Origin of the sequence: Halomonas binhaiensis (assembly GCF_008329985.2) — a bacterium.
Taxonomy (GTDB): Bacteria; Pseudomonadota; Gammaproteobacteria; order Pseudomonadales; family Halomonadaceae; genus Halomonas; species Halomonas binhaiensis.
Window position 1 is genome coordinate 4,723,397 of sequence record NZ_CP038437.2, and the last position, 57,123, is coordinate 4,780,519.

The 57,123-nt window shown below is 56.8% G+C and carries 52 protein-coding genes (2 of these 52 only partly in view); 31 read left to right on the forward strand and 21 right to left on the reverse strand.

Annotated features, from left to right (window positions below):
* From E4T21_RS20620 to E4T21_RS20650, 7 genes are all read left to right on the forward strand, one after another.
* Window positions 1-723, forward strand: partial view of an FAD:protein FMN transferase gene (locus E4T21_RS20620; protein ID WP_149286817.1) — the 3' portion only. It extends 363 nt beyond the left edge of the window; only the last 723 of its 1,086 coding nucleotides appear in the window; its start codon lies off the left edge, out of view; the stop codon is at window positions 721-723.
* 59 nt (window positions 724-782) lie between these two features.
* Entirely contained in the window at window positions 783-2,150 is a 1,368-nt protein-coding gene (glmU, locus tag E4T21_RS20625; protein WP_149286818.1) for a bifunctional UDP-N-acetylglucosamine diphosphorylase/glucosamine-1-phosphate N-acetyltransferase GlmU, read from the forward strand.
* Between the two features lie 130 nt (window positions 2,151-2,280).
* Window positions 2,281-4,119: a glutamine--fructose-6-phosphate transaminase (isomerizing) gene (gene glmS / locus E4T21_RS20630; RefSeq protein WP_149286819.1), complete on the forward strand. Its 1,839-nt coding sequence runs from the start codon at window positions 2,281-2,283 to the stop codon at window positions 4,117-4,119.
* Between the two features lie 452 nt (window positions 4,120-4,571).
* Window positions 4,572-5,120 (forward strand): fimbrial protein, encoded by a 549-nt coding sequence (locus tag E4T21_RS20635; protein ID WP_149286820.1) that lies wholly within the window; start codon window positions 4,572-4,574, stop codon window positions 5,118-5,120.
* Window positions 5,121-5,192: 72 nt separating this feature from the next.
* Window positions 5,193-5,927 carry a fimbria/pilus periplasmic chaperone gene (locus E4T21_RS20640; protein WP_205423424.1) on the forward strand — a complete coding sequence of 245 codons (735 nt, stop codon included), beginning with the start codon at window positions 5,193-5,195 and terminating at the stop codon, window positions 5,925-5,927.
* A gap of 318 nt (window positions 5,928-6,245) precedes the next feature.
* Window positions 6,246-8,684 carry a fimbria/pilus outer membrane usher protein gene (locus E4T21_RS20645; protein ID WP_205423425.1) on the forward strand — a complete coding sequence of 813 codons (2,439 nt, stop codon included), beginning with the start codon at window positions 6,246-6,248 and terminating at the stop codon, window positions 8,682-8,684.
* A gap of 74 nt (window positions 8,685-8,758) precedes the next feature.
* Window positions 8,759-9,814: a fimbrial protein gene (locus E4T21_RS20650; protein ID WP_149286822.1), complete on the forward strand. Its 1,056-nt coding sequence runs from the start codon at window positions 8,759-8,761 to the stop codon at window positions 9,812-9,814.
* A 155-nt stretch (window positions 9,815-9,969) separates the two neighbouring features.
* Here the strand turns inward: E4T21_RS20650 and E4T21_RS20655 are convergent, their stop codons facing one another.
* Window positions 9,970-11,406 carry an MATE family efflux transporter gene (locus E4T21_RS20655; protein ID WP_149286823.1) on the reverse strand — a complete coding sequence of 479 codons (1,437 nt, stop codon included), beginning with the start codon at window positions 11,404-11,406 and terminating at the stop codon, window positions 9,970-9,972.
* A 123-nt stretch (window positions 11,407-11,529) separates the two neighbouring features.
* Between E4T21_RS20655 and E4T21_RS20660 the strand changes: the two genes are divergently transcribed.
* The gene (locus E4T21_RS20660; RefSeq protein WP_240349234.1) at window positions 11,530-12,360 is read left to right on the forward strand and encodes a DUF72 domain-containing protein; all 831 of its coding nucleotides are present in this window, start codon (window positions 11,530-11,532) and stop codon (window positions 12,358-12,360) included.
* A 307-nt stretch (window positions 12,361-12,667) separates the two neighbouring features.
* Window positions 12,668-14,008: a sodium-dependent transporter gene (locus tag E4T21_RS20665; RefSeq protein ID WP_149286825.1), complete on the forward strand. Its 1,341-nt coding sequence runs from the start codon at window positions 12,668-12,670 to the stop codon at window positions 14,006-14,008.
* A 248-nt stretch (window positions 14,009-14,256) separates the two neighbouring features.
* Here E4T21_RS20665 and E4T21_RS20670 read toward each other — a convergent pair whose 3' ends face one another.
* Window positions 14,257-14,463 carry a PA3496 family putative envelope integrity protein gene (locus E4T21_RS20670; protein WP_149286826.1) on the reverse strand — a complete coding sequence of 69 codons (207 nt, stop codon included), beginning with the start codon at window positions 14,461-14,463 and terminating at the stop codon, window positions 14,257-14,259.
* Between the two features lie 369 nt (window positions 14,464-14,832).
* Here E4T21_RS20670 and hexR point away from each other — a divergent pair, with 369 nt between their 5' ends.
* The 9 genes from hexR to cysZ all read left to right on the forward strand — a co-directional run bounded on the left by hexR (window position 14,833) and on the right by cysZ (window position 26,066).
* On the forward strand, window positions 14,833-15,693 hold the full coding sequence (gene hexR, locus E4T21_RS20675) for a transcriptional regulator HexR (RefSeq protein WP_149286827.1): 861 nt from the start codon (window positions 14,833-14,835) through the stop codon (window positions 15,691-15,693).
* Window positions 15,694-16,001: 308 nt separating this feature from the next.
* The gene (gene uvrD, locus E4T21_RS20680; protein ID WP_149286829.1) at window positions 16,002-18,203 is read left to right on the forward strand and encodes a DNA helicase II; all 2,202 of its coding nucleotides are present in this window, start codon (window positions 16,002-16,004) and stop codon (window positions 18,201-18,203) included.
* A 183-nt stretch (window positions 18,204-18,386) separates the two neighbouring features.
* Complete coding sequence (locus E4T21_RS20685; RefSeq protein ID WP_149286830.1) at window positions 18,387-19,484, forward strand: TRAP transporter substrate-binding protein; 1,098 nt, start codon at window positions 18,387-18,389, stop codon at window positions 19,482-19,484.
* An 83-nt stretch (window positions 19,485-19,567) separates the two neighbouring features.
* A complete protein-coding gene (locus tag E4T21_RS20690) occupies window positions 19,568-20,530 on the forward strand; it encodes a phosphate ABC transporter substrate-binding protein (protein ID WP_149286831.1) in 963 nt (320 codons plus the stop codon).
* Window positions 20,531-20,793: 263 nt separating this feature from the next.
* Window positions 20,794-22,002, forward strand: coding sequence for an ABC transporter permease subunit (locus tag E4T21_RS20695; protein ID WP_149286832.1), 1,209 nt, complete (start codon window positions 20,794-20,796; stop codon window positions 22,000-22,002).
* Window positions 21,999-23,564 carry a phosphate ABC transporter permease PstA gene (gene pstA / locus E4T21_RS20700; protein WP_149286833.1) on the forward strand — a complete coding sequence of 522 codons (1,566 nt, stop codon included), beginning with the start codon at window positions 21,999-22,001 and terminating at the stop codon, window positions 23,562-23,564. Before E4T21_RS20695 ends, pstA begins: the two co-directional genes overlap by 4 nt.
* Before the next feature lie 94 nt (window positions 23,565-23,658).
* The gene (gene pstB / locus E4T21_RS20705; RefSeq protein ID WP_149287351.1) at window positions 23,659-24,432 is read left to right on the forward strand and encodes a phosphate ABC transporter ATP-binding protein PstB; all 774 of its coding nucleotides are present in this window, start codon (window positions 23,659-23,661) and stop codon (window positions 24,430-24,432) included.
* A gap of 21 nt (window positions 24,433-24,453) precedes the next feature.
* Window positions 24,454-25,185, forward strand: coding sequence for a phosphate signaling complex protein PhoU (gene phoU, locus E4T21_RS20710; protein ID WP_149286834.1), 732 nt, complete (start codon window positions 24,454-24,456; stop codon window positions 25,183-25,185).
* 146 nt (window positions 25,186-25,331) lie between these two features.
* Window positions 25,332-26,066 (forward strand): sulfate transporter CysZ, encoded by a 735-nt coding sequence (gene cysZ / locus E4T21_RS20715; protein ID WP_149286835.1) that lies wholly within the window; start codon window positions 25,332-25,334, stop codon window positions 26,064-26,066.
* A gap of 100 nt (window positions 26,067-26,166) precedes the next feature.
* Here the strand turns inward: cysZ and phoR are convergent, their stop codons facing one another.
* The 4 genes from phoR to E4T21_RS20735 form a co-directional block, all read right to left on the reverse strand.
* Window positions 26,167-27,489 carry a phosphate regulon sensor histidine kinase PhoR gene (phoR, locus tag E4T21_RS20720; RefSeq protein WP_149286836.1) on the reverse strand — a complete coding sequence of 441 codons (1,323 nt, stop codon included), beginning with the start codon at window positions 27,487-27,489 and terminating at the stop codon, window positions 26,167-26,169.
* Between the two features lie 34 nt (window positions 27,490-27,523).
* Window positions 27,524-28,213 (reverse strand): phosphate regulon transcriptional regulator PhoB, encoded by a 690-nt coding sequence (phoB, locus tag E4T21_RS20725; protein ID WP_149286837.1) that lies wholly within the window; start codon window positions 28,211-28,213, stop codon window positions 27,524-27,526.
* A gap of 136 nt (window positions 28,214-28,349) precedes the next feature.
* Window positions 28,350-29,240 (reverse strand): 4-hydroxybenzoate octaprenyltransferase, encoded by an 891-nt coding sequence (gene ubiA / locus E4T21_RS20730; RefSeq protein WP_149286838.1) that lies wholly within the window; start codon window positions 29,238-29,240, stop codon window positions 28,350-28,352.
* A 235-nt stretch (window positions 29,241-29,475) separates the two neighbouring features.
* Window positions 29,476-29,997 (reverse strand): chorismate--pyruvate lyase family protein, encoded by a 522-nt coding sequence (locus E4T21_RS20735; RefSeq protein WP_240349235.1) that lies wholly within the window; start codon window positions 29,995-29,997, stop codon window positions 29,476-29,478.
* 161 nt (window positions 29,998-30,158) lie between these two features.
* Here E4T21_RS20735 and E4T21_RS20740 point away from each other — a divergent pair, with 161 nt between their 5' ends.
* The 3 genes from E4T21_RS20740 to E4T21_RS20750 all read left to right on the forward strand — a co-directional run bounded on the left by E4T21_RS20740 (window position 30,159) and on the right by E4T21_RS20750 (window position 32,273).
* On the forward strand, window positions 30,159-31,319 hold the full coding sequence (locus tag E4T21_RS20740; protein ID WP_149286839.1) for an FAD-dependent oxidoreductase: 1,161 nt from the start codon (window positions 30,159-30,161) through the stop codon (window positions 31,317-31,319).
* 199 nt (window positions 31,320-31,518) lie between these two features.
* Entirely contained in the window at window positions 31,519-31,794 is a 276-nt protein-coding gene (locus E4T21_RS20745; RefSeq protein WP_149286840.1) for an HU family DNA-binding protein, read from the forward strand.
* A gap of 122 nt (window positions 31,795-31,916) precedes the next feature.
* Window positions 31,917-32,273, forward strand: coding sequence for a hypothetical protein (locus E4T21_RS20750; RefSeq protein ID WP_149286841.1), 357 nt, complete (start codon window positions 31,917-31,919; stop codon window positions 32,271-32,273).
* 271 nt (window positions 32,274-32,544) lie between these two features.
* On the opposite strand, the gene recG is transcribed toward E4T21_RS20750, so the two are convergent.
* Both recG and E4T21_RS20760 read right to left on the reverse strand, forming a co-directional pair.
* Window positions 32,545-34,674, reverse strand: a complete 2,130-nt coding sequence (gene recG / locus E4T21_RS20755) for an ATP-dependent DNA helicase RecG (RefSeq protein WP_149286842.1) — start codon at window positions 34,672-34,674, stop codon at window positions 32,545-32,547.
* Window positions 34,675-34,701: 27 nt separating this feature from the next.
* Window positions 34,702-35,619, reverse strand: a complete 918-nt coding sequence (locus E4T21_RS20760; RefSeq protein ID WP_149286843.1) for a hydrogen peroxide-inducible genes activator — start codon at window positions 35,617-35,619, stop codon at window positions 34,702-34,704.
* 81 nt (window positions 35,620-35,700) lie between these two features.
* Here E4T21_RS20760 and E4T21_RS20765 point away from each other — a divergent pair, with 81 nt between their 5' ends.
* Entirely contained in the window at window positions 35,701-36,576 is an 876-nt protein-coding gene (locus E4T21_RS20765; protein WP_149286844.1) for an SDR family oxidoreductase, read from the forward strand.
* A gap of 80 nt (window positions 36,577-36,656) precedes the next feature.
* Here E4T21_RS20765 and thpR read toward each other — a convergent pair whose 3' ends face one another.
* From thpR to gmk, 5 genes are all read right to left on the reverse strand, one after another.
* Window positions 36,657-37,187 carry an RNA 2',3'-cyclic phosphodiesterase gene (gene thpR, locus E4T21_RS20770; RefSeq protein ID WP_149286845.1) on the reverse strand — a complete coding sequence of 177 codons (531 nt, stop codon included), beginning with the start codon at window positions 37,185-37,187 and terminating at the stop codon, window positions 36,657-36,659.
* A gap of 213 nt (window positions 37,188-37,400) precedes the next feature.
* A complete protein-coding gene (locus E4T21_RS20775; protein ID WP_149286846.1) occupies window positions 37,401-37,790 on the reverse strand; it encodes a RidA family protein in 390 nt (129 codons plus the stop codon).
* Between the two features lie 92 nt (window positions 37,791-37,882).
* Window positions 37,883-40,018 (reverse strand): RelA/SpoT family protein, encoded by a 2,136-nt coding sequence (locus E4T21_RS20780; RefSeq protein ID WP_149286847.1) that lies wholly within the window; start codon window positions 40,016-40,018, stop codon window positions 37,883-37,885.
* 64 nt (window positions 40,019-40,082) lie between these two features.
* Entirely contained in the window at window positions 40,083-40,340 is a 258-nt protein-coding gene (rpoZ, locus tag E4T21_RS20785) for a DNA-directed RNA polymerase subunit omega (protein ID WP_149286848.1), read from the reverse strand.
* A 207-nt stretch (window positions 40,341-40,547) separates the two neighbouring features.
* Entirely contained in the window at window positions 40,548-41,165 is a 618-nt protein-coding gene (gmk, locus tag E4T21_RS20790) for a guanylate kinase (protein ID WP_149286849.1), read from the reverse strand.
* A 154-nt stretch (window positions 41,166-41,319) separates the two neighbouring features.
* Here gmk and E4T21_RS20795 point away from each other — a divergent pair, with 154 nt between their 5' ends.
* Genes E4T21_RS20795 through E4T21_RS20810 form a run of 4 tightly spaced genes read left to right on the forward strand, consistent with a single transcriptional unit; the run spans window position 41,320 to window position 44,009 of the window.
* Window positions 41,320-41,988, forward strand: a complete 669-nt coding sequence (locus E4T21_RS20795) for a lysophospholipid acyltransferase family protein (protein WP_205423426.1) — start codon at window positions 41,320-41,322, stop codon at window positions 41,986-41,988.
* The gene (locus tag E4T21_RS20800; RefSeq protein ID WP_240349237.1) at window positions 41,985-42,944 is read left to right on the forward strand and encodes a phosphatidate cytidylyltransferase; all 960 of its coding nucleotides are present in this window, start codon (window positions 41,985-41,987) and stop codon (window positions 42,942-42,944) included. The genes E4T21_RS20795 and E4T21_RS20800 overlap by 4 nt, the downstream gene beginning before the upstream one ends.
* Window positions 42,941-43,348, forward strand: a complete 408-nt coding sequence (locus tag E4T21_RS20805) for a hypothetical protein (protein WP_205423427.1) — start codon at window positions 42,941-42,943, stop codon at window positions 43,346-43,348. The genes E4T21_RS20800 and E4T21_RS20805 overlap by 4 nt, the downstream gene beginning before the upstream one ends.
* Window positions 43,335-44,009, forward strand: a complete 675-nt coding sequence (locus E4T21_RS20810) for a CDP-alcohol phosphatidyltransferase family protein (RefSeq protein ID WP_205423428.1) — start codon at window positions 43,335-43,337, stop codon at window positions 44,007-44,009. Before E4T21_RS20805 ends, E4T21_RS20810 begins: the two co-directional genes overlap by 14 nt.
* 49 nt (window positions 44,010-44,058) lie before the next feature.
* Here E4T21_RS20810 and E4T21_RS20815 read toward each other — a convergent pair whose 3' ends face one another.
* Window positions 44,059-45,276: an MFS transporter gene (locus E4T21_RS20815; RefSeq protein WP_149286852.1), complete on the reverse strand. Its 1,218-nt coding sequence runs from the start codon at window positions 45,274-45,276 to the stop codon at window positions 44,059-44,061.
* Window positions 45,277-45,679: 403 nt separating this feature from the next.
* On the opposite strand from E4T21_RS20815, the gene E4T21_RS20820 reads away from it, so the two are divergent.
* Both E4T21_RS20820 and E4T21_RS20825 read left to right on the forward strand, forming a co-directional pair.
* The gene (locus E4T21_RS20820) at window positions 45,680-46,060 is read left to right on the forward strand and encodes a hypothetical protein (protein ID WP_149286853.1); all 381 of its coding nucleotides are present in this window, start codon (window positions 45,680-45,682) and stop codon (window positions 46,058-46,060) included.
* A 25-nt stretch (window positions 46,061-46,085) separates the two neighbouring features.
* Window positions 46,086-47,027, forward strand: a complete 942-nt coding sequence (locus E4T21_RS20825; RefSeq protein ID WP_205423429.1) for a zinc metalloprotease — start codon at window positions 46,086-46,088, stop codon at window positions 47,025-47,027.
* Window positions 47,028-47,054: 27 nt separating this feature from the next.
* Here the strand turns inward: E4T21_RS20825 and E4T21_RS20830 are convergent, their stop codons facing one another.
* Genes E4T21_RS20830 through E4T21_RS20840 form a run of 3 tightly spaced genes read right to left on the reverse strand, consistent with a single transcriptional unit; the run spans window position 47,055 to window position 50,585 of the window.
* Entirely contained in the window at window positions 47,055-47,918 is an 864-nt protein-coding gene (locus E4T21_RS20830) for a phytanoyl-CoA dioxygenase family protein (RefSeq protein ID WP_149286854.1), read from the reverse strand.
* Between the two features lie 23 nt (window positions 47,919-47,941).
* The gene (gene argE / locus E4T21_RS20835; protein ID WP_187775052.1) at window positions 47,942-49,126 is read right to left on the reverse strand and encodes an acetylornithine deacetylase; all 1,185 of its coding nucleotides are present in this window, start codon (window positions 49,124-49,126) and stop codon (window positions 47,942-47,944) included.
* 28 nt (window positions 49,127-49,154) lie between these two features.
* Window positions 49,155-50,585, reverse strand: a complete 1,431-nt coding sequence (locus tag E4T21_RS20840) for a YfcC family protein (protein ID WP_149286856.1) — start codon at window positions 50,583-50,585, stop codon at window positions 49,155-49,157.
* Window positions 50,586-51,090: 505 nt separating this feature from the next.
* Between E4T21_RS20840 and E4T21_RS20845 the strand changes: the two genes are divergently transcribed.
* Entirely contained in the window at window positions 51,091-51,285 is a 195-nt protein-coding gene (locus E4T21_RS20845) for a 2-hydroxymuconate tautomerase (protein WP_149286857.1), read from the forward strand.
* 24 nt (window positions 51,286-51,309) lie between these two features.
* Here E4T21_RS20845 and E4T21_RS20850 read toward each other — a convergent pair whose 3' ends face one another.
* The 3 genes from E4T21_RS20850 to E4T21_RS20860 form a co-directional block, all read right to left on the reverse strand.
* A complete protein-coding gene (locus tag E4T21_RS20850; RefSeq protein WP_149286858.1) occupies window positions 51,310-52,599 on the reverse strand; it encodes an alpha/beta fold hydrolase in 1,290 nt (429 codons plus the stop codon).
* A 9-nt stretch (window positions 52,600-52,608) separates the two neighbouring features.
* Entirely contained in the window at window positions 52,609-54,072 is a 1,464-nt protein-coding gene (locus E4T21_RS20855; protein ID WP_149286859.1) for a peptide MFS transporter, read from the reverse strand.
* Between the two features lie 266 nt (window positions 54,073-54,338).
* On the reverse strand, window positions 54,339-55,028 hold the full coding sequence (locus tag E4T21_RS20860) for a pirin family protein (protein ID WP_149286860.1): 690 nt from the start codon (window positions 55,026-55,028) through the stop codon (window positions 54,339-54,341).
* Window positions 55,029-55,143: 115 nt separating this feature from the next.
* On the opposite strand from E4T21_RS20860, the gene E4T21_RS20865 reads away from it, so the two are divergent.
* The gene (locus E4T21_RS20865) at window positions 55,144-56,049 is read left to right on the forward strand and encodes a LysR family transcriptional regulator (protein ID WP_149286861.1); all 906 of its coding nucleotides are present in this window, start codon (window positions 55,144-55,146) and stop codon (window positions 56,047-56,049) included.
* Window positions 56,050-56,074: 25 nt separating this feature from the next.
* Window positions 56,075-56,884 (forward strand): aspartate/glutamate racemase family protein, encoded by an 810-nt coding sequence (locus E4T21_RS20870; RefSeq protein ID WP_205423430.1) that lies wholly within the window; start codon window positions 56,075-56,077, stop codon window positions 56,882-56,884.
* Window positions 56,885-56,916: 32 nt separating this feature from the next.
* Here the strand turns inward: E4T21_RS20870 and E4T21_RS20875 are convergent, their stop codons facing one another.
* Window positions 56,917-57,123: the end of a LysR family transcriptional regulator gene (locus E4T21_RS20875; protein WP_149286862.1), read on the reverse strand. Its footprint extends 714 nt past the window's final position; only the last 207 of its 921 coding nucleotides appear in the window; its start codon lies beyond the right edge, outside the window — the gene reads right to left on this strand; the stop codon is at window positions 56,917-56,919.

Here is a 57,123-nt window from a genome sequence, read left to right on the forward strand (position 1 = left end):
GCCTTCGATGTCACCGTCGGCGATCTGGTCAACCTGTGGAGCTTTGGCCCGGAAGCGCGGCCCAAGGAAATCCCCGATGAGGCAACGTTGGAGCAGCGTCTCTCCGAGGTCGGCATGGATGCCGTGGAACTGGATATGGATAAACTTGAGGCACGCCGCTTGCGTGATGTCTATGTAGACCTGTCCGGCGTCGCCAAGGGCTATGCCACTGATAAAGTGGCGGAATACCTGGAGAGTCAGGGCATCAGCAACTACATGGTCAATCTGGGGGGAGAGATCAAGGCCAAGGGGCATCGTAACGGAGAGACCGGGCTTTGGCGCATAGGTATCGAAGTTCCGCAAGATAGTACTCCCAAGGCCCAGCATATCGTCGGCCTGAGTGATGTGACCGTTGCCACCTCGGGTGACTATCGCCATTACTTCGAGCAGGATGGCAAGCGTTATTCCCACACTATCGATCCACGCACTGGGCGCCCGATCACGCATCGCCTGGCATCTGTAACGGTTTTTCACTCGTCGAATGGGTGGGCGGATGCATGGGCGACCGCCATCAATGTACTGGGGGAAAAGGAAGGCATGACCCTGGCCATTGAGGAAGACCTGGCTGTGATGTTGCTGGTACGTAATGGTGATGGCTGGGAGAGTTGGGTGAGTCCGGCCTTCGTCGAACGTTTTGGTGAAGAAATGGTCGATGCTTTGGGGCTGAAAGTCGTCACCGAGTAGGTGTTTACCTGAATGGCCTACAATAGAGCCCATGAATTTTTGAACGACAAGGAATTACGATGAGCCTGGATGTGGTGATACTCGCTGCCGGACAAGGCACTCGCATGCGCTCGCGTCTGCCCAAGGTGCTGCACGAGCTGGCCGGTAAACCTATGGTACGCCACGTCATCGATACTGCCAGTGGTCTTGATGCAGACCGCATCCATGTGGTCATCGGCCATGGTGGCGAGATGGTTCGCGAGGCCCTGGCCGACTGCAACAGGCCATTGCATTTTGCTGTTCAAGCCGAGCAGATGGGGACTGGCCATGCCGTTGCCCAGGCACTCGATGGTTTGGGGCAGGGAAAGGTGCTGGTGTTGTATGGCGATGTTCCGTTGATCCGTCGGGCTACCCTGGAGGCGCTGTTGGCCCAGGTCGACGAAAAGCACATGGGACTGTTGACCGTGACGCTGGATGACCCAGGTGGCTACGGGCGTATTGTGCGGGATGAAGGGGGCCAGGCGGTCGCGATCGTCGAGCAGAAGGATGCCAGCCCTGAACAATTGCTGATCAAGGAATGCAATACCGGCATCATGGCCATGACAGCCAGCCAGCTGAAACGCTGGTTACCGCAGTTGTCTGCCGATAATGCCCAGGGCGAGTACTATCTGACCGATATCATTGCCATGGCTGCTGCCGAAGGTATCACCATTTCGACGTCTCAACCGGCTCGGGCCATGGAAGTCGAGGGAGTCAACAACCGTCAGCAGATGGCCTGTCTGGAGCGTGCCCACCAGCGGGATATGGCCGAATACCTGATGACTCAGGGGGTGGCGCTGGCGGATCCGGAGAGGATAGATGTACGTGGCAGTCTGACCTGCGGACATGATGTCCATATCGATGTGGGTTGTGTGTTCGAAGGTGATGTTGAATTGGGAGAAGGTGTGCGCATTGGCCCCTATTGCATAGTGCGCAGCAGCCGTATTGGTGCCGAAAGTGTCATCGATGCCCATAGTGTGGTCGACGGTGCTGTGCTTGCCGGGTTCAATCATGTTGGTCCCTTCGCTCGTCTGCGTCCTGGCTCCCGGCTGGCGGTGCGTGCCAGGGTTGGAAACTTCGTCGAGACCAAGAATGCCGAGGTGGGTGAAGGCACCAAGATCAATCACTTGAGCTATATCGGTGATGCGCGTCTGGGCCGCGATGTGAATATCGGTGCAGGTACCATCACCTGTAACTACGACGGTGCCAACAAGCACCGCACAGAAATCGGAGATGAGGCTTTCATCGGCTCCAACAGTGCTCTTGTTGCCCCTGTCAGTGTGGGCAAGGGAGCAACGGTAGGTGCTGGCTCCACTATCAGTCGTGATGTTGCCGATCATAGCCTGGCGGTTAGCCGTTCACGCCAGATTGGCAAGGACAATTGGCCGCGTCCGACCAAGGACGATTAGGCTCGCTACGAGCTACGAGCTACGAGCTACGAGCTACGAGCTACGAGCTACGAGCTACGAGCTACGAGCTAAGAGCTAAGAGCTAAGAGCTAAGAGCTAAGAGCTCAATGCATTTTTCAGGAGCTAGTATATGTGTGGCATTGTCGCCGCTGTAGCCCAGCGTAATGTTCAGAATATTCTTCTCGAGGGCCTGAGGCGTCTCGAGTATCGCGGCTATGACTCTGCTGGCATGGCAGTCCGTGATGGCAAGGGGCAGCTCAAGCGACAGCGTGCCGTGGGCAAGGTAGCCGCACTGGCCGAGCGGCTGCAAGGCGAAGCGCTGGTGGGTACCAGTGGCATCGCTCATACCCGTTGGGCCACACATGGACGTCCTAGCGAGCCCAATGCACACCCTCACCAATCTCGTAATCGCCTGGCGGTGGTACATAACGGCATCATCGAGAACTACGAGGCGTTGCGTCAGGAACTGTTAGCTGAGGGGTATGATTTCGAGTCCGAAACGGATACGGAAGTCATTGCTCATCTTCTGGAGCGTGAGTCTCGCAAGGCTGGCGATCTGTTGACTGCCTTCAAACAGGTGGTGGCGGGGCTGGATGGCGCCTATGCACTTGCGGTAATGGCGGTAGATGAACCCAATGTAGTGGTCGGCGCACGCAAGGGGAGTCCTCTGGTCGTGGGTGTCGGCATTGATGAAGCTTTCCTGGCATCGGACCCACTGGCGCTTTTGCAAGTTACCGATCGTTTCATCTATCTGCTGGAAGGCGATGTGGTGCGCCTTTCCGAGGGTGGCCGAATTGAAATCTTCGACTCGAGTGGCGCTGTTGCCGAGCGTCCCGTGCAGAAGTTCGAGCATGGCGACGGTGCTTCCAGCAAGGGCCAGTACCGCCACTACATGCTCAAGGAAATCCACGAGCAGCCTGCGGTGATTGCCGCTGCCCTGGAAGGGCGCTTGGCAGAGCATGCGGTACTGGTGGAAAGCTTCGGACCGTCGGCGGAAGGGCTGTTCCAGCGGGTGCGCAACATTCATATCGTGGCCTGTGGCACCAGCTATCATGCTGGTATGGTGGCCCGTTACTGGCTCGAGCGTTATACCGGTGTGCCAGTTCAGGTTGAAGTGGCTTCGGAATACCGTTATCGCCAGGTGGTGGTTCCTGAAGACACCTTGTTCGTCACGCTTTCACAGTCCGGTGAAACGGCTGACACCCTGGCAGCATTGCGCTTTGCCATGGAACAAGGTAACTACCTTGGTAGCCTGGGTATCTGTAACGTTCCCGGCAGTTCTCTGGTGCGTGAAGCAGATCTGACCTTGATGACCCAGGCCGGCCCGGAGATTGGGGTGGCTTCGACCAAGGCCTTTACCACTCAGTTGACGGCGCTGATGCTGTTTACCCTGGCATTGGGCCGGGTCAAGGGGATGCCAGAGTCTGAGCAGTCCGAGTTGGTCGAGGCATTGCGACTCCTGCCTGGACAGTGTGCTGAAGTACTGAAGCTGGATGATGCCATTGAGGCGCTATCTACGGCTTTTGCCGAGAAGCAGCATGCCTTGTTCCTGGGGCGTGGCGCGCACTTCCCGATTGCCCAGGAAGGCGCTCTCAAGCTCAAGGAAATCTCCTATATCCATGCCGAGGCCTATCCGGCTGGAGAGCTAAAGCATGGTCCTCTGGCGCTGGTGGATTCCGAGATGCCGGTTATCTCGGTTGCGCCTAACGACGAGCTGCTGGATAAGCTCAAGTCCAACCTCCAGGAAGTGCGTGCACGAGGTGGCGAGCTGTTCGTGTTTGCTGATGAGAATGTGGGGCTGGTGCCGGCAGAAGGCATTCAAGTATTACATTTGCCGCATATTCATGAAGCCTTGGCGCCAATTCTTTATACCTTGCCGTTACAGCTTCTGTCCTACCATGTTGCCGTGCTCAAGGGCACCGATGTGGATCAGCCTCGTAACCTCGCCAAGTCAGTCACTGTAGAGTAGTCTCAGTTCATCTTGGCTGGATGTACAGCGCCCGCAATTGCGGGCGCTGCTGTTATGGTCTGGCTGGACAGTTCCCTTGATTTTTTCTATCGATATTTGTGACATGGATCATATGTTTGTATTTCTCATTTGATGACTTCAATATTATTTAAGTTTGATTTCTATGATTGCTTTGAGAATTTTTATTGTTAAATAACAATGTATTATATTCTTAGAACCTCTCTGATATATTATTTTACAGGAAAATAATATATCCAGTGGTGGTACAAGACATATAAATAAAGGGTTATTTTTTCAATGTCATGACGTTAAGTGGTAAGTTATGTAGTTTATATAGTATTGATATGTAGGGGGGCAGGTGTCATATAATATTTATTAGCAGCCTAATTCTCCAATGATGCGAGAGAGGATTGGATGCTTTTTATTTTATTCATTGATATATGGATAACATCATGAAGAAAGTATTGACGATGCCTGTCCTTCTGGCCGCAAGTCTTTTTACCGCTTCTAGCGCTTTTGCTGCTGATGGCACTATCACCATCCAAGGCCAGGTTACGGATTCTGCCTGCCAGATTGCCGTCAATGGCGGTGATGCTGATACCAATGTAGTCCTACCTACTGTCTCCACCAGCTCGCTGACGAGCGATGGTGCTGTCGCAGGTGCCACGCCGATCGTCATGTCTCTGACTGGCTGCCCTTCCACCGGACATGTACGTGCCTACTTCGAACCTCAGAATGTGGATGTCTCCACTGGCTACCTGGTCAACAACGCCAAGTCCGGTGCAGATAACGTTCAGGTTCAGATCATCAATGGCTTTGATGGGAAGCCTATCAACCTGGCCACCAACGAAGGTAACAACTCTGTCAATTTCGTGGATGATGGAAGCGGCACTACGGGCTCTGCGACACTGAATTATGCAGCGCAATACATCGCCGTGAACGGTGCAGCATCTTCAGGTGGTGTCGAAACGGCTCTTGTCTACACCCTGGACTACCTGTAAGGCGTCACTCTGTTGCAGAGGGGCCTCCCTCTGCAAATCGCAGTAGGCTGGAGAGTCAAGGTGATGACGGTGATGAAGAAATTGGCAAGTGGTGCACTGCTTGTTGCCCTGCTGGTACCGCTGCTGGCGTCAGCAAGTATTCAGGTGCAGGGAACCCGTTTTATCTACCCTGGTAATGTTCGTGAGATCACGGTGGATCTGCATAATGAAGCAGATCGGGCTGCCTTGGTGCAATCCTGGCTGGACAGTGGTGATCCATCCTCGGAACCAGGGGCCGAGCAATTGCCTTTCGTGGTTCTACCACCGCTTGTCCGTGTGGAACCTCAGGTCGGACAAACTCTGCGTATTGCCTATACCGGCCAGGTTCTGCCTGAGGATCGTGAATCGGTATTCTGGCTCAATGTGCTGGATGTTCCTCCCAAGCCGCAGGCAAATGACGGTGAGGAACAGAACGTCATGCGTCTGGCCTTCCGTACTCGTGTCAAGATGTTCTTCCGCCCTGATGGGCTTCAGGGGTCTCCGGAAGAAGCGGTGAAACATATGAGCTGGAGCCTACAACCCGTTGGTAATGGCTACGCACTGCGTGCAACCAATGATTCGCCCTATCACGTCAGTTTTCGAGACCTGGCACTGACATCTGGTGGGCACACCTACCCAAGTATCGACAGTGGCATGGTCGATCCCTATGCGACAGCAGACTTCCCGCTGAAAGGCCTGACATCTGCGGTAATTTCCGGAGAGGTTGTCGGGCATTGGCTCAATGATTTCGGTGCCAGTGTCGAACAGCACTATTCATTAATGCGATAGATGTCATTGGTGCAATAGATGCCATGTCGGCAGATGGGCCAATACCGATGGCATGCCGTAGAGATGATCAGCCTCTGGGCTGGTAGTGATAGCACCAACCTAACCTGTTGGATCGGCTGACCAATAAGGGCAAGGGTCTCGAGGTTGGTTCCTTGAAAGTAGATGCCCTTGTAGAGCATTCAGGCTTCCTTATTTATGTGTCTTTCAGGTTCCATCCAGTTAATGGAAGGGCGTCTTTCGCTCCTGCGAAGATGGCCCTCGGCATTCAGTTCCAGGGCCCAATGCATGGTAATGGTTCTGTTAGCCAGTAGTTCTAGCATGGCAGCGACGAGTCATGATGTCGTTGCCAGTGAATTCGATAATCAGTTTCTGCGTGGTCTGGGGCAGGATGTCGACCTGTCTCTCTATTCTCAGCCCGGTATGGTGGTCGCCGGTGATTATGAACTGGATGTACTGATCAACGGCAAGGACATGCTGCGTCAGACAGTGCATGTCAAAGATGGCGAATCATCTGGAGAGCAACATTTCTGTTTCTCCAGGGCGGATGTACAGCGATGGGGGGTGATGATTGATCAACTACCCGATCAGCAGAATACCCAACGTGTGCTGGAAAGCGGTTGTATTGAAGCTGATGTGTTGATTCCCGAGGCATCGTTCAGCATGGACGCAGCCAATCTGCGCGCTGATCTGAGCATACCTCAGGCCTACGCCGGTACCGTCAAGCGTGGGTATGTCGATCCTGAGGAGTGGGATGATGGCATCAATGCATTGATCTTCGGGTATCACGCTAATGCCTTCCACAGCAAGCAGGACAGCGGCGATAGCTCCACAGACTACAACGCCAACCTCAATGCCGGCGTCAACCTGGCTGGCTGGCGGTTCAGGCACAATGGCAACTATCACTACAGCGATGATATCGACGGATCGAAGTATGAGGCACAAAACACCTATGTGCAGACGGATGTGGATTCTGTGCGTGGACAACTCACCTTTGGTGAGTATTTTACTCCGGGCAGTGAATTCGAGAGTCTTCCTTTCACGGGGGTGCAGCTAGGCAGCGATGACAGCATGTTGCCTGAAAGCGAGCGTGGTTATGCACCGATGATCCGTGGTTCCGCCAATACCAATGCCAAAGTCACGGTACGTCAGGGCGGTAATGTGGTTTATGAGACAAGTGTCTCTGCTGGTGCCTTTGTGATCGATGATCTTTATGCTACGGGCTATGCCGGAGATCTGGAGGTCACGGTCACCGAGGCGGATGGTAGTGAAAGATCCTTCACTGTCCCCTATGCCTCGGTGGTGCAGATGCTGCGGCCCGGCTCATCCCGTTTCAATGTCGTCGTCGGCCGTTACCGCGATGACGAGATGCACGATGAGCCGAGTTTCGCCCAGGCCACCTGGAGACGCGGCATCAACAATGTCCTGACCGTCTATGGCGGTGGATTGGTTGCCGAGGACTACTACTCTCTGCTGATGGGGTCCGCCGTCGGCACGCCACTGGGAGCGGTGGCTATTGATGCCACTCTGACCCGTGCTGAAGGAATCCCCTACGCATACAGTGAACTGGAAGGACAGAGTTATCGGTTGAGTTACAGCAAGATGCTCAATGCCACTGGCACCAACTTCTCGGTGGCTGCCTACCGGTTTTCCAGTGAGGAATACATTACCTTCGCAGACTTTGCGTACTTGAAGAATGGAGATGCCTCATCAAGCAGCCTGCGTGAGCGCAATCGTTTCCAACTCAGTGTCAGTCAGTCACTGGGAGAACTCGGCAATCTCAATCTCACGGGGCTGACGCATGATTACTGGAACGGTCGACCGGACCAGACAACCTATCAACTGGATTACAGCAAGGGCTTCCATTGGGGCAGCTTGAGCCTGTCGGCGACCCGAGATATCGAGGATGACGACGAGACCAATACCTACATGCTGACTGCCAGCATTCCACTGGGTGATGGCACTAATCACCCAACGCTGAGTGCGACGGCGACCTTCGACGATGATCACAGCAGTACCGTGCGCACCAACCTGTCGGGCACAGCGGGGGATGAGCGTCAGTTGAGCTACAACGCCTATGTATCGCGTGCCGACAACAACATCGATACCAGCACCACCTTCGGTGGTGATCTCAACTACCGTACCGCGGGTACTCAACTGGGTACGACTTACAGTCATAGTGAAAGTTTCGAGCAGTATTCGGCTTCAGCGACCGGCGTCGTGGTCGCTCATCCAGACGGCGTGGTGTTCAGCCCTGACCGGGCGGAGACGATGGCACTGATACATGCCGATGGTGCTGCCGGCGCCTGGTTGAGTAATGGCATGGGCAATCGCCTGGATCGCGACGGCGAGGCACTCGATGCAGGGCTCACTCCGTATCGCCACAACAGCATAGCAATCAGTCCCAGAGGATTACCGGTGGATGTGGAGTTGAAATCCACCTCTCAGACCGTGACGCCGCGTCGTGGTGCTGTGGTGCGCGTCGATTATCAGACTCGCATAGGTCACCCGATGTTGGTGCATGTGGACAACGATGCCGTGCCTTTCGCCGCCGAAGTGGTCGATGGCAATGGTCAGCATGTATCACTGGTGGGGCAGGGGCGGATGATCTTCCTGCGTGGAGAATATCCTGAATTGCAACTGAAGTGGGGCGAGGGTTCCGATCAGTCCTGTCGACTGCAGCTCCTGGCATCCCAACAGAACGATGATGTCAGCACAGCAGGCTATCAACAGGTTGAAGCGTTGTGTACTCCTCTATAGAGGATCTGGCCTGGAAGCCTTTCAGCGTCACTACGTATAGCGCCATCACGGGAAGATCACGAGGACGAAATGAGATGAGCCGGATAATTCATGCGATGAAGAGCGGAGGATGGAGCGCGATCGGATTGCTGCTGGTCCTGATCTGTGCGCAACTGGTCCAGCCGTCGATCACGTTTGCAGACGGCGGCCACTGTACTTCAACACAGTTGCCGGCATCGATGAGTCTACAGGCCAATGCCACCAGCCACACCGCGGTGGGGGAGGAGATACAGGGCTCCCATCAGTCTGCCGCCCTGGGGATCACCTGTAATCCCCATTGGGACGATGAGCGAAACTATTGCACCAACAGCAAGGGATGGGCCTTCATTCCCGATGGTGAGTATCCGGCCAGTACCTCGATACCTAATACCTATCGTTTCTCGACCTTTCCGCCGGGCGTGGGCTATCAAGCACTGGATCTCAACGGCAATCCCATGCCTCTGGTGGGGGAGAGCCATGACCGGCACGATACCCAGGTTCACCCAAGAGATGGATACCAGCAGGTGCCACTGGCCTTTCGTCTGGTCAAACTGGATGATTCCACTCCCCAGTCGAGCGACTTCAAGTTTCAGTTTCGGGTGGCTTGCCAAAACACCGAATATGCCAATATCGATGGCCCGGGCAGCAGGATATACATTAATGCCCATCTGACCACCGTGACCCAGACCTGCGAGCTGGAAAACCCGGATATCCAGGTCACCTTGCCGACCATCAGCAGCGGTCAGTTCAGTTCCGTTGGGGATACCGGGGGCGGCACTCTCTTTGCCTTGAAGTTGAACTGCATGGCGGATGCCAGGGCGAATGTGTTTTTCTCCGATATCAACGATCTGCCCAACGGCAGCTCCATTCTGACCCCGGGGGTGAACACAACGGCTGGCGGAATCTCGTTCCAGATGCGGCATGCAGGAGAGCCAGTCATGCTGGTGCCAGGTGGTGCGGCGAATTCAAGCGGGACTTTTATCAATGTGAATGCCGTTGATGGCAGCGAGCATATCTTGATTCCACTTGAAGCCGAATACATCCAGAGCGGCAATAGCGTGACGGCGGGAAAACTGGAAGCCCAGGCCATGGTCACCATTGCCTATGACTGAAAAGCGTACCGACCAGGCAATATTGCAGGCTGATCGGTGCGGCTTGCGCGAGACATGATCTTCAGGGTGATACAGCATCAGGAATAGAGCATTACCGGGCTAGCATATATATCCTTGAAAGATGTATATGCTGGCTTTTTCTTCGTCGGGAATACTCAAGGACGTTTATTGGGGCTGTCGACTGGAGGAACTGATGTGGCTGCTGTTTTCAAGGAAGCTTCGCCATCTTCGCCATCTATCAGGCGGTGGCGCTTCCAGCGGCCACTACGAAACCACATCCAGGCCACCACGGCAGTGATGATGTTCTGGATCGGATAAGCCCAGTAGATGCCGATTTCCTGCAGAGATGTGCGTTCTGCCAGAATCCAGGCCAAGGGAAATTGCAGCACCCATAGTGAAACCAGGGCAATGGCCATGGCCATCACAGTATCGCCGGCACCGCGAAAGGCTCCCGCGATGACGATCTGGGTCCCCATCAGGCCAAAGGTAAGGGCTGTAATGCGTACGAAGAGAGCACCTTCTTCAATGACCTGATGGGCATCTGGCACGAAAATGGCTACCAGCGGATCGGCAAAAAAGAAGCACAGGATGCCGACAGCGGTCAGCGAGACGAAGGCAATGGCAGCGCTGGCATAGGCGGTTTTCTCGGCACGTTCGGTCTTGCCTGCCCCGATGTTCTGACCGACCAGGGCCGAAGCTGCCTGGGATAGACCAAGAGCGGGAATGATCACGAAGCTGAATATACGAGTGCCAATACCGTAGGCTGCCAGGGTCACGGTACCAAATCCTGCCACCAGGGTGGTCATCAGCATCATACCCAAGGCTCGGGTACTCTGTTCCACTGCAGTAGGACCGCCTAGAGCAAACAAGCGCCACAACAGGTGATGATCAGGTTTTAGCTGGCTCAATTTCAACTGAATGCCCCAGCGCCCCGAGAACAGAATGTACAAACCAGCGACCGTGGATAACCCTTGAGTGATGACGGTGGCTATTGCCGCGCCACTGACTCCCATGGCAGGAACAGGACCCCAGCCTAGAATCAGCAATGGGTCGAGGATGAAGTTCAGAATTACAGTGACAAAGACAATAACCAGAGGCGTTTTAGCATCGCCCACGCCGCGCATCAACGATTGGAAGATGGCGTAGATGAACATGAACGGCAGGCCAATGAAGGAGATTTTCAGGTATAAAGCAGCCAATGGTTGGACATCATCGGCAGCGCCAAGAAAGTCGACTGCGGTTGGGCTGAGTACATAACCGACACTTCCCAGAATGAGTGACAGTACTATCATGCCGAGCATGGCCTGGGCGGATACACGATTAACCGCATCTCTGTTACCACTGCCATGATATTGGGCTGCCAGCACTGTTCCCGCTACGGCCAGGCCGATGCCTACCGAAAGCAGCAGGAAGATCAAGGGAAAGCTCAGTGACACCGCAGCCACTGCCTCGGCACCGAGGCGTCCGACCCAGAAAGCATCAATCAATTGGTAGGCAGTCTGCAGAACATTGGCCAGGACGATAGGCAAGGCCAGGCGAATGAGAGTGGAGAGAGTCGATCCATCTGTCAGACTAGGCCGGGTTGGGGGCATTGCAGGCTCTCCGTAGCACTCGAGCTATAGCATTTAAGCCATGGCACTTAGAGGAATGTAGTACTTAAGGGAATAATGAACAGTATTACGCATGTAGCGCCGCGACTGCGTCTTGGTCTTGCCATGTGGGCCAACCCTGATTGGCGTGGTGGCCTTTATCCTCCTCATGGTAGTCGTGAGGATTGGTTGGCGGATTATGGCCAAGTGTTCAACAGCGTCGAGGGCAATACCACCTTCTATAGCGGAACACCTAAAGAACAGACCATACAGGCCTGGGCGCGTCAGGCTCCGGATGATTTTCGCTTCTGCTTCAAGCTGCCCCGACAGTTGACCCATGTCCAGCGCCTGAAGGGGGTCGAAGCTGAGCTGGAAGCATTCTGGGAAGCCCTGGAACCGTTGGTTGGACGACTTGGCCCAATGATGGTTCAGCTACCGAGAGATTTTGGCCATGCTGAACTGCCTAAGCTGGAAGTACTACTAAAGCATTGGCCGAAGCAAATGCCTTGCGCGGTTGAGGTGAGACATAGTGATTTTTTCCACAAGGGGGAAGCAGAGAAAGCTTTCAACAGGTTGTTGATAAGTCATGAAGCTGATCGAGTAATGCTGGATGTTCGCCCTTTGTTTTCAACACCTGCAGGGAACCACCTCGGTATGATCAAAGCACAGGGAGAAAAGCCAAAACTCCCACTACACGTGATCTCCACGGGAAAATTTCCTATTGTCAGGTTCATCGGGCATCTTGACAGCAGCATCAATGAGCGCTACTTCGCTCCTTGGCGTGAGCGTCTGGGCCTGTGGATAAAACAGGGGAAAACCCCTTTCCTATTTGTTCATACTGCGGATAACCGAGCAGCTCCTGAACTGGCTCGTAGACTCTATACCCTGCTGACAGAAGATGCTGGCCTTCCTGATTTGGGAGCATTTTTGGGTGAACGTCAGAATCGTCTGTTATAACTAAAGAACCCTGGCGTTTTTATGGCTGTTCAGATAATTTGTCCGGTTGTTCGTCACTTGCCATGGGCGTGGGCGCTTTTCCGTTCCTATCTGAACCGATCTGATGCCTGACCCACCGGTCTTGACCGATTCGCCATTGCGTATCGGAACGAGAGGTGTACCGGCAGTGATCCTGCTGACATCCGTCAGACCCCTTGTTAGACGACAGCACTGAGAACCAGACTGTCGAGGACGTGGCGACTATAAACACAAATGCCGTTATCGCATCCGATCGATCGATGACGACACGTACTCATAAGGGTGAAATATGTCGAAAACCAACCATGCGCAGTGGTCCTCGCGCTTTTCGTTCATTCTTGCCGCGACAGGCTCAGCGGTAGGCCTAGGCAATATCTGGAAATTCCCCTATATGACGGGGGAGAGCGGTGGCGCAGCGTTCGTTCTTGTCTATCTGTTATGTATCGCGCTGATTGGTTTGCCGATTCTGGTGACTGAGTGGATGCTCGGTCGCCGTGGACAGAGTAACCCGGTCAACACCATGGCGACAGTAGCGGAGCAGGCGGGAAAATCCCGCGCTTGGCTTCTGGTCGGTGTGGCAGGTGTATTGGGTGCCTTCTTTATTCTATCTTTCTACAGTGTCATTGGCGGCTGGTCGCTGTATTACACGCTCGGTAGTGTCACTGGTGATTTCTCCGGCCAGGATGCCGATGGCATCGGGGCCTTGTTCAACGGCATGCTGGCCAATCCTGGCTTGTTGTTGCTGTGGCACTCGATCTTCATGCTGCTGGTCATCGGCATTGTGGCTCGCGGTGTGACCAAGGGCCTCGAAGGGGCTGTCAATGTACTGATGCCTGCCTTGGCACTGTTGCTGGTGATTCTGATCGGCTACGGCATGACCACTGGTCACTTCGGCCAGGCAGTGGAATTCCTGTTCTCGCCGGATTGGAGCAAGCTTAATGGTGAAACCGTGCTTGCAGCGCTGGGGCATGCTTTCTTCACCCTGTCACTGGGCATGGGCATCATGCTGGCCTATGGTTCCTACCTCGGCAAGGAAGTCAATCTGATCAAGACCGCGCGGACGGTCGTGATCATGGATACTGTCATTGCGCTTGGCGCCGGTCTGGCCATCTTCCCTATCGTATTCGCCAACGATCTGGATCTGGCATCAGGCCCGAGCCTGATCTTCGTGACTCTGCCCTTGGCCTTCGGCAACATGGGCGGGGGGACGATTCTTGGCTTGATGTTCTTCCTGCTGTTGACCTTTGCAGCCCTGACCTCGGCCATTTCTCTGCTTGAACCTGTGACCGAGTTCCTGGAAGAGCGTACGCCGCTCAGCCGTGCGGCTTCTGCCGTAGTGGCTGGCATCGGCGCCTGGGCATTGGGTATCGCTGCCCTGCTGTCGTTCAATGACTGGAGCAGTCTGACGCTGTTTGGTCTGGGTATCTTCGATCTTCTCGACAAGCTGACCAGCAAGTTCATGCTGCCTTTGACAGGCCTTGGAGCCATCATCTTCGCTGCCTGGGTGCTTGACAAAGATGTAGTGCGTGAAGAGCTGGGCCTTGGAGCCAATGGTTTCAAGCTGTGGAACCTGGTAACCCGCTTCGTTGCACCGATTGGTGTGCTGGTAGTGTTCTTCGCCAGCCTCTAAGAGCAACAAGCCACTGATAAATCAGAAGGGCTCGGCATTGGCCGGGCCCTTTTGCTGTTTCTGCTGTAGTGTTCCCGCAGAGAATCATGCGGCGATGAAGCGGCAGAGCGCCTGCAGGCGAGCGCTCAGTAGATGACCGCATAGTCGCGTGTCGTTGTATATGACGAGGAGTATTCGTGGGGCTCCGCGCCAAACCTACGCCGCTTGTAGAAATAAGCTGGCGTCAGTGCACTTTGGTCATTCCAGCATCAGTGCATGCCTTCATCATCTTCCGGTAATTCTGCAATATCTTCGGATAGGCGTTTGAATTCTTCGTGAAGCTCGATACCGCGACGGGCGCGCAGGTTGCGCTGGGCGGCGGTACGCGAGCGCTGCTCGTGTTCAACGACTTCCATACTCATGAAAATGTCGAGGAGCTCACTCTTGACGGAGGTTAACCTTTCGACATTGCGCATGATCGACTCTCCTTTGCAGTGAAGTGGGAAACGGGGCCGATATTGTCGGCATCTCCGACGTTTCCAGGGTGCCGGCATCCAGGACGCTGCTCGACACTGCACTTTTTACTATACCCCAGTTGACAGAAAGATGACGAATTGCTCCCTGTGGTCTGTGAAACAGCGAGAAGTGCCATGTGCTCTGGGTTTTGCAAAGATTCCATTGGTGGCCTAAACCCAAAGGAGGTAGACGCACAAGCGGCATAACGCGCATTCCCCTCAGGCTTGGGGCATACTGACAAGAGGCAATGGCGAAGGTCAGGCGAGTGCCGGCTCTGGAGCTGCCCCCATTAGCTAGAGCCCCCCATCAGCTAGAGAAAGGAGTCTAGGGTGAGTCGTGCGCTGTTCGATGAAATGCGACGTCGCATGGAACACTTCCGGCGGTCCGAGCAGAAGGTGGCGCGTTTCGTGCTGCGTAACCCCGATGAAGTGATCCATATGCGTATCGTTGACCTCGCTACAGAAGCCAAGGTCAGCGAGCCTACGGTGGTGCGTTTCTGTCGTGCGCTGGGCTGCGGTGGTTTTCAGGATTTCAAGCTAAAGCTGGCTCAAATGCTGGCTTCGGGCAGTCAGTTCGCTCAGTTCTCGATGAACGATAGTGACTCTGTTGCCGAATTTTCCCACAGCATCTTCGATTCCACGGTAGGGACTCTGTTGTCGGTGCGCGACCGCCTCGACAATGAAGCGTTGAGCAAGGCCATCAATGCCCTGGCCATGGCCAATCGAGTAGAGTTCTATGGCTTTGGTGCTTCCGGAGCCGTCGCCTTCGATGCACAGCACAAGTTCTTCCGTCTGCAGATTTCCACCGCGGCCTACGCCGATCCGCATATGCAGAATATGTCAGCAGTGACCCTCAACGACGGCGATGTGGTTGTGGCGATTTCCCAGACCGGGCGCACCCGAGCGCTGGTAGCGAGTGTCAAGCTGGCGCGGGAGGCTGGCGCTACTGTCATTGGCCTATGTCCCAGTGGCTCTCCGTTGGCAGAAGAAGTCAATTTACCGTTGTATATAGATGTACATGAAGACACTGAGATCTACACACCAATGAGTTCTCGCATCGCTCATCTGGTATTGATCGATGTGCTTGCCGTCGGTGTAGCCAAGACACGAGGCCCCAAGCTGGCTGAGCAACTGAAGTCGGTAAAGCGTAGCCTCAACCCTTTGCGCTTTCCGGAACCCGATGAAAGCTGAAAAGACCATGCGGTAAGCTGTAGAGCTATAAGCCATAAGCCATAAGCCATAAGCTATAAGCTATAAGCGAAGGAATCTTTACACGGTTCTGTGAAGCTTTTGAATCACTGGCTTACGGCTTACGGCTTACGGCTTACGGCTTACGGCTTACGGCTTACGGCTTACGGCTTACGGCTTACGGCTTACGGCTTACGGCTTACGGCTTACGGCTTACGGCTTACGGCTTACGGCTTCTTTTCCCCTGTCCATTCATCCAGCATTGCTGTGATAGACTAGCCCTCCATTTATGATCATGGCGGTGCCAGCCCATGGATGATTTGGCGATTCTTGATGCGCTCAACCCAGCCCAGTGCGAGGCGGTCAAAGCTCCCCAGGGCAATATGCTGGTGTTGGCTGGTGCCGGCTCCGGCAAGACTCGGGTGCTGGTGCATCGTATCGCCTGGTTGATGCAGGTCGAGGGTCTTTCTCCTTACGCCGTACTGGCAGTGACCTTTACCAACAAGGCAGCCCGGGAAATGCGTACACGCCTGGAGGCGTTGCTCAATATTTCCCTGCGCCATGTCTGGGTAGGCACTTTTCACTCCATTGCCCACCGCCTGTTGCGTACCCACTGGCAAGATGCCCGCCTGCCCCAGCACTTTCAAATCATCGACAGTGATGATCAGCTCAGGCTGGTCAAGCGTCTGCTCAAGGACAACAGCATCGATGATGAACGCTATCCACCGCGCCAGGTGCAGTCGTTCATCTCCGGATGCAAGGAAGAAGGCCTGCGCCCACATCAGGTGCGCACCCATGGCGATGCCTATGTAGAAACCATGGTGTCGCTGTACGACATCTATCAATTGACCTGTGAACGTGGCGGTCTGGTGGATTTCGGTGAGCTATTGCTGCGCAGTCTGGAGCTGTTACGCGACAATCCTGCGTTGTTGGCGCATTATCAGGAACGCTTTGCCCATGTACTGGTCGACGAGTTCCAGGACACCAATACGCTGCAATATGCCTGGTTGAAGCTTTTGACCGGGCAGAAGACGCCGATGACGGTTGTCGGTGACGACGACCAGTCGATCTATGGCTGGCGTGGCGCCAGGGTGGAGAATATCCGGCGTTTCGAAGATGAGTTTCCCAATACCAAGGTGGTGCGCCTGGAACAGAATTATCGTTCCACCAGTGCCATCCTCGATGCCGCCAATGCGTTGATTCGCCAGAATACGGATCGACTAGGCAAGGAGCTGTGGACCGAGGGTGAGCATGGCGAGCCCATCTCCGTATATGCTGGCTTCAACGACATGGAAGAAGCACGTTTCATCGTTGATACGATCAAGGAGAAGGTGGATGAAGGCTTCCTGCGTCGTGATATAGCCATACTCTACCGTTCCAATGCGCAGTCTCGTGTCATCGAAGAAACCTTGATCCGGCAGGGCATGCCCTATCGTATCTATGGTGGTCAACGCTTTTACGAACGCCTGGAAATCAAGAATGCCCTCGCGTATCTGCGCCTGCTGCTCAACCGTGATGACGATGCTTCCCTGGAACGAGTGATCAATGTGCCGGCGCGCGGGATTGGCACCCGTACCGTGGAAGTCTTGCGTGAGCGTGCCCGGCATAGTGAGGTGTCATTATGGCAGGCGCTTCATGATGCCTTGTCAGATGGAATGCTGAAGGGGCGGGCAGGCAATGCAGTCAAAGCCTTTGCCGACCTGATCGAGAGCCTGGACAACGAGACGTCTGGCCTGCCGCTTCACGAAATTATCGAGCACGTCAATGAACACTCGGGACTCATCGAACATCATCGCAGTGAAAAGGGCGAAAAAGGCCAGGCTCGGGTAGAGAACCTGGAAGAATTGATCAACGCAGCTCGTGCTTTCACCCAAGGGGAGAGTCTGGAGACCATTGAAGCGGGTGAGGGCATGGCAGCCCTGGAAGCTTTCCTGGCCGAGGCAGCGCTCAATGCGGGCGAGCATGAGGCAGATGAGTTCGAGGACTGTGTGCAGCTTATGACGCTGCATTCTGCCAAGGGGCTGGAGTTTCCGGTGGTCTTCATTGCTGGTGTCGAGGAAGGGCTTTTCCCGCACCGGATGTCCATCGAAGAGGATGGAAGACTCGAGGAAGAGCGTCGTCTGTGTTACGTCGGCGTGACTCGGGCCATGCGCAAGCTCTATCTTACCCATGCAGAAATTCGTCGCATGCATGGCAAGGAAACCTTCCAGCGTCCTTCACGTTTCCTGCGGGAAATTCCTGACTCCTTGCTTGAGGAAGTGCGCTTGCGTGGTCAGATCTCGCGGCCTGTCAGTTCCCGTCCTCAACCTGCTCGCTGGCGCCAGACCGAAGTGGCTGCCAGCGACAATCATCCTGCACTGTCCCTGGGCCAACGTGTGATGCACCCCGTCTTTGGTGAAGGTGTCATTCTCAATGCTGAAGGAGAAGGTGAGCGTGCCAGAGTTCATGTCAGCTTCGAAGGTGTCGGAGACAAATGGCTGGTACTGGGGTTCGCCAAACTGACACCGCTATGAGTGCCAGGAAGCACAGGGACTGCTGACAAAGGTCACGAGCGTAGTTTGTCTGCAACCTCGTGGCCGTTTTCTTGCCCGGCAATTTACCTATACCGCATACTGCCTGACGGACATTGCACCGGGACTGTGCAAGCCACGACCTTGTACCCGGTGCCGAAATAACAAACTCAGGAGCATGCCTTCATGCAGCGCCGTTCTTTCCTCAAGACTGCAAGCCTCGGTGCGGCCGGTGCCGTTGCAGCCCCCTTCATCAATACCAGGACCGCCAATGCCCAGGACACCATTACCTGGAACATGGTGACATCCTGGCCCAAGAACTTTCCTGCGCTAGGAACGGGGGCCAATCAGTTGGCCGAGCGGATCGAAGCGATGTCCGGTGGCCGCCTGAAGATCAAGGTACATGGCGCTGGCGAGATGGTGCCTGCAATGGAAGTATTCGATGCCGTCTCGCAAGGGACGGCCGAAATGGGCCATTCCGCGTCTTATTATTGGCGTGGCAAGGTCGCAGCCTCCCAGTTCTTCACTGCCGTGCCTTTTGGCATGACGACCACGGAAACCAATGCTTGGTTGTATAACGGCGGCGGCATGGAGTTGTGGGACGAGCTCTATGCCAAGCACAACCTCAAGCCCTTTGCGGTAGGCAATACCGGAGCTCAGGCGGCGGGGTGGTTCAAGAAGGAAATCAAGTCGCTGCAAGACATGCAAGGCCTCAAGTTGCGCCTGCCTGGCTTGGCCGGCGAAGCCATGAATGAGATTGGCGTTACGACCATGACCACTCCAGGGTCCGAGATATTCACCTCTCTGGAAACCGGAGTACTGGATGCTGCTGACTGGGTCGGCCCATATAACGACCTGGCTTTTGGACTGCACCAGGTTGCCAAGTATTACTACACGCTGGCCTGGAATGAACCGAGTGCAATCCTTGAAGGGACAGTGAACCTGGATGCCTGGAATGCACTGCCGGATGATCTCAAGGCTGTGGTGAGCGAGGCCACCAAGGCTGCCAATCTGTCCATGATCAGCGAATTTGCCATGCGCAATGCTGAAGCACTGAAGACGTTGGTGGACGAGCATAGCGTCGAAGTGCGTGCCTTCCCCGATGATGTCATGGAGGCATTGTATGCCGCTTCCAGGAAAGTCATTCAGGCCCAGGTCGATGACGACCCCGATTCTGCCAAGGTCTATGAATCCTACAAGAACTTCCAGACCAAGTTGCGTACGTTCACGGATGTGAGTGAGTTCGCTTACCTGAAGGCCCGCGATAAGGTTGTGACGGACTGATGCATATGCAGCAGGAGGGAGCGACAGTCGTTCGCGGCTGGAGAAGGTGTCTTCTGCTGCAATGCCGTGTGGCTTTTCACGGCATGTTTGTCCGCCGTCTCTCCAGGCTGATGCAAGCCCTGGTGCTGGGGCTTCTGGGGTTCTTGCCGCCTATGTCGCATGCCCATGATGTGCTGGGAAACCTCAATGCCGTAGGGTCTGACACCATGGCGGAACTCATTCTGCGTTGGGGCGAACGCCTGGAGCAGAGTCATCCCGGTGTTCGCCTGCAATTGCAGGCCAGTGGTTCTGCCAGTGCTCCGGCAGCACTGATAGCAGGTACGACCCTGCTGGGCCCCATGTCACGCCGGATGCTGCCCAGAGAGCGTGCCAGATTCACCGAACGCTATGGTTATCCGCCAACGGCCATTACAGCGGGAAAGGACGCTCTGCTGGTCGTGGTCAATCGCCACAATCCGATTGAATCCTTGAGCTTGCGCCAATTGGACGCGATCTTTTCCGATAATCGTCAGTGTGGCGGTGAAGAAGCCATCGAACAGTGGCAGCAGCTCGGTCAGGATGAACCTCAGGGCCGTATCCATCTGTATGGGCGCAACCGCGTTTCGGGGACCCATGCCATGTTCCGGCGCATTGCGCTCTGTGGTGGTTATTTTCGTACCAAGGTCAATGTCTTTCCGGGATCCGCCGCTGTGGTTTCCGCCGTGGGCAGCGATCCCTTGGGAATCGGTTATGCTGGTCTGAACCATCTCACTGCGGATGTGCATGTGGTGGGCGTTGGGGAGCCAGGGCAGGCCGTTGTGCCTAGCCGCCAGACATTGCGCAACAATCAGTATCCGATGGCCCGTCATCTGCTGATCTATGCCAACCTGCCGCCCGGTGGCAGTTTGCCGCCAACGGAACAGGCTTTCCTGGACCTGGTGCTTTCTCCATCTGGGCAGGAAATCGTGGAAGAACTGGGCTTTGTCACTTTGTCGATTCCGCAGTTGAACCAACAGCGTCGTCAACTTGGATTGCCTGAACTGGGCAGCAAGGGTGAGGTACGTTGACGATGAGCACGTTGAACATGAGGCGATTCCATCGTTATCCGGTCTTGGATAGAACTTCATTGGATAAAGCTTCAGGCATCGCTGTCATCTTAATGTCATGAATCTGTCTTAACTTTACGCTAGGGAAACACAGCAAGATTATCTACAAGGGTGGCCTGAAAGTGGCGGTGCTTATCCCGGCGGCAGGCTGATTCAACATTTCCTCATATCCCGGACCGTACATTGCTTGCGGCCTTGCAGTCGTTCCTGTTGGACACTCGTACATGCCAGAACCCGCGCCATTCAGCTCGCTTCATCGCCATCGCCAGCGTCGTGATCGACTCGCTACTGCCCTGATCACCGCAGGAGGTGTCGGCGTGCTGCTGGCGGTACTGGCGATCGGTATCTTTCTGGTGACAGAAGTATTGCCGCTGTTTCTCTCGGATAGCGGGCCAAGCCTGACCGCATTATGGCAGCCACAGGCCAATGTCGATGGTGTGGTCGAATATCGCTGGTTACCGGAAAGCCTGAAAGGGGGAGGGATTCCCCAGTTGAATCTGCTACCCCTCGTCTGGGGGACCCTGGAAGCCGCGTTGTGGGCTCTGGTCCTGGCCATTCCACTGGCCCTGGGGGCAGCCGCACATTCCAGTCTCTTCATGTCGCCCAGGCTGCGTCACCGCATTCGCCCGACCCTGGAGTTGATGGAAGCCATGCCCAGTGTGGTCCTGGGTTTCATTGCCGGGCTCGTTCTGGGCCCATGGGCTGAACGCCACCTGGCCGAAACCTTCACGGTCATTGCTGCCCTGCCCTTGGGAATATTGCTGGTGGCAGGATTGCGACGCTGCCTGCCGGGGTCAATTCGACATTGGCTCTCGTTGCGCTGGGCGGCGCTGTGGTTGATTCCATGCCTGGCAGGCAGCGTCATCGTTGCGCTGTGGGGGGCATCATACTGGGAAAACCTATGGTTTGACGGTGACTTGCGCGCCTGGATGGAAATACATCTGGGGCTTGATGTCCAGGCTCGTAATGCGTTGATTCTGGGGTTGGCCATGGGCTTTGCTGTCATGCCTGGGATCTATGCCCTGGCTGAAGATGCACTCTCGGACGTGCCCAAGGAGCTTTGCGAAGGTGCCCAGGCCATGGGCGCGACTCGCTGGCAAACCCTGACCAAGGTGATGCTGCCAGTGGCATTACCCGGGATTTTTTCTGCTGTCATGATCGGGGCTGGGCGTGCCGTCGGAGAGACCATGATTGTTCTGATGGCCAGTGGCAATACAGCCCTGATGAGTGCCAACCCGCTTGACGGACTTCGGTCGCTGGCATCCAGCATTGCCATTGAGCTGCCTGAAGCGGTAGTGGGAAGCTCTCATTATCGGTTGCTTCTGCTGGCGGCCCTGGCACTGTTCATCTTTACTTTCGTGGTCAATACCCTGGCTGAAGTGGTTCGTTCTCGGCTGCGTCAGCGTCTGGTACGCCAGCGGAGCATGCGATGAAGATCCCCGGGCATGCAGCAGCGAAGGGAGCGCCTCGACGCTGGCAAGGAGAAGGGCCCTGGGCTTGGTTGTCTGCCGCTGCCGTGGCGCTTTCACTGTTGCTGCTGGGAGCATTGCTGGTATTGCTGGCCACTCGGGGTCTGGGGCACTTCTGGCCAGCGGATCTGCATCAACTGAGACTTGCCGATGGACAGCGCCTGATAGGGGTTCCTGTAGAGACGCGCCAGCTTCCTGATGACTCTGGGTATGAACGGCGTTATTTCACTGCCAATCGTGACCATCAGGGTGGAATCTGGACCTGGGTGGCAGAGGATGCCATTGAACAGGATCGTACGCCGGATGATCTGATTGTTCTGCAGCGTGGGCGCTGGGGCGCTTTCTTTGGGCGCCTGGTGGCCGTGGTGACAGAAACGGAACGCTTCGGAGGCGATCGGGCCTGGCAGGCATTGCGGCAACGCCTCGACCATCTTGATGAGCTGCGCCAGCAGAGTGAATCTCTGAGGCGTGACCATATCCTTCCGCTGATTCGGCAGATGGAGGGGATGGATGAGCATTCACGACTGAGTGAACAGCTCTCCAAGCTGGAGCAGCAGGCACTGACATTGCAGCGGGCCATGACGGGCACGGTACTGGTGCTTGAAACAGCCGATGGCAAGCGTTTTGAGCAACCGCTGGCAAGTGTGTTGGATGCATGGCATCCCAACAGCATGGGAAGTGTCGAGAAGCTGACTCGCTGGGCCAGGGGAGTCTGGCAGTTCCTTTCTGAAGGGCCGCGTGATGCCAATGCTGCGGGAGGCGTCTGGCCGGCTATCTTTGGTACGGTGCTGATGGTGATGCTGATGTCACTGCTGGTCACTCCCTTTGGTGTGTTGGCAGCGGTCTATCTCAATGAGGTCGCTCACCAGGGGCGACTGACTCGCTGGGTGCGTATCGGCGTACGTAACCTCGCTGGGGTACCGTCCATCGTCTATGGCGTATTTGGTCTAGGGGTCTTTGTCTATGGTATCGGCGGCAGCCTGGATCGACTGTTCTATGCCGATACTTTACCGTCACCGACTTTTGGTACCGGAGGCCTGTTGTGGGCCTCATTGACGCTGGCATTGCTCACGCTTCCCGTGGTGATCGTGGCAACGGAGGAAGGGCTTGCGCGGATTCCGCTACATCAGCGTGAGGGAGCGCTGGCCCTGGGAGCGACTCATTTCGAGACACTGACGCGGGTAGTGCTGCCCATGGCGACACCGGCCATGTTGACGGGAGTGATTCTGGCCGTGGCCCGAGCGGCGGGAGAGGTGGCACCGTTGATGCTGGTCGGAGTGGCCAAGCTGGCACCTCAAGTACCGGTGGACGGGGAGTTTCCTTTCCTCCATCTTGAAAGGAAGTTCATGCATCTGGGATATCACATCTACGATGCTGCTTTTCACTCCAATGATGTACAGGCTGCATTACCTCTGGTCTATGCCACAGCGCTATTGTTGGTACTCGTTATTCTTGTCCTTAACCTGACTGCAATATTCTTGCGTCATTATCTGCGTTTGCGTCACGGCGTGCCTGTGCGTCGTTGAGGCTGGGAGAGTGTCGGTATTGGTCAACAGCACATCCGTCCATCAAGCGTCTTCTCATGAAGAAGCGCCGGAGCACCCGGTTCGCGGGGCGATCATGGAATTTTCCCGCGAAAAGGCCAGCCTGGACATACAGGGGCTGACCTTGTCATATGCCGGAAGACCAGCCCTGAAGGACCTGACCCTGCGTATACCTCGCAACAAGGTGACGGCATTCATTGGTCCGTCCGGTTGTGGCAAATCGACCTTGTTACGTTCGCTGAACCGCCTCCATGACCTTAACGAGGATGTTACCCGCGAGGGCAGTATCCACCTGGAAGGTCACGATATTCATGACCCCCGGGTCTCGGTGGCGGAGTTGCGTCGCCGGGTCGGAATGGTGTTCCAGGCACCGAACCCTTTTCCCATGTCGATCTACGAGAATGTCGCTTTTGGCTTGCGTCTGCAGGGAAGGATGAGCAAGCGCCGTATCGATGATGTCGTGGAATGGGCACTGAAATCTGCAGCCTTGTGGGATGAGGTCAAGGGGCGTCTGCGGGCTTCGGCCTGGTCGTTGTCCGGTGGTCAGCAGCAACGTCTGGTGATTGCCCGGACTCTGGCAGTAGAGCCGGAAGTGTTGTTGCTGGATGAACCAGCGTCTGCTCTGGACCCGATTTCAACACTGAAGATCGAAGAGCTGATCCACACACTGAAGCCGCATCTGACCCTGGTCCTGGTCACCCACAACATGCAGCAGGCTGCACGCGTCTCTGACTACACAGCTTATCTGCACAACGGTGAACTGGTGGAGTATGGCCCGACTGACACGCTGTTCACGCATCCGCGCCTGAGGCGCACAGAGAACTACATTACCGGGCGCATGGTCGGCTGACCGCCCCGTCAGGAGAGACTCATGGAGATCACCAGCGATACCCATAGCCAGCATATCTCACGTCAGTTCAACCACGAACTTGAAGAGCTCAAGACCCATCTGATGGCCATGGGAGGCCTTGTCGAGAAGCAGGTGCAGGATGCCGTCAGCGCTTTGCTTGATGGTGACTCCGAGCTGGCCGAGCGAGTGGTCGACAATGACCGTGCTGTCAATGACATGCAAATCAAGATCGATGATGAATGCACTCGTGTACTGGCCCGTCGTCAGCCGGCCGCTTCTGACCTGCGTCTGGTATTGGCGGTGATTCGCGCAGCTTCGGATCTTGAACGGATCGGCGACGAAGCCAGCAAGATCGCGCGAAATGCCATCGATCTGGTGGAATCCAACAGTGGCAGCAAGGGGTTCGTCGAAGTACGCAACATCAGTGAGCATGTGCGCCGCATGGTGCGCGATTCTCTGACATCTTTTGCTCGCTTTGACACTGAGCTTGCTCTGGAAGTGATGCAGGAAGATGATCGTGTCGATTCTGAATACCAGAGCGCGATGCGCTCCTTGATGACGTTCATGATGGAAGATGCACGCTCGATTTCCCCTGTTCTGGGGATCATGTGGGTACTGCGTGCATTGGAACGTATCGGTGATCATGCCAACAATCTGGCAGAATATGTCATCTACCTGGTCAAGGGGCTGGATATTCGCCATACCGATCCTGATGACCTGGACCAGGACATGATCAACAGCCCCAAGACTTGACCTGAAGGTCATCAGCGGCGTCAATTATCCCGCCCGCAAGTGGTTGGATAAGATCCTCAGGGCCACCGACAGGTGGCCCTGTGCATTGGGACATATTCAGGTATTGGGGCATATTCATCAGGAATCTCGATTACAGGAATTGCGACATGCTGAATGCGCTTGACGCGCTGAGACGTGGTACACGTGCGGTCTACAGTAATGGTCTACGCCGCTACGTGTTTCTGCCGATACTGATCAATCTACTGGTCTATATCGGTACTCTCAGCTATGTGCTGACTCATTTCGGAGGCTGGCTGGATGGTTGGATGGCCATGGTGCCTAACTGGCTCAGTTGGCTGGAATGGCTGATCTGGCCATTGTTCCTGGTCAGCCTGGTGGTGATCGTGCTGTTTTCCTTCACCTTGGTCACCCATCTGATCGCTGCACCCTTCTATGGCTTTCTGGCTGCCAAGGCTGAGGTCGAGCTGACTGGGCGTGAACCGAGTGACGACCGCGGCCTGCTCAAGACAGGGATTGATACCCTGGGGCGCGAGCTGGTCAAGCTGGTATATATTCTGCCGCGCATGCTGGTGCTGTTCATCATCAGCTGGATTCCTCTGGTCAACCTGTCGGCCCCCATACTATGGGCCATGTTCAGTGCCTGGATGATGGCTATCACCTACCTTGATTACCCCATGGATAACAACAAGGTCAGCTTTGCTGACATGCGCAAACGCTTATCAACTCGTTGGTGGCCAAGCATGACCTTTGGTGGTTGGGTGACCCTGATTACCTGGATTCCGTTGGCCAACCTGTTCCTGATACCGGGAGCCGTAGTGGCAGCAGTACTGATGTGGGATCAGCACTATCGGCAACTGCCTGCCCTTACCAAGACATCCTGATATACCTCCTGCAGTAGACAAGAAAGGCTCCTGAATCAGGAGCCTCTCTTGTCTTTGTGCCATTGATGGTCGGGTGTTTTCGCAGGTCTGATCGACAGCATCAGGCTTGATTGACGTGAGCATCGTTGGCGGCTTCGTCCACTAGCCGCTTGGTCGGAAACACACAGCGGAAGGTGGCACCAGCACCAAGCTGGGAGCTGATATCCAGGCGAGCTTCGTGGCGCAGCAAGACATGCTTGACGATGGCCAGGCCCAGGCCGGTACCACCGGTGGCAGTGCTGCGGCCCTTGTCGACGCGATAGAAGCGTTCGGTCAGGCGTGGGATATGGCGTGGGTCGATACCTTCTCCATCATCTTCGACCTCAAGACAGGCTCCTCCCTGGCAACTACGCCAACGCAATTGAATATGGGCATCATCACCGGCATAGCGCACGGCATTGAAGGCCAGATTGGACAAGGCACTGTGGATTTCCTTCTCGCTGCCCCACAGGCCGTGTGAATCCTCGATACTGACCTCGATGGTCTGACGGCCATTGGACAGGGCCTGGGCATCACGCTGTACTGCACTCAGAAGAGAGGCGGGGTCGAGGTGCACATGATCGCTACCCCCTTGATCATTCTCCAGCCGGGACAGCAGCAGCAGGTCTTCGACCAGATGCTGCATGCGCTGGGTCTGGCCCTGCATTTGTTCGATACCTCGGCCCAGGCGAGGCGGCAACATGTCGGCCATATCGCTGTAGGTTTCCAGGTAACCGGTCAATACGGTCAGTGGAGTACGCAGTTCATGGGATACATTGGCCACGAAATCCCGGCGAATCTGTTCAAGGCGATGCAGCCGAGTGATGTCGCGGGCCATGAGCAGGCGTTCATCATCACCGTAAAGGGTGATCTGGAACTGCAGCATCATGTTCTCGTCGATAGGGGAAGGTAACGACAGAGGCTCACGATAGTCTCGGGCGTTGAAGTAGCTGACGAAGCGCGGGTCCCGTAACAGGTTGGTGATGTGCTGGCCGCGATCCAGGGCAGCCTTGAGCCCCAGCATGCGCTCAGCAGCACTGTTCCACCATTCCAGGTCGCCATGACGGTCCAGCATGACCACGCTGTCGCGCATGGCCTCTGAAGATTCCTGGATACGCTGAAGCGTGGAGCGCAGGCGTCGCTGAGTGATGCGCTGGCCTTTCTGATATCGGTAAAGGCGATCGAACAGTTCACCCCAGACGCCGCTGGCCGTTGGGGGCTCCTGCTGCGGGCGGTGGGTCAGCCAGTCATACATGGCATGCAGCTGACGCAAATGGAAGATCAGGGCGATGACCAGACCCAGGATGATGCCAATGGTCGACAGAGAAAACGGCCAGCCAAGAATGCCGCCGACGGCGACCAGAATAGCCAGTCGCCAGAACTCACGTCGCCACAGGCGTCCCACTTCAGATCTGCACCTTAGCCAACGCCAGGGCCCTTCAGACCTTGGCCGAGAAGCGATAGCCGGTGCCACGCACCGTCTGGATCAATTGCTGATGCGGCTCACCGAGTGCCTTGCGCAGGCGACGGATATGCACGTCCACAGTACGTTCCTCCACATAGACATTCCCGCCCCATACCTGGTCGAGCAACTGGCCGCGCGTGTAAGCACGCTCCTGATGTGTCATGAAGAACTGTAGCAGGCGATATTCGGTAGGGCCCATTTCCAGGGACTTGCCATCAATGCTGACCCGATGGCTGACCGGGTCCAGCATCAGGCCATCGACTTCGACGGGGTCTTCGACACCACGCGGCGTTGCCCGACGCAGTACGGCCTTCAGCCGCGCAACCAGCTCACGGGGTGAGAACGGTTTGGTGATGTAATCATCCGCGCCGGACTCCAGTCCCTGGATCTTGTTATCTTCTTCGCCCTTGGCGGTGAGCATGATGATGGGAAGCTCCGCCGTGGTTTCCTCACGCTTGAGTCGGCGTGCCAGCTCGACGCCACTGGTACCGGGCATCATCCAGTCCAGCAACACCAGGTCAGGTTGATGGTCGACGATCATGGCATGGGCGGATTGGGCATTGTTGGCCTCAATCACGCGATAGTCGGCCATTTCCAGGGCCACCGCGATCATCTCGCGAATCGGCGCTTCATCGTCGACGATCAGTACGGTTTTAGCAGTCATCCTGGGGGCCTCGTGATCTGGAACTTTTGACAGGACGGTGAAGATGACAGCATGTATTTATGACAGTCACGTTACAGTCTGGCGTGAAACGCGCAGAAATCCCAGAAAAAGGGCCTTTTGAAGCCATATTTTCCGTTTACAGCCCTGGATAGAGGCTGAGCGCGACACCTGCAAAGACCATCAGGCCAGACCAGTGATTGTTGAGGAAGGCCTGAAAACAACGGTCGCGATCACGATCGCGGATCAGGCGCTGCTGATGGATGAAAGTGGCAGCCATACCGGCCAGACCAAGCCAGTAGAACCCTCCCAGGCCAAGCTGGCCCCCGGCGATGATCAACAACACCAGTGTGGCAATCTGCAGCAGGCCAATGATCAGACAGTCGTATTTGCCGAACAATACGGCAGTGGACTTGATGCCGACTCTGAGATCATCGTCGCGGTCGACCATGGCGTACTGAGTGTCATAGGCTACGGTCCACAGCACATAGGCAAAGAACAACCACCAGGCCACAGGGGGCACCGTTTCCTGTACCGCACCGAAGGCCATGGGAATACCCCAGGAAAAAGCCGCACCCAACACGACCTGGGGGAAATGGGTGTAGCGCTTCATGAACGGATAGGTGGCGGCCAGGGCGGCACCGATCAATGATAGCCAGACCGTGAAACCGTTGGTGAACCAGACCAGCACAAAAGCGGCCAGCAACAGAGTGACGAACAGCACCTTGGCTTCACGTTCACTGATGCGTCCGGTAGCCAATGGACGGTTCCTGGTGCGCTTGACATGGCCATCGAAGTTACGGTCCGCATAGTCATTGACGATGCAGCCTGCTGCACGCATCAGATATACCCCTGCCACGAAAATCAGCAGGATGTCACGCGGCGGAACACCCTCGGCAGCGATCCATAGTGCCCACAGGGTTGGCCACATCAGCAACCAGGTACCGATAGGACGATCCAGGCGCATCAGGGCGAGGAAGTCAGGTAAACGGGTCAGCAGTCCAGTCGGGCGCAGCAGGGATCGGTCCATCGGGCTTTCTCGTAGATTGTTTCAGTGTCATCCCGTGCATCGAAAAACGATGCACGGGATGACAATGTTTGAAAAGAGCGCTAGGGAATCTCTGAAGTAGCTCGTCGAGCGGGCCAGGATGCCGTGATGGGGCCGCCTAGACACTTGATGAGAGATTCCTTGAGAAGAACGTTTGATAACAATGCGCTGGGCCAGACTAGCGCGGCAGGGAACGCTTTGCCAGTTCGGCAATGCTTCAGCAGGGTAGTCCCAGGGCCTCGGCCATCTGTGGCAGGAAAGCTTCCTGGACCAGCACCGTCCAACCTGAATGACGAAATACCGAGCGGCGTTGCCACAAGCCAGTATGTCCCTGTATCGAACGTGGCGCATGGCTGATTTCGATGGGGCCACGCTCCAGGTCCGGCTGGCGAAACAGCCAACTGCCTAGCGAAGTCTCGCCCAGGCTCCGAAATGGTGCTGCATGGCGTGAACCCAGCGGTGCGATCGAGCGTGCCACGACCCAGGGAGTATCGTCGACGCACAGTGCTACTTCGCGCACCCAGGTGCGCCGCTCTGGTGGGAGCAGAAGCGCCATGGACTCGTCGCGATAGGGCTGGTCGCTGCCTTCATTGAGCAGCTGGACACGAAAGGGGTGCTCGCCAGCGGCTTGGATCAGACGGTGAGTCAGAGAATCACGGGAGGCGACCCAATGCCACCAGGCCACACTCATTCTAGGACGGGCGGTGGACACGGGATGCCAGTGCGGGTCTTGTGCCATGGAGCTTCGGGGATTCCAGTGTAAAGCGGTCGATACGACAGGACGGTCCTCTCAGCGGACGATCCATTCAGTGTGAGGCTGAGTGCAGTTTGTCAGCTGTCCCAGCGTTGGCATAGTGTAACATCTCGGCTTCAGCGCCATCAGGACATGAAGGAACCACAATGCAAGCTCCCTTGACCATCATCGGCACCGGCATGGCTGGCATCGGTCTTGCTCGTCAGGTACGTACACTGGACAGCAGCCGTCCTATCACCTTGATCAGTGCAGATTCCGCCGATGACTACTCCAAGCCGCTATTGTCGACGGGGTTTGCCAAGCGTTTGCCTCCCCACAAGCTGGCGGCGCGCTCTGCCCTGGAACTTGCCGATCAACTGAGCGTGGTGGTGCGTTCCAGTACGCGAGTGGACAGCATTGATTGTGCTGCCCATGAGCTGGTGCTGGGGCCTGAGAGGCTGCCGTACGGGAATCTGGTCATTGCCACCGGAGCGGTGCCTGTACCGCCCTTCTCGTTGTCGGAGCAACTTGCGGGGCGAGTATTCTCGATCAATGATCTGGATGATTATCGTATCTTCCATGCGGCACTTGAATCGCTGGGTCGACCGGCCCGAATTGCCATTATTGGACTCGGCCTGGTGGGCTGTGAGTTTGCCAACGACCTGCATGCTGGTGGACACAGCGTGTCTCTGATCGGTCCCGAACGAGCCCTGCTGCCGCGTCTGTTGCCGGAACCCCTGGGGCTGGCCCTGGGGCAGGCATTCCTGCGCGCTGGCATGCATCTGCATTACGGCCGTCTGGTGACAGCGATTCACCCGGCGGGCGAGGATGTCGATCTGACCCTGGATGATGGTGAAGGGATCGGTGCTGATCTGGTATTGATTGCCACCGGGCTGCGACCGCGCGTTGAGCTGGCTGAAGCTGCAGGCATCGATGCTGGTCCAGATGGCATTCGGGTGAATCGTTACCTGGCCACCAGTGTCGAAAATATCCACGCACTGGGTGATGTGGCTTCAGTGGATGGGATCAACGCCATGTATGTCCAGCCATTGCAGGCCTCGGTAAAAGCGCTGGCGGCAACGCTCACTGGCAACCCTACCCAGGTTCGCTACGGCCCATGGCCCGTGCTGGTCAAGACGCCGTTGCTGCCAGTGGTATCGCTGCCTCCGATCCATGAGCAAGTGACGTGGCGCATCGAAGCTGACGGCGAAGATATGACGGCGCTAGCCGAGGATGAAAGCGGCCAACTTCAGGGTTTTGCGTTGACTGGTAGATGTGTTCGTCGAAAAGTCGAACTGGCGCGTTCAGCCCCGCCGTTGCTAGGCTAGATGGGTCAACACCTTCGTTCGGCTCTGGACCGCAGGACGTAGCGTCGTTGCAAGTGCCACTTTTCCGTCATGTTTTATCGTTGAGTTGCGTATCAAGCCTCAGTGGCATGAATGGACGGTGGATCTAATAAAGGATATGAAGGTATAAGAATGACACCGGTGACATTTTTTCCGGTGATGCCAAACTCAGGAGGGCTGTATGCGCAAGCCAGAACTCGCTGCGGCGATTGCCGAGCGTGCTGATCTTTCCAAGGACAAGGCCAGTCAAGTGCTGAACGTGATTCTCGATGAGATCACAGGTAGTGTGGCACAGGGCCAGGATGTGGCGCTGATCGGCTTCGGCACCTTCACCGTGCGCGAGCGTGCCGCCCGCACCGGTAAGAACCCGCAAACCGGCCAGCCTCTGGCCATTCCTGCAAGCAAGACTGTTGCCTTCAAGCCTGGCAAGGGGCTTAAGGACGCCGTCGCGAAGTAAGCTATCGGCTGGTAACAGTCACGGCTACTGAGACGTGTGACATCGCGGCCCGGGAAACCGGGCCGCGCATTGTGTCCTCTGGGATTGTGACCTTGGGATAGTGAGCGGAACTTCGAGGCGATATGACGCTGAAACTGATGCTGTGGCTGTTGGGTGTCATGCTGAAACGTGCTAACCGAAAGAAACCACGTTTCCGTGAACGGCTTGCAGAGATGGGTGATCTGGATTGGGGTATTGCTACCGAGGACCTTTCCATCGCCCGCCACTATCGAATGAGTCAGGACGAGATGATCAGCAAGCCGGGTCTTCCGGTGGACCTTGATCTGGAACTGCGTTTTCGTGATGCCCAGAGCGCAGTCGCACTACTCAAGCGCCCCACTCAGCGTGCTTTTCTCGATGCCCTGGTTGATGGGCGTCTGCGTGTGGTGGGTGATGCCAAGGATCTGGATCGGTTGCAGCGCCTGCTCAAGCATCTTTGAGCTACGAGCTACGAGCTACGAGCTACGAGCTACGAGCCACGAGCCACGAGCCACGAGCCGCGAGCTAAGAGTCGTAACCCACCTCGAATCCTGGCTTTTGTCTGTGTCCGATGAGGCAGCATTGACTGCTAGAAGCTAGAAGCTAGAAGCTAGAAGCTAGAAGCTGTAACCCACCTCAAACCCTGGCTCTTGTCCGTGTCCCATGGTGCAGCACCGATCTGCTCGAAGCTCGAAGCTCGAAGCTCGAAGCTTACAGCTCGTGGCTTGAAGCTTATACCTGGCCATAACGACCCGCTTCTTCTCCCAGCCAACGACGAATCAATGGCTGTCCGGCATTTGCGTCCCATGCCAGCAAGGCATCGGCCAATGGCGTGATACGTGGTAGTAGATCGGCATCACGCTCGAGATCGGCAATCTTCATCTGGGCAAGCCCCGTCTGACGAGTTCCCAGTACTTCACCAGGCCCGCGAATCTCCAGGTCGCGCTCGGCAATACGAAAGCCGTCGGTGGTTTCACGCATGACGGCCAGGCGTTGTCTCGATGTCTGTGATAGAGGGGGGTGGTAGAGCAATACGCAGAAACTTGCGGTACTTCCTCGCCCTACTCGGCCACGTAACTGATGCAATTGCGACAGACCGAGGCGCTCGGGGTTTTCGATGATCATCAAGCTGGCATTGGGGACGTCCACTCCGACCTCGATCACCGTGGTCGCGACCAGAAGATCCAGTTCCCCTGACTTGAAGGCATCCATGGCCTCGGCTTTCTCGCTGGCTTTCATACGCCCATGAACAAGCCCGATGGATAGCTCTGGGAGAGCTTCGGCAAGATCCTCCCTGGTGACTTCGGCAGCCTGGCAGGTCAGTACTTCGGATTCCTCGATCAGGGTGCATACCCAATAGGCTTGCCGACCTTCGGCGCATGCCGCGCGAATTCGGCGGATGACCTCTGGGCGACGTTCGTCGCTGATCACGGCGGTAGTGACAGGTGTGCGCCCCGGGGGCAGTTCATCGATGACAGAGACATCCAGGTCCGCGTAGGCACTCATGGCGAGCGTACGCGGGATAGGGGTGGCTGTCATGACCAGTTGGTGTGGAGTAAGGCCGCCAGCTTCACCCTTTTCTCGTAGCGATAGCCGCTGATGCACGCCAAAACGGTGTTGTTCATCGATGATGGCCAAACCGAGGCGCTGGAAGCTGACATCATCCTGAAAGATGGCGTGGGTTCCGATGATCATTCGTGCCCGGCCATCGCTGATGGCGGCCTTGGTATCAAGGCGTGCCTTGCCCTTGAGCTTGCCCGATAGCCAAGCCACATCGATATCCAGCGGCTCGAACCAGCTGCAGAAAGTGCGATAGTGCTGCTCTGCCAGCAACTCCGTAGGGGCCATCAAGGCTGCCTGGCAGTCACCGGCAATGGCGGTCAAGGCTGCCATTGCTGCCACCACTGTCTTTCCCGAGCCGACATCGCCTTGTACCAGACGCAGCATGGGCGCTGGACGAGCCAGATCCTGGCCGATTTCATCAAGTACCCGACGCTGAGCGGTAGTCAACGAGAATGGCAACTGAGCGAGAAAGCGGGTCTTGAGACTGCGTCCGCTGGGGAGTGCTGGCGCTCCATCATGCTGAATGCGCAGGCGCACTTCTCTCAAGCTCAACTGGTGGGCAAGGAGTTCTTCCATGGCCAGTCGGCGAGAGGCTGGGTGAAGGCCCTGACTGAGAGCCTCGGCATCGCTGTCCGGTGGTGGGTGATGCAGCGTTTTGAGGCATTCCAGCAGCGGTGGCAGAGAAAAGCGCTGACGCAGATGCTCAGGAATATGGTCCGGCAAGGCATCGGGAGCCGATTCCAGAATTTCCATAGCCTGGTCGATCAGGGCACGCAGGCGCGCCTGGTTGAGGCCTTCGGTGGTGGGGTAGATGGGCGTAAGGTGGTCTTCTACCGGGGGTTCGTTGTGACCCAGCAGGCGATACTCGGGATGATAGATTTCAAGCCCCGTTGCCCCGGCGCGGGCCTCGCCAAAGGCGCGCACCCGTACTCCAGGTTGGAACTGCTGCTGCTGGGCGGGAGAGAAGTGAAAGAACCTCAAGCTGAGAATGCCGCTACCATCGCGCAGGCGTACCAGCAAGCTTCGCCGCCGTCCGCGCACCACTTCGGCTGCGGCGACCTCTCCTTCGACGACGGCTTCATGGCCACTACGCAAAGTGGCAATGGGGGTGATGCGAGTGCGGTCCTGATAGCGCAACGGCAAGTGGAACAGCAGGTCAGCAATGCTCGCTATCTTGAGCCGGGCAAGTTTGAGGGCCAGGGCCTCTCCGACCCCCTTCAGCGCCGTGACCGGGCTGCTCAGTTTACTCACATGGACTCCTTGTGCATGCTTCCTGTCCTTGTATGGCGTATCAGGTATTGCGTCTCAAGCGTCGCGTTTCAAACTTCAGGCAGCCTTGGGCTCGGCTGCACGGCAGCGGGCAATGGCTTCGGTTACGGCATCAATGGCCTTGGGTCTCGGGAAGCTGGCACGCCAGGCAATGGCAACCGTACGTCCTGGCGGGTCGATGAACGGCCGGCTGATCAGCAAGCCGTCCTCGTAGTGGCTGGTCCCGATAGCGGACTTGGGGAGTACCGTGATGCCGAGCTTCGAGGCGACCATATGGCGAATGGTCTCCAGCGACCCACCTTCAGCGGTGAGGGTCGAGTCGGGACTGTTGAGCTTGCGGCTGATGGCCGGGCAGGCCTCGAGCAATTGGTCGCGGAAGCAGTGGCCTTCGCCCAGCAGCAGTAGACGCTCATCGAGCAGGTTTTCCTTGTCGATGACATCACGCTTGGCCCAGGGATGATCGGCCGGCATCAACACTTCGAAGTCCTCATCGTAAAGGGACTTGGTCACGACATCTGTCTCGGTGAATGGCAGAGCCACGATGATGGCATCCAGTTCGCCGGTGCGTAGCTTCTGGCGCAGTACACCGGTGAAACTTTCTTCGATGTAGAGAGGCATCTGGGGCGCACTCTTGATCAGTTCTGGAACCAGGTGCGGGAACAGGTACGGACCAATGGTGTAGATCGCACCAATGCGCAACGGGCTGGCCAGCTGGTCTCGACCGGCAGTAGCCAGTTCCTTGATGATGCTGCTTTGTTCCAGCACGCGCTGGGCCTGTTCGACGATTTTCTCGCCTAAAGGGGTGACCTGTACCGTGGACTTGGAGCGCTCGAAGAGTGCGACATCAAGCTCTTCCTCCAGTTTTTTCACTGCTACGGAGAGAGTTGGCTGGGAAACAAAGCATCGCTCTGCGGCACGCCCGAAATGGCGCTCCTGAGCCAAGGTTACGATATAGCGGAGTTCTGTTAGAGTCATGGTGGCGCCAGGGCAATCTCAAGTTTTAGGGTTGGGGCGTCTTTTCTAATAGGGATTTTATATCAAGGGGACGAGGTACAGGTGAAGACAACGACACTGATTCTCGGCTGCGGTGATATTGGCACGAAGCTGGGAAGCGAACTGCTCGAACAGGGCCACAGGGTGATTGGCGTGCGTCGTCATGCTGAACGACTTGTGGATACGGGTATTGAGGGTGTGAGCCTGGACCTCAATGATCCCGATGCCTTGGAAACTCTACCCTCTGCTGACTTCGTGGTCTATGTCGTCAGTGCCGATCATTTCGAGGAAGAGGCATACCGTGCGGCTTATCCAGATGGACTCAAGGCAGTGCTGGCCGTGTTGGCCAAGCACAAGACGCCACCACGCCGTGTTTTCTTCGTCTCTTCAACCAGCGTCTATGCGCAACAGGATGGCGAAGTGGTGGACGAAGAGAGTCCAGCTGAACCCAGTGGCTTCTCCGGGATTCTGATGCGAGAAGCCGAACAGGCATTACTGGAACATTCTCTGCCGGGTACCGTGGTACGTTTTTCGGGTATCTATGGCCCCGGACGTGATCGCTTGATTCGCCAGGTCAGTGAAGGGCGTATCGCTCCTGCCTCCCCGACCATGTTCACCAATCGTATTCATCGTGATGACTGTTCAGGCGTATTGGCGCACTTGATTCGCAAGAGTGCCGATGAAGAAAGCGTCGCGCCGCTGTATCTGGCCAGTGATTCCGACCCTGCTCCATTGCATGACGTCATGAGCTGGCTGGCCAAGCAGTTGAAGGTCGAAACCACCGAGATCATCCAGTCCCCGCTGCGGCGCCGGGCCAGCAAGCGTTGTGATTCCAGCCTGTTGATCGAGAGCGGTTATCGCTTTCGTTACCCCAACTATCGCGACGGCTATGCACAGGTGCTCAAGAAGGGCGGCTTTCTCAAACCAGAGCGGGCCTGAATTACACATTCACTTGCTACATTGACTCGGCTCGTGGCAGGACTCTCTGCGGGATGAAGGACTCTCTGCGGGATGAAGGATTATCTGCGAGATAGTGTTGAAGACGCCAGGCACAGGTAGTGACTACCAGTGCTTGTCAGGGTCGACTGGACCAGATGTACCTGATCGTAATGCCAGCGCAGGCCACCCTCGGGGAGATGGGTGGCCTGCAGCACTGGCGAATGCACTTTGCGCAATAAAGAAATATGCGGCATGAAGTGACGGTGTGGCTGATGGGCTATGCCCATGCTGCTGAGCGTTCTGGATAGCCCGGCCCGCAGCTCCAACAGCGTATCGGGTGGGTGCTGCGGGCCAATCCAGACAATGCCAGGTCTTGTGAACTGCCCCAGGTGATCCAGCTCGAGGCTGGAGGGAAAGACTTCCAGGTTGTGCAGCCAGGCGGTGAGGCGTTCTGAAGTCTCGCTATCCTGTTCGCCGAGAAATGCCAGGGTCAGGTGGAGGTTGGTGTCCGGGATGCGGCGCCCGCCTAATTCAGCCTGCAGTCTGTCCGCCAATGCTCCCAGGCGCTGGCGAAAGGCGAGTGGTGGTGTCAGGGCCAGAAACAGTCGCATGGGAAATACTCGACACCCAGGAATATGACAAAGGCCTGTGCGCCAAAGGCGGCGGCGTGATGCCGCGAGCCATTCCCAGACAGCGATGGATCAATAGAAGGCTGGTTGCCGTCGGAACACAACTGACCGAAACCTGCATGCAGGGATAAGCTTACATGCAGGTCAGCGGGGGCCGCGAGTACCGTCGGCAGCCAGCGCTTGTCAGCGGTAGAGTCAGTCGCCGATGACCATGACCGCTTCAGCTTCCACCTGAACGCCCTTCGGCAGTTCGCGGACACCCACAGCGGCGCGGGCCGGATACGGTTGCTGGAAGTACTCTTCCATTATCTTGTTGACGATGGCGAACTGGCTCAGGTCGACCAGATAGAGGTTGAGCTTGACGATGTCCTGCAGAGAACCAGCTGCTTCTTCACAGACTGCCTTGAGGTTGGCGAAGACCTGGCGAGCCTGGGCTTCAAAGTCCTCGGAAACAACTTCCATGGTGGCGGGGTCGAGAGGAATCTGGCCAGACATGTACACGGTATTGCCGGCCTTCACGGCCTGGGAGTAAGGACCGATGGCGGCAGGGGCCTTGTCGGTATTGATGATGGCCTTGTTACTCATTGTTTGCTCCTTGAAGGATGCCGATGGAGGTCGGCAGCGAAAAAAACATCGCCCCGGCCATCGCCACAGCGATAGCCGGGGCAGTGGTTTTATCAGTTACCTAATCGAGTGATCTTGCCGATATGGGACAAGTTGCGTAGTCGCTTGATGATACGGGCCAGATGAATGCGGTCGCGAACCAGGAGCGTCAGATTGACGATCGCCAGGCGCGCGTCACGCTCTTCGATACCGATTCTTTCGATGTTGGCATCGGCATCGGTGATCAAGCCAGCCAATTCGGCTACCAGACCACGGCGGCTCTCGACTTCCAGGCGCAGGGCGACAGGGAAATCTTCGTCAATGTCGTCGGACCAGCTCAAGGAGAACAGCTTTTCGGGATCGCCCTTGAGCTCATGCAGATTACGACATTCGGCGCGATGCACCACAATCCCCTTGCCTACTGACAAGTGGCCCACTACGGGGTCGCCTGGCAAGGGGTGGCAGCAGCGAGCAAATTTGATGACCAGGCCTTCGGTACCGCTGATGGTGATCGGCCCATGAACTGCCGGATGGGCAGCGTCACCGTCGATGGCTTCGCCGCGATGTAGCTCGACCAGGTGCCGTGCGATCACATGAGTGACGCGGTTACCGAGACCGATGGCTTCCAGCAGCGTATCACTGTCCTTGAGATCCAGCTCGCTGAGCAGCTGGTCCATGGTGGCTTCGGTTATCTCTTCGAAGTTGATGTCGAACTCGGCCAGGGACTTGGTCAGCAGGCGCCGCCCCAGTTGAACCGCCTCTGTATGCTGGCGGTGCTTGAGGGCATGGCGAATGGCCGAGCGCGCCTTGGCCGTGACAACGAAGTTGAGCCAGGAAAGGTTTGGTTTGCCACCCGGAGAAGTGATGATTTCCAGAGTCTGGCCGCTTTCCAGGCGAGATGACAAGGGTGCCAGATGCCGATCGATGCGACAGGCAATACAGCTATTGCCGATCTCGGTATGCACGGCATAGGCGAAGTCGACCACGGTTGCGCCCTGAGGCAGCTCCATGATGTCGCCTTTTGGCGTGAACACGTAGATATCGTCCGGGAAAAGGTCGTTCTTGACGTGCTCGATGAACTCCAGGGAATCGCCGGCGTGGCGCTGCATCTCGAGCAGGCCCTTGACCCACTGCCGGGCCCTGGCGCGGCTGCCTTCCGCGATGGGCTTGTCAGTCTGGCCAGCCTTGTACAGCCAATGCGCGGCAATGCCGTTATTGGCCATGGCTTCCATTTCCCGCGTACGAATCTGTACTTCGATCGGCATGCCACTGGCACCAAACAGCGTGGTATGCAGGCTCTGGTAGCCGTTGGCCTTGGGAATGGCGATGTAGTCCTTGAAACGCCCTGGCACCGGCTTGTACAGGTTGTGCACCATCCCCAGGATGCGATAGCAGCTGTCCACGTCATCAGCGATGATGCGAAAGCCGAACACATCCATGATTTCAGCAAAGGATTTGCGTTGATCACGCATCTTGCGATAGATCGATAGCAAATGCTTCTGACGCCCGATGACTGTGCCCTTGAGCCCATCTTCATCCAGGCGAGACTGGATTGCATTCTGTACTTGGCGAATGGCCGAACGGCGATTGCCACGAGCACTGGCTACCGCACGCTTGATACGTTCGGCACGCATCGGATGAATGGCCTGAAATGACAGGTCTTCAAGCTCGACACGGATGGTGTTGATGCCCAGGCGGCTGGCAACCCGGGCATAGATCTCCAGGGTCTCGCGGGCGATGCGGCGCTTCTTGTCGGGACGCAGTGCCCCTAGCGTGCGCATGTTGTGCAGGCGATCAGCAAGCTTGACGATGATCACGCGGATATCCCGTGACATCGCCAGCACCATCTTCTGGAAGTTTTCGGCCTGGGCGACGGCCTTGTCCTCGAAGGTGATCTGAGTCAGCTTCGAGACGCCATCAACCAGCTCTGCCACGGGCTCACCGAACTGCTGAGCCAGCGCTTCCTTGGATACTCCAGTGTCTTCGATGACGTCATGCAGCATGGCAGCCATCAGGCTCTGATGGTCCATGTGCATGTTGGCCAGAATATTGGCAACCGCCAGCGGGTGAGTCACATAGGGCTCACCAGAACGGCGCTTCTGCCCATCATGGGCCTGCTCGGCATAGTAAAAGGCACGCCTGACCTGCTTAATTTCTTCGGCGGGCAGGTAGCCCCCGAGGCGGTCGGACAGATCATCGATGGTGAACATACGGCGTGCCCTGATCTAGATGAGGGTCCCTCAAGTGCTCTCACTCAAGAACAAATGGTGGACATCACTCCTCGGCGGGCGAGGCCGTATAGGCAGGGCGGAAGCTGCGTGGTGCTTCGACAGGTTCATCGAGAACGCTGTCATCGATCAGGCCATCGGCGATTTCCCGCAGTGCCATGACCGTGGGCTTATCGTTTTCCCAGGGCAGCAAGGCATCGCGGGAGCCGCGAGACAGCTGACGTGAGCGCCGGGAGGAAATCATCACCAGCTTGAAGCGGTTTTCTACGTGTTCCAGACAATCTTCAACGGTAACTCGCGCCATGGGGCCCTTCCTGAAGTGACATGTAGTGTGTCTGGCAGGTGCCGATTTAACGAGCAACTTAACGAGCTATGCCCCGGCGGCGCGCAGCGCCCGGGGTTGCACCTGCGAAGAGACAGTCTAGATTACTTGAGTTCAGGCGGTTCTGACAAGATTCTGACGCCAGTCGACTGAGTGTTGTACAGCAAGGTGCCCCTGGTAAGGCGAAAATCAGTCGGAGAGCAAGGCGTTTAGCAGTGGCTGATGGCGCTGGGCAAGGCGAGGTGTACGCAGGCGATGTGCAATGATCAGGGCCCGCAATTCTTCAAGTGCGGTAGTGAAATCGTCGTTGATCACCAGGTAATCATATTCGGCGTAGTGAGACATCTCGCTGACGGCTTCATGCATGCGGGCCGTCACTATCTGATGGTCGTCGGTTCCCCTGCTCGACAGGCGGCGCTCCAGCTCATCCCTGGATGGGGGCAGAATGAAGATGGAGACAGCTTCAGGAACCTGTGAGCGAACCTGGCGTGCCCCTTGCCAGTCGATTTCCAGGATTACATCCTGACCAGCGGCGAGCAGCTTTTCCACTGCACTGCGTGAGGTGCCATAGCAGTTGTTGAATACGCGAGCATGTTCGAAGAAATCGCCTTGCTCCACCATGCCATCAAAGGTGGCCATATCGACAAAATGGTAGTTAACTCCATCTACTTCGCCTGGGCGCATGTCACGAGTGGTATGTGAAACCGACACCTGAATGCCGTCGAGGCTTTCGATCAGCTCGCGCACCAGGCTGGTCTTGCCGGCGCCGGAGGGGGCAGAAACGATGAACAGCGTGCCTTGGGACATGATCAGGGTCCATGCTGGATGCTAGGGGTGAAGGGCGCGAAGTATCGCATAAAACCTTGAGAGACTGTAGCCAGGCTATCCTGGACTTGGTCAGAATGGACATGCTCAGAGCTCTGGCATAAGAACCAAGCCTGATATGCACAGGGAACAGCACATGCAGGGGATATTGCAAAGATGGGGCGCGGTCGGCATCGGGGTGCTGGTGCGTCTGCTGGCACGCCTGGTAACCGCTGCCAGGCCTGTATGGCAGGGCATTGAGCCATTGCCGAAGCAGCGAATCTATTACGCCAACCATGCCAGTCATGGTGATTTCGTACTGATCTGGATGACCTTGCCTCCACGCCTGCGCGCGCAGACCCGCCCTGTGGCAGGTGCAGACTATTGGCAGACCTCTGCTATCCGTCGTTTCCTGATTCAAGATGTGTTCCACGCCGTATTGATTGACCGTCGTCCTGAGCAGCGCCAAGACGATCCTCTTGAGCAGATGGGCAAGGTCCTGGAAGACGGGGATTCCCTGATTCTGTTTCCAGAAGGTACACGTAATACTGGCGATACACCGCTGCTGCCATTCAAGTCTGGCCTTTACCATCTCGCGAAGGCTTATCCACAGGTGGAGCTGATTCCCGTGTGGATCGACAATCTCAACCGCGTATTGCCCAAGGGCGAGATAGTCCCGGTTCCGTTGTTGTGCACTGTGACCTATGGCGCTCCCCTGGCACTTGAAGCAGGGGAGGACAAGGCTGTCTTTTTGGCCAGAGCTGAGCGGGCATTGCTTGCGCTTTCCAATTCGTCTGATCCGAGTGCCAGGGAGTGGACCCAATGATGGGCAATGTGATGGTTCCTGCTGGGCTTGTCACCCTGCTTGGTGTGATTGTGGGCATTCTGGTGTTGGCTAGCGTGACGGGCTATGTCCTGCAGCGGCGATTCTCGCCCCAGGGTGACAATGAGGTGATCGAGAACCTCAATCAGCGCATTCATTCCTGGTGGATCATGGCGATCCTGATGGGTGTGGCTCTGCTAGGGGGCCGCACGGGAGTCGTGTTGCTGTTTGCCTTTGCTTCCTTCTCTGCCCTGCGTGAATTCATCAGCCTGATACCTGCGCGGCGCGCTGATCACTGGACACTGGCCCTGGCATTTTTTGTCGTGCTGCCGGTTCAATATGTGTTCATCTGGCAGCAGTACTATGGCATGTACTCGATCTTCATTCCTGTCTATGCCTTCCTGTTATTGCCTGTGATCTCTACATTGCGTGGGGATAGCCACGGCTATCTCGAACGTGTCAGTGAAGTGCAGTGGGCATTGATGATCTGTGTCTTCTGCGTGTCCCACGTACCGGCACTATTGAGCCTGGATATCCCGGGGTATGAGGGCCGCAATGTTCTGCTTATCGCCTTCTTGATCGTGGTAGTGCAGCTGAGCGATGTTCTCCAGTACGTTTGGGGCAAGCTGCTGGGGAGGCGCAAGATTGCTCCCAACCTGTCGCCATCCAAGACCCTGGAAGGCTTTGCTGGCGGGGTTCTCAGTGCCACTCTGGTGGGGGCTGTCCTGGCCTGGATGACCCCTTTCAGTGTGCTGCAAGCTGCTGTATTGGCACTGATGATTGCCCTGCTGGGCTTCTTCGGGGGGTTAGTGATGTCAGCGATCAAGCGAGACCGAGGTATCAAGGATTGGGGCCACCTGATCGAGGGGCACGGCGGCTTTATCGATCGCCTTGATTCTGTAGTGTTTTCTGCACCGATCTTCTTTCATGTCGTGCGTTATTTCTGGTCGGCATCGTGAGAGCACGGCTTTCGAGCACGCCACTGCACATGCTGGTCGCCTTCATGGCCATGGGTGCCTGGGCGGCCTGGGCCAATCATGACCATGCAAGCTCACAGATGTGGCGGGCAGCATTGCTGCAGGGTGCCCTCTCTGCGCTGCTGACGCTGTATCTCAAGCGTGTTGTCGAGACCATCAATCGGCGTTGCGAAGGCGTTACGGCACTATGGTTGCCACCCCTGGTTGCTGTGGCAGGGTCGGCGGCCTTGCTGGTTGCTCTACACCTGGTGGCAGGAACTCCTGCCATTGTTGCTACTGTGGCGGTGCCTCTGCTGGTATCGAGTAGCTATGTCTCCTTGTATAACCTGACGCTGGTACGAAACCGGCGTCGTTCTCGGGGGAAATCCTTTGATGAAGAACGGTGATCGGCGACCACTGGCCAGTCGCGATACTTCCTGGGCTCGAACCATCAGCCAGCGCCTCGCACGAACATCCATTACGCCTAACCAGGTCTCGCAACTGAGCATGGTTCTGGCGACGATAGCTGGTCTGGCGCTGTGGATATCCCATGGTGCCGAAGGTATCGGGCGAGTCCTGTTGCTGGTGGTTGCTGTACTGGGAATGCAGGGGCGGCTGCTGTGCAACCTTTTCGACGGCATGATCGCCATCGAATCCGGCAAGGCCTCACCGACAGGGGCTCTGTGGAATGAAGTGCCTGACCGGGTTTCAGATGCCGTCATTCTGGTGGGCGCTGGGCTGGCCATCGGCTCTCCGGCCCTGGGCTGGGCTGCCGCCGCGATGGCCATTCTGACGGCCTACGCGCGTGCTTTTGCCGACAGTCTCGGTCATCGTGGCGATTTCGGTGGTCCCATGGCCAAGCCTCAGCGCATGGCGGTACTGACAGCTGCTTGCATCATTGCTGTCTTCGCGCCTATGTGGGATTGGCGTGACGAACCATTATGGTTGGCGTTATGGGTCGTCATCCTGGGCGGTGCCTTGACGGCCCTGCTGCGGGGACGACGCCTTCATCGGCATTTGCGGCAACAAGTGGCAAGGGGCTCCGATGAAAACAAAGATACCGCCTGATGGCGGTATCCGGGTGGCGGTATCTGTGATGGAAGATGAACGCGACTGACTAGTCGGCACTATCGCTCATCTTCAGCGCCTTGCGCCGGTCACTGCGCTTTTCCATGCGCAAGCCAATGTAGAACACCACGATTCCGCCAAGAGCCAGAGCTGCGCCGACCAGTCCACTGGATGACCAGGTGGCGCCGGCCTTGATGGTCACGCCGGCCAGGTAGGCTCCGAGCGCATTGGCGCAATTGAAGGCTGCGTGGTTCATGGAGGCAGCCATGGTCTGGGCATCTCCGGCCACATCCATCAAGCGGGTCTGCAGAGCAGGGCCAAGAGCCATACTGGTACCGACCAGGCCGACGAACAGAATACCGGTATAGAGGTTGTTGGCAGCAAAATAAAAGCCTGCCTGCACCAGCAGGCACCACAACAGGATGCGCGGCACAGCCTTCATCAGGTTCCTGTCCGCCAGGCGTGCCCCGATCAGGTTGCCAAGGATGCCGCCGATACCAAAGATGGCCAGTACCCACGGGCCTACCACTTCAGGCATGTCGGCTTGAGTGCGCAGGGTCGGCACGACATAGCTGAAGACGGCAAACATGCCGCCGAAGCCGATGCTCGCCACTCCTAGCGTAAAGAGCACGCGTTGCTTGACCAAGGCAGTCAGCTCGCGTTTTGGGCTGGCCTCGACATCGTGAGGCTGGCGCGGCACGAACAGGCGGATCATGCCCATGGTGATGAACGCGATGATCCCGACGGCATGGAAGGCGAACTGCCACCCCATCCATTGACCAGCCCAGGTAGCCAGTGGCGCACCAATCACGATCGCTGTGGTCAAGCCCAACATGACCCTGCTGACAGCCCGTGCACGTTCTTCAATGGGGACCGCGGCAGCGGCTACCAGTGCGGCAACACCAAAATAGGCGCCATGGGGTAGTCCAGCGATAAAGCGGAGCGCGACGAAGGACCAGAAGCTTGGTGCCATTGCGCTGGCAATATTGCCAAGCGCAAACACCAGCATCAGGGATATCAGCAGTGTGCGTCGTGGCACTCGGGCTGCGAGCGCTGAAATCAGTGGCGCACCTACCACGACACCTAGTGCATACGCGGAAATGGCATAACCGACATCCGCAGCGCTGACGGAAAGGTCGCCTGCAACGCGCTCCATCAACCCCATGATGACGAATTCACTGGTACCGATACCAAACCCACCGAGGGCCAGGGCGAGCTCTGCCAAGCGCGGGTAGCGTGCTCGGATGGCAGTAATCTTGAACGGCATGATGACCTCCCGGCGCCGGATGGTGGCCAGAGATGATGATTGAAGGTGGTTAATTTACGACCAAAGTATAAGGCATGCAGAATGCCATTGCGAGAGACAAACAAGAAACTTGCCGCGTTCTGCAGGGTAAAAAGCTGTAATCCGCAGTTAATAGAACAGAAATGGTCCGTATCAGTATTTGATGTTGCGGGAAGTGCTTTGTTGGAAAAGTATGAAATATTCCGCAATAGTCATGCTGTATGCAGCAGGTTGGCAATATTAGGGTGAATCTCGCTCGAGATGAAGTGGATTTTTTCAGGCACTTTTATACGGGTAAATGAGTCGCATGGAGTGAAGATCACTGGAAGCTGGCAGGAGTCACCACTGCTGAGTGAGCAAAGTTCCACTACCAGCGAGACCGAGCATGAGCAATGACCGCTTTTCTCCCGAGCAATTGGCGAGACAATGGGTGGAGATTCAGGAGCAGGAGCAGCCTGGCCATTGGGTATGGCGCGAGATATCAGCCGATATCGCCCCAAGGCGCCAGCCGCGTCGCCGCCTGTACCTGAATGCCGATGGTCATGCCATGCTGCTGAAAGGGGCCCCTGACGACAGGCTTGAATGCGAGTCTGAAGGACACTGGAGCTGTGTCGGTCAGGTGCTTAGCTTGACGTTGCCGGGGTGGGAGGGCGACTACCAGATCATCCAGGTAACAGCGGATACCCTTGTACTACAGTCACAACAACAGTCACAACAACAGTCACAACAGCAGTCACTCCAGCCAGGAGACGGTGGGGATCACTGAACACGCAGATCAAAGGAGGATCATCATGGCTGACAATCAGCAGACATCTTCGGCGGCAGTCTGCCGTGGCTGTGGCACAATGCAGGTACATCATCGCCTGCTCGATAGTGATCCAGATTATGTTCGGCGACAGGCACAGCTCGAGGAGCTGGCTTATCGTGCCAGGCGTTCAAGTGCTCCATTACGTGAAGGGTGTACAAGGATTCCGGTGGTGGTGCATGTCGTTTACCAGACCTCTGAGCAGAACATCTCTCGCGAACAGGTTGATAGCCAGATTGCCGTGTTGAACCGGGATTTTCGCCAACAGAACCCTGATCGTGAGCAGATCCCTGAAGCCTTCATTGAACTGGCAGGTGACGCCAGACTCCAGTTTGCCCTGGCAACGGTCGATCCTGATGGTAATCCCACCGAGGGCATTACCCGCACCCAGACTCCGCATGACAGCTTCGATGTCGACGATAGCGTCAAATCCAGTGCCAGTGGTGGTCAGGATGCCTGGCCGGCGGATCGCTATCTCAATATATGGGTTTGTCAGTTGCGGGCCGGGCTGCTGGGATATGCTCAGTTCCCGGGTGGGCCAGCCGTCACCGACGGCGTGGTGATCACTTATACCGCCTTTGGTACCACGGGTACTGCCAGAGCCCCTTCCAATTTTGGTCGCACGACCACCCACGAAGTCGGCCATTGGCTGAACTTGCGCCATATCTGGGGAGACGATGGTGATGGTTGTTCAGGCAGTGACTTTGTCGATGACACTCCCAATCAGGCCGGGCCCAACAGTGGCAAGCCGACCTTCCCCAGTATTTCCTGCGATAACGGGCCGAATGGCGATATGTTCATGAATTTCATGGACTATGTCGATGACGATACGATGGTGATGTTTACCCGCGGACAGGTGCAGAGAATGCAGGCTGCACTTGATGGAGCTCGGAGCAGCATCGGCGAAGAGGTAGCCTGCACGTCCTAGGTCGTGCAGGCCTTGGTTTTTCCTGCGCTATCCATCTCGGCCATGCAGTAGAGGGAACAGCGGGTGCTCCATCGGGGCGCCCGCGAGCAGTTCCTTGTCGAGTCCAGGGAAGGGCGGGGACGTGGTCCATTGGCGTGGTGCGTGGGTCATGTCGTCGCCGAGCAGGCGCACGGAGAAGGCACGACGTCGGGTGCTGCCACTCACGCCACCGGAAGCGTGCAAGGTCAGCATGTTGAAGAACACGGCATCACCAGGCTCCAGTTCCCAACCAAGAATATCGTAACGCTCACGATTGGCCTCGATATCCGGCAGGTCTGCCAATGAGCCTTCCGGAAACCATTTGGCTTCATTGTCCATGAAGGTACGCGGCATCAGCCAGGGGCCCTTGTGTGATCCGGCCACGAATTCCAACGTGGCCTCCCGGGAAACCGGATCCACGGGCATCCACATGCTGACGTTCTGCTGTCCTTCCACGTTGTAGTACGGCTGATCCTGGTGCCATGGCGTGCGCTGGCGCGTGCCAGGCTCCTTGACCAGCAGGTGGTCGTGGTAAAGGCGCACCTGACGGCTATCCATCAGTCTTGCACCAATTTCCCCCAACCCTGACTCGAAAATGAAACGGCGATAGGCCGGGTTGTCCTGCCAGTTGCAGAAATCCTCGAAAAACCAGCCTGGGTCATCCGGTTGGCTGGCGACCTTGGCCCTGGGGCTAGGGTTGTTGAGGTTGTGCTCGATACCTTCAGCAAGCTCGGAGAGTAGCCGAGCATCGAACAGGCCACGGATACAGACTGCGCCATCCCGCTGAAAGGCGGCACAGATCTCCGGGGTGACTTTTTGTCCCGCGCTATTGGGGGCGAATGACGTGGTTGCCGAGGAAAACGTGGCTGACATGGACGATTTCTCCGCATGAAGCACTAGTTGAATGAAGGAAGACCGGCGTGCAAATGGGTGATCAGGCGCTCGAAAAATGCCTCGCAGGCAGAGATCTGATCCAGTGTGATGTATTCATCAGGGAGGTGTGCCTGGTGAATGCTTCCGGGCCCGCAAACCACAGCGGGAATGCCCAGTTGAGCAAACAGCCCGGCTTCACAGCCGAAACCAAGGGGCATCGGCGTGGCATCGCCTTGAGTCAACTCAGCGATCCAGTGCAGATAGCTGCTGCATGTCTCATTGAGCTGGGGATATTGGCCTGTGCATTCCAGCTCCAGGCTGGCCTGTCGGGCCAGCGGCTGAATATCCTCAGCCAGTCCATCAGGAAAGGCCTCTCGTACCTGGTCGAGCAACTCATCAGGTCGCTGGTCGGGCAACGTGCGCATTTCGAAGTCGAAGGTACAGCGATCGGGAATCTTGTTCAGCGCACTGCCGCCCTGAATCAAACCGGTATGGACGGTGGAGTAGGGAGGGTCGAAGCGTGAGTCGCGCTGGTCCAGGCGCTTCTGGATGCCAAAGCGGCGCAAGTGGGTGATGAGTTCCGCTGCCAGGTCGATGGCGTTGATGCCTCGCTCCGGATATCCCGAATGGCCACCCTTCCCAATGATCGTCGCGCGAGCCGCGATATGTCCCTTATGGGCATTGCCGATACGCATCTCGGTGGGTTCGCCGATGATGGCACCGCGCAGGCGCGGTGCCAGATCCCTCAAGTTCGGCATCATCAGCGGAGCACCCAGACAGCCGAGTTCTTCATCGAAGGACAGGGCCAATATCACACTGGAGGTCTTCAACTGATGGTGCAGGGGGATCAGCTTGCTCAGCGCGATACCAATGAAGCCCTTCATGTCGGCGCTGCCCCGGCCGTACAGGCGGCCATCGAGACGGCGGGCCTGGAAAGGGGGCGTGACTGTCCACTGCGCACTATCAGCAGGTACCACATCCGTGTGACCGGAGACGATGATGGCGGGAGTATCCTGAGGGCCTATCTCGGCAATCAGATTGGCCTTGGTGCCTTCCTTGTTGTGCACCAGAGTGCAAGGGATGCCTTCTGCCTCCAGCATGGCCTTTATGTCGTCAATCAGCTCAAGATTGCTGAGGCTGCTGGTGGTATCGAAGGCAATCAGCCTTTCTATCATCGCCAGGCTTTCTTCTGTAGGCATCGCGACCATGCAAAGCTCCGTCATGAATGAGAGTGGTTCAGGCTGCAGGCCATATGAACTGGTTGGCGATTAGTACCAGTACGGCACAGGTGCCATAGAGAACAACGATCAATGGCAACATGAAACGCATCCACCGGCTCCAGGGAACACCGGCAATGGCCAGTCCCGCCATCAACCAGCCAGCAGTAGGCGTGAAGGCATTGGAAATGCCATCGCCGAACTGAAAAGCCAGCACTGCCACCTGACGGTTGACGTCCGCGAGATCTGCCAAGGGAACCATGACTGGCATGGTCAGCGCTGCCTGGCCACTACCGGAAGTGACAATAAAGTTCATCAGGCTTTGGGCGGCGAACATACCGAGTGACGCCAACGTGGAAGATGCGCCGCTGACGATATCGGAGAGGAAGTGAATGATGGTGTCGATGGTCTGGCTTTCCTGCACGATCACCACAATGGTGTAGGCCAGGCCTACTGCCAGAGCACCTTCCATCATGTCCTTGCAGCCATTGGAGAAGGCCCGGGCGATGTCGTTGACCTTCATGCCGCCAAGGATGCCTGTGACGATGCCCAGCAGGAAGAACATGCCAGCCATTTCCTTGAGGTACCAGCCGAGAGTGCTGGAACCATAGATCACGACAGCCAGGGAAATGGCGAAGGCTGCGAGAATCCACAGGTGCCGGCGATTGAGCTCAGCGATGGCAGGAGCATCGTCGGCATCCGCAGTCGCGGTGTCATGAACGATGTCATGAACATAACTACGTAGCGGGTTGGCCTGCACACGGCGGGCATAGAGCATCACATAACCCGCGCTGAGACTGACCAGTATCACCCAGCACAGAATTCGAAATGACATGCCGGAGAACAGCGGCAGCCCGGCAATGGTCTGGGCAACCCCGACGTTGAAGGGGTTGAGGAAGGAGCCTGTATAGCCGATGGCGGTGCCGATCAGGGGAATGGCGGCGGCAACGATGGCGTCGTAGCCAGCACGGCGGACCAGCGGCAATAGGATGAAGATGTAGATGATACTGCCTTCGATCATGCCGTAGGTGGCGGAGCAAGTGGCGAAGAACACCATCATGATCGGGATGATCAGGATCTCGCGACCGGCAAGCTTGCGCAGAATCAAGGCAACAAGGCCTTCAATGGCGCGGGTCTGGCGCAACACACCGAAGGTGCCGCCAATGATGATCAGATAGAAGATGATCGAGGAACCCGCGCTCATGCCCTGGAACAAGGCATTGAAGAAGTCGAGCAGGCCGATGGGCGTGCTATCGGTCATCTGATAGGTGCCATTGACGATGATGCTGCGGCCCTGATCATTGACCACGCGCTCATAGGCGCCGCTAGGGATCAGATAAGTGGCCACCGTCGCTACAATGGCAAGAAAGAACAGAATGACAAAGGGATGCGGAAGCTCGCGACGTGGCGCATCGCTGGTTGCCGATGACATGGCGCTGGTTTTCTTCATTGTTGCGTCCACTGTGGGATTGTTCGTTGTGATTATTGAATTTTATGTATAGACATTATTTTTAGCGCCTGCATCATTTTAGTGCGAGGCAGGAGCTATCGAGTTTACAAGGGATATGATTATTCTATTGATAATAGAATGATTATTTGGATTTTATCCTTGTCTTCTCAAGGTGCTTTCTCTCAAGGCATTCTGAATGTGGCGAATGTGACAGAGTAAGTCGAGGCAAATGTATGTACATTTATGGCTGTTAATAGACGCCATCCATGCCCTCTCGAGACGTGTTCTTGCCATCATACATGCGCTGAAGAGCCTTCAGATATATGCGGCGCCAACACAAACTGTGCTGTATCGAGCCTTGGTGTCTCTATAAAAAGTATCTCTAACGAAGTATCTCTAACGAAGTACCTCTGGATGTATCTCTGGGTGAGGTAACATCGGCTGGCGCAATGCCAGAAGTCTCATGACGACTGGTTTTACATTGAATGATCAAGGGTAAAAAACCATGCCAATCATCAACATCAATATTCTCAAAGGCCGCAGTGACGAGCAGAAGGAAGCTCTGATTCATGAGCTCACGGAAGCCTGCCAGCGGGCGCTCGGTTCACCGAAGGAAAGTATTCACGTCATGATCAGCGAAATGGACAAGCAGCATTACGGCGCAGGTGGTGTGTCGTACAAGAAGAAAACGGACGGATGACAGGTTGCCATCCGCCTGCTTTTTTCATGATGCATTTGCGATGAGTTCGCCAAGCCTCTTGAACACTCTGTCATCCTGACGCAGGCCGTCGTGTTCGTATTCGTTGGTGATCCAGTAGCGCAGGTTGCCGATCGCTTCGGCACTGGCCACCGACAGTTTTGCATCCACGTACATGTCATCGAAGTAGATCAGCGCCGCCACCGGGATCTGGTTGTTCGCCAGCCGCTCGGGGTCGTAGAAGGGCCGAGACAGGCGCCTCTGGGCGAGGCAGTGCACCGCATCTCGGAACGGCTTGAGGACATGGATCTCATCGAACATCCAGGGGTAGATCATCTCGCCGGTCAGTTGCAGTGGTCGGTGGGACTCTGCGAACTCAGAATGTTGCTCCCGCTGGCGTTGTGCCGCCCAGTCGCAGGGCGTATCGGGAGTCGCGTAGATGTGCTCGTGGATGGCGGCATAGAGCGGATTCTCGTCGAATCCGGTGTGGTGCATCACCTCCACCAGGAAGTGATGATTGAGCTCCTGCTGACTGTCATCGGTGAAGGCTTCCTCCAGTAACCAGTGCAGGCGTTCGGCACCGTCGCCCATGCCCAGCAGCATTCCCAGCGTCTGGAAGCGCCTGACCGTCAACGGGTCGCCATTGGGCAGGCGTGGTTGATGCTGTTGGATGAAGTCGGCAATGGCATCCAGCTTGGGGCCGTCCTCCGGAAAGTTGGCGCGAAACGCTGACATCTTGCGCAGCACGCGCTGGTAGGTGAGGCGATAGACCTTATCGGCATCCGGTGTCAGGCTCGGAATGCCTCCGGTGACAAGACATCTTTCCAGCCCCTGCGGTGCCCAGGACAGATAGCTGAGCGTGAGAAAGCCACCATAGCTCTGGCCCAGTGTCTGCCAGCTTACGCCACCATAGACCTCGTTCCGAATGTGTTCGAGGTCGGCGATGATGGCATGGGTATCGAAGCAGGCCAGGTAGTCGGCACCGGCCTCGGGGCTGTCGAAGGCGGCCATGGTGGTCGCCGTGATCCGGGAACTGCGTCCGGTGCCGCGCTGATCGGGCAGTATCACCCGGAAATGCTTGACCGCTTCCAGCAGCCAGCCAGGTCCGTTCTCGGAAGGGCGGGGTGACTTGCCTCCAGGCCCGCCCTGAAGGTAGACCAGCAACGGAAGGTCTGCATCACGCTGGTTGATGTGGCAGACCTCGCGGAAGAATACCTCGATGGTCTCGCCACTCTCCGGTCGGGACCAGTCCAGAGGGACTTCGATGCGATGATCGACGAGATGCAGGCCGGGGAGGCGGTGGTCCTGGAGTCGCATGATGTGTCCTTATTCCGTACCGTGAGAGGCTCGCTTGATGAACGGCAGGCACAGCATCAGCAATAGCGCCGTGACGATACCGATCCCAGACATGACGATGAAGTAATTCTCCTCATTGGCTTCCGTGTAGAAGGTGCCCAGTGAGCCACCCGCAGCGAAACCCAGCGCCAGCGACATGAAGAACAGCGCCATCATCTGGGTCTGGAAGGCGGCAGGAGCCAGGCGAGTGGTCACCGACAGCCCGATGGGGGAAAGGCATAGCTCGGAGGCAGTGAAGCCCAGCAACAGCATTACCAGCATGAACAGCGGCATGGCAGCACCTTCGGCACCCAGGTAGGGCAGGTAGCCGAGGAAGGTCAGGCCGATGACGAACATGGCGATGACGAACTTGCTGGCCGAGCTGGGCTGGCGCTTGCCGAGGATGGTCCACAGCCAGGCGAAGACACCGGAGAGGACGATCACGGTCAACGCCTGGGCGGAGACCAGCCAGCCGACCGGCACTTCCCAGCCGAACACGCTGCGGTCCACACGCTGATCGAAGAAAGCGGTGATGACGGTATAGGACTGGCTGTACAGCGCCCAATAGGCACCGCTGGTCAGAAACAGCGGGATGAACGCCAGTACGCGACGGCGTTCTTCGGCAGTGATGCGGGGCGAGCTGAGGATGATCGCGAAATAGGCCACAGCGGCGATGGCGATGACGACCAGCAGTACGTCAGACAGGTTGTCGGCGCGAACCCAGCCCAACGCAACGGCCCCCAGCAGCGCAGCGACCAGGGCGATGGCCGCCAGGCCATAATACTTGAGCCTTCCGGCTTCCAGCGGGTTGGGGGCGGTCTTCTGTGACGCCGGCAACTGTTTGCGGCCGAAGGTGTACTGGGTCAGGCCAAGCGCCATGCCAATGGCAGCGATGCCGAAGCCATAGTGGAAACCCGCGTTCTGTTGCAGCAACCCGGTCAACAGCGGGCCGACAAAGCCTCCGACGTTGATACCCAGATAGAAGATCGAGAAACCCGCATCGCGGCGCTCGCTGCCGGGTTCATACAATGAACCGACCAGTGACGAGCAAGTGGCCTTGACCCCGCCGCTGCCCAGCGCGACACAGATCAAGCCGGCAGTAACGCCATGCACGCCAGGCAGGATGGCCAGCGCAATATGACCGAGCATGACCACGATGCCGGAATAGAACAGCGTACGTTCTGCACCGAAGACCCGATCAGCGAACCAGCCGCCGAGGATCGATGCCAGATAGACGCTACTGCCGTAGGCACCGACGATACCGATGGCGACGGGTTGGCTGATGCCCAGGCCACCGCGGCTGACTTCGTAGTAGAGATAGATCAGCAGGATGGCCTGCATACCGTAGAAGGAGAAGCGCTCCCAGATTTCCATGCCGAACAGCGTGGCAAGGGATCGTGGGTGGCCGAAGAACTGCTTCTCCGGGATGGATCGAGAGACGTTTTCAGTCGTCATCGTGTTTGCCTCAATACTGCGCCGAATAGGGCTGTGTCGAATAAGGGCGCCGCAGTCCATCGCGACGAGTGGCAGAACCCTACCAGCTTCAAATGTGCAGGCAAAATGATTGTCCGCTAAGGGCAAACATCTGTATGGAATGTGTCAGGCACTTTTCGTGCAAAGCCTGGTGAAATATCTCCCGCCTAAGCACAGCAAAGAACAGGGCCGGATACCCCGGCCCTGTTCGGCTTTTACTCACATCGATTTTTACTCACATGAAATAGCTACGCCAGGTCGAACAGCAGGACTTCGGCATTGTCCTTGCCGCTTACTTCGATGGCTTCACCAGGCTCGAAGGCAGCGGCATCCCCTGCACTGAACCGTTGGCCGTTGACCTCTGCCTCTCCCCGGGCAACATGTAGCCAGGCATGGCGCACTGTCGGTATTTCAGCCTTTTCGCCTGCATCGAAGATGCCGGCGTAGAGATTGACGTCCTGATTGATGCTGACCGATCCATCACGCCCATCCTCGGACACCAGCAAGCGCCAGTTACCCCGACGTTCCGCGATGGGAAAGGCCTTCTGCTCGTATCCCGGTGCGATGTTGAGCGCCTTCGGCTCGATCCAGATCTGCAGGAAATGCAGGCCCTGATCGTCCGAGTGGTTGAACTCGCTATGCACGACACCGGTACCTGCCGACATGCGCTGGACATCGCCTGGCTGCATGGTGGCGCCGTTACCCATGCTGTCCTTGTGGGCCATTTCGCCTTCCAGCACGTAGGAGATGATCTCCATGTTCTGGTGCGAATGAGCGCCGAAGCCATGTCCCTCCTTGACCCTGTCCTCGTTGATCACACGCAGCTGGCGGAAGCCCATATGCTGCGGATCGTAGTAGTTGGCAAAGGAGAATGTATGGAAAGAGCGCAGCCAGCCGTGGTCGGCATAACCGCGTTCGTTGGCACGACGAAGCATCATGGTGAACCTCCTCGTTGGATGTTCTTCAGTGTTGAAGCAAGCTTACCTAAGGCCAGTAGAGGAATGGTTGAAGGTTTTAGCGCATGATGAACGGAAAATCCGATGGATGAGCCCCATGACCAACAGGATTCCCCGGATCAGCCTCGAACAATGGGCTGCGCTTCAGGCTGTCGTCGACGAAGGCAGCTTTGCCCAGGCTGCGGAAGCGCTGAACAAGAGTCAGTCTTCGGTGAGCTATGCGCTCAAGGGCATGCAGGAGCAATTGCCTGTCGAGGTACTGACCATGCGAGGGCGCAAGGCCGAGTTGTCTCCCGCGGGAGAGGTGTTGCTGCGTCGTGCGCGAGTACTGATCGATGAAGCGCTCGCCCTGGAACGGCTGGCGCATGATCTGGCAGAAGGCTGGGAAACCGAAGTGCGTCTGGCGGTAGAGATCATTTTTCCTCCCGTATTGCTCAGTCGCGCCCTGGCCGCCTTTGTTCCAGAGAGCCGCTCCACCCGAGTGCAACTGATTGAATCGGTGCTTTCCGGTACCCATGAGGCCCTGTTCAATGGCGAGGCTGATCTGATCATTACCAACCGTTTGCCGCCGGGCTATCTGGGGCAATCTCTGTTGGAAGTGGAATTCATCGCCGTGGCGCATCCCGACCACCCACTGCACCAACTGGGACGAGAGCTGACTCCGGATGATCTGCGTGACCACCGTCAGTTCGTGGTGCGCGACACTGGCATCAAGCGCCGTCAGGATGCCGGCTGGCTGGTGGCCGAGCAGCGCTGGACGGTATCCCACCTCAGGACTTCCATTCAGTTCGTCAAGGATGGTCTAGGCTTCGCCTGGCTACCCAGCGAACATATTCAGGAAGAGCTCGAAGCTGGCAGCCTCAAGCCGCTATGCTTGCACGAAGGTGGTCGTCGGCACGAGGAACTGTTCCTGGTCTATGCCAGGCGTGATGATGCGGGCCCGGCCACCCAAGCCCTGGCTGCAGCGCTGCATAGCGTGTGTCGGCGCATTTCTCGAACATAATGACAATAAATGGAGTATCCCCGCGATGCCCAGACCGTTCTTCTCCAGCATGTGTAGCGCCATGATCCGCAACGTATTCACCAGTGGTAGCCTATTTGGCGCATGTCTCCTGTCCAGTATCGCCCTGGCGTCCGATGACCCAACACTGCCCTTGAACAATGACGATGCCCTGCCCTCGATCGTCCTGATCAATCCCAATTCGAATACTGAGGCGACTCACTCGATGGCCAATCTGGCCCGTCATGAAACCATCGGTGTGGCCAATGTGATCGAACGCAGCAATAGCTCGGCTCCCCCTTTGCTGACGACACCGGAAGACATGACCAAGGCAGCATCAGGAGTCGTTGCCATTGGCGTTGAGGCGGCCAAGGATGAACGGGTGGTGGCCATCATTGTTTCGGCCTTCAGTGACCCCGGGCTCGAAGAATTGAGAGAGGCTGTCGATATCCCCGTGTTCGGCATTGGCGAAGAAGTCTTTCATGAAGCTGCCCGTGGTGGGCGTGCATTCGGCATCGTGACGGTTACTCCGGATCAGGGATTGATCGAATCATTTCGCCAGAAAGCGGCCGATCTCGGCTATGCGGACCTTTATCGCGGTACCCGGGTGACACCGGGCGATCCCACGCAACTGGTGCAATCCCCTAAAGCACTTGATGCCGCCCTGGCCGAGGCGGTTCAGGTCTCCATTGATGAGGATGGCGCCGAGGCCGTGATCATGGGCGGAGGGCCTCTTTCAGCCTCGGCTCTCCGCCTGCAACCGCGCTTCGACGTGCCATTGGTCGTGGCGGTCAGTGCCGCTGCACGTGCTGCCGTGGCGGCGATTCAGGGCCAGTAGTGCCAGAACGCCACTTTCATGTCACTTCCCGCTCATGTATTTCCCTGGCGAGCCACAAAGAAAGGCTGGGTAAAGTCGGCGGCTTCTGTCAGGCGCTGGGCCAGCATTTCCATCAGTTTGAGACGCGAACCATCGCGAAATACGGCGTAATAGCCAAGAGAGGGGAATGATGGCGTCGTGTCGATGACTTCCAATGAGTTGCCTCTCGTCAGGTGTTCCACGCAACGGCGAGGCAGCAC

What these genes read in the sequence shown, in the direction of transcription:
- E4T21_RS20750 (WP_149286841.1), top strand. Translation starts at nt 31,917, where the DNA reads ATGACGCTGAAACTGATGCTGTGGCTGTTGGGTGTCATGCTGAAACGT.
- gmk (WP_149286849.1), bottom strand. Translation starts at nt 41,165, where the DNA reads ATGTCCCAAGGCACGCTGTTCATCGTTTCTGCCCCCTCCGGCGCCGGC.
- E4T21_RS20645 (WP_205423425.1), top strand. Translation starts at nt 6,246, where the DNA reads ATGGCAGCGACGAGTCATGATGTCGTTGCCAGTGAATTCGATAATCAG.
- E4T21_RS20820 (WP_149286853.1), top strand. Translation starts at nt 45,680, where the DNA reads ATGAGCAATGACCGCTTTTCTCCCGAGCAATTGGCGAGACAATGGGTG.
- pstA (WP_149286833.1), top strand. Translation starts at nt 21,999, where the DNA reads ATGAAGATCCCCGGGCATGCAGCAGCGAAGGGAGCGCCTCGACGCTGG.
- E4T21_RS20740 (WP_149286839.1), top strand. Translation starts at nt 30,159, where the DNA reads ATGCAAGCTCCCTTGACCATCATCGGCACCGGCATGGCTGGCATCGGT.
- E4T21_RS20745 (WP_149286840.1), top strand. Translation starts at nt 31,519, where the DNA reads ATGCGCAAGCCAGAACTCGCTGCGGCGATTGCCGAGCGTGCTGATCTT.
- E4T21_RS20870 (WP_205423430.1), top strand. Translation starts at nt 56,075, where the DNA reads ATGCCCAGACCGTTCTTCTCCAGCATGTGTAGCGCCATGATCCGCAAC.
- glmU (WP_149286818.1), top strand. Translation starts at nt 783, where the DNA reads ATGAGCCTGGATGTGGTGATACTCGCTGCCGGACAAGGCACTCGCATG.
- phoB (WP_149286837.1), bottom strand. Translation starts at nt 28,213, where the DNA reads ATGACTGCTAAAACCGTACTGATCGTCGACGATGAAGCGCCGATTCGC.
- E4T21_RS20760 (WP_149286843.1), bottom strand. Translation starts at nt 35,619, where the DNA reads ATGACTCTAACAGAACTCCGCTATATCGTAACCTTGGCTCAGGAGCGC.
- rpoZ (WP_149286848.1), bottom strand. Translation starts at nt 40,340, where the DNA reads ATGGCGCGAGTTACCGTTGAAGATTGTCTGGAACACGTAGAAAACCGC.
- E4T21_RS20840 (WP_149286856.1), bottom strand. Translation starts at nt 50,585, where the DNA reads ATGAAGAAAACCAGCGCCATGTCATCGGCAACCAGCGATGCGCCACGT.
- E4T21_RS20690 (WP_149286831.1), top strand. Translation starts at nt 19,568, where the DNA reads ATGTTTGTCCGCCGTCTCTCCAGGCTGATGCAAGCCCTGGTGCTGGGG.
- E4T21_RS20775 (WP_149286846.1), bottom strand. Translation starts at nt 37,790, where the DNA reads ATGAGTAACAAGGCCATCATCAATACCGACAAGGCCCCTGCCGCCATC.
- thpR (WP_149286845.1), bottom strand. Translation starts at nt 37,187, where the DNA reads ATGCGACTGTTTCTGGCCCTGACACCACCACTCGCCTTTCGCCAGCGC.
- pstB (WP_149287351.1), top strand. Translation starts at nt 23,659, where the DNA reads ATGGAATTTTCCCGCGAAAAGGCCAGCCTGGACATACAGGGGCTGACC.
- E4T21_RS20830 (WP_149286854.1), bottom strand. Translation starts at nt 47,918, where the DNA reads ATGTCAGCCACGTTTTCCTCGGCAACCACGTCATTCGCCCCCAATAGC.
- E4T21_RS20670 (WP_149286826.1), bottom strand. Translation starts at nt 14,463, where the DNA reads ATGCGCAATGTCGAAAGGTTAACCTCCGTCAAGAGTGAGCTCCTCGAC.
- uvrD (WP_149286829.1), top strand. Translation starts at nt 16,002, where the DNA reads ATGGATGATTTGGCGATTCTTGATGCGCTCAACCCAGCCCAGTGCGAG.
- phoU (WP_149286834.1), top strand. Translation starts at nt 24,454, where the DNA reads ATGGAGATCACCAGCGATACCCATAGCCAGCATATCTCACGTCAGTTC.
- E4T21_RS20640 (WP_205423424.1), top strand. Translation starts at nt 5,193, where the DNA reads ATGAAGAAATTGGCAAGTGGTGCACTGCTTGTTGCCCTGCTGGTACCG.
- E4T21_RS20650 (WP_149286822.1), top strand. Translation starts at nt 8,759, where the DNA reads ATGAGCCGGATAATTCATGCGATGAAGAGCGGAGGATGGAGCGCGATC.
- E4T21_RS20660 (WP_240349234.1), top strand. Translation starts at nt 11,530, where the DNA reads ATGTGGGCCAACCCTGATTGGCGTGGTGGCCTTTATCCTCCTCATGGT.
- E4T21_RS20815 (WP_149286852.1), bottom strand. Translation starts at nt 45,276, where the DNA reads ATGCCGTTCAAGATTACTGCCATCCGAGCACGCTACCCGCGCTTGGCA.
- E4T21_RS20860 (WP_149286860.1), bottom strand. Translation starts at nt 55,028, where the DNA reads ATGATGCTTCGTCGTGCCAACGAACGCGGTTATGCCGACCACGGCTGG.
- E4T21_RS20795 (WP_205423426.1), top strand. Translation starts at nt 41,320, where the DNA reads ATGCAGGGGATATTGCAAAGATGGGGCGCGGTCGGCATCGGGGTGCTG.
- E4T21_RS20850 (WP_149286858.1), bottom strand. Translation starts at nt 52,599, where the DNA reads ATGCGACTCCAGGACCACCGCCTCCCCGGCCTGCATCTCGTCGATCAT.
- E4T21_RS20855 (WP_149286859.1), bottom strand. Translation starts at nt 54,072, where the DNA reads ATGACGACTGAAAACGTCTCTCGATCCATCCCGGAGAAGCAGTTCTTC.
- glmS (WP_149286819.1), top strand. Translation starts at nt 2,281, where the DNA reads ATGTGTGGCATTGTCGCCGCTGTAGCCCAGCGTAATGTTCAGAATATT.
- E4T21_RS20695 (WP_149286832.1), top strand. Translation starts at nt 20,794, where the DNA reads ATGCCAGAACCCGCGCCATTCAGCTCGCTTCATCGCCATCGCCAGCGT.
- E4T21_RS20780 (WP_149286847.1), bottom strand. Translation starts at nt 40,018, where the DNA reads ATGTTCACCATCGATGATCTGTCCGACCGCCTCGGGGGCTACCTGCCC.
- E4T21_RS20865 (WP_149286861.1), top strand. Translation starts at nt 55,144, where the DNA reads ATGACCAACAGGATTCCCCGGATCAGCCTCGAACAATGGGCTGCGCTT.
- E4T21_RS20845 (WP_149286857.1), top strand. Translation starts at nt 51,091, where the DNA reads ATGCCAATCATCAACATCAATATTCTCAAAGGCCGCAGTGACGAGCAG.
- E4T21_RS20735 (WP_240349235.1), bottom strand. Translation starts at nt 29,997, where the DNA reads ATGGCACAAGACCCGCACTGGCATCCCGTGTCCACCGCCCGTCCTAGA.
- E4T21_RS20800 (WP_240349237.1), top strand. Translation starts at nt 41,985, where the DNA reads ATGATGGGCAATGTGATGGTTCCTGCTGGGCTTGTCACCCTGCTTGGT.
- E4T21_RS20825 (WP_205423429.1), top strand. Translation starts at nt 46,086, where the DNA reads ATGGCTGACAATCAGCAGACATCTTCGGCGGCAGTCTGCCGTGGCTGT.
- E4T21_RS20665 (WP_149286825.1), top strand. Translation starts at nt 12,668, where the DNA reads ATGTCGAAAACCAACCATGCGCAGTGGTCCTCGCGCTTTTCGTTCATT.
- E4T21_RS20635 (WP_149286820.1), top strand. Translation starts at nt 4,572, where the DNA reads ATGAAGAAAGTATTGACGATGCCTGTCCTTCTGGCCGCAAGTCTTTTT.
- E4T21_RS20810 (WP_205423428.1), top strand. Translation starts at nt 43,335, where the DNA reads ATGAAGAACGGTGATCGGCGACCACTGGCCAGTCGCGATACTTCCTGG.
- cysZ (WP_149286835.1), top strand. Translation starts at nt 25,332, where the DNA reads ATGCTGAATGCGCTTGACGCGCTGAGACGTGGTACACGTGCGGTCTAC.
- E4T21_RS20685 (WP_149286830.1), top strand. Translation starts at nt 18,387, where the DNA reads ATGCAGCGCCGTTCTTTCCTCAAGACTGCAAGCCTCGGTGCGGCCGGT.
- ubiA (WP_149286838.1), bottom strand. Translation starts at nt 29,240, where the DNA reads ATGGACCGATCCCTGCTGCGCCCGACTGGACTGCTGACCCGTTTACCT.
- argE (WP_187775052.1), bottom strand. Translation starts at nt 49,126, where the DNA reads ATGGTCGCGATGCCTACAGAAGAAAGCCTGGCGATGATAGAAAGGCTG.
- E4T21_RS20655 (WP_149286823.1), bottom strand. Translation starts at nt 11,406, where the DNA reads ATGCCCCCAACCCGGCCTAGTCTGACAGATGGATCGACTCTCTCCACT.